Genomic DNA, 41,483 nt, shown 5'->3' with positions numbered 1-41,483 from the left:
CGTCACGTCCCATATTCGATCAGCACCGTCCGATGCCGCCTCATCGTCAGCCTCGTCCAATCCCTCCCACGCTGCCCCTGTTGCCTGCAGCAATCCAGAGGCCCCGCTTGGAAATGACACAGTAAGAATAGACGCCTGGACGGAAAACTTTGGAAACCAAATTGCGGGGCCCGGGGAGTGCGCCTCGTGTGACCAAGGAAGGCATCAAGAGTCGCGATATCGAGTAAAACCGGGCTTGTGCGGCAGATATCCAGGACGGGGCCTGCGCCGGTGCCATTAATGGTGCCGACGAAACCGCCTGTGCCGGACGCTTGTCGAGCCGTCCCTGCTGCTCTGCATAACGTGAAGCAAGGTTGCTTCCGTTTCACCAGGCCCCTGGATCAAGCTGTCTAGCGGGAGCGGGACGCAGGACAGTTGTCATGACGCAGGTCGAGAACGTCAGGAAACTCCAGCAAATGCTTAACTCGTGCCTCAGACCCTCTCCGGGCTTAAGTACCGACGGCATCATGGGGCCAAAAACGCGCGCTGCACTTGCTCGCTACAACCAGGCAAAAAGCCACCTTGGTGAAGAAAATAACTGCCGGCTGATCGTCGCCAACGGGGATTTGGCAGGCAAGGCCGGAGACGCGGAGGCCGGGAGCAGTGCCTGGATGTCTATCGCCGAAGCAGAACTTGGGACAGCTGAACTTCCCGGCGTCGCCCATAATCAGCGGATCATTGCCTACCACGCAGCTACCAGTTTAGCCGCCCAGACTGATGAGGTTCCATGGTGCGCCTCATTCATAAACTGGGTAATGCGAGAGGCCGGCTTCGCCGGAACAAACAGTGCATTGGCTAATAGCTGGTCAAGATGGGGCATGGCCTGTACGGCCAAATTCGGTGCTATCACGGTCATTAAGCGCAAAAACGCGACGAGCGATGCAGCCACAGGCTCGAGTACCGGTTTTCATGTAGGGTTTTTAGTCGAAAAAACGGCAACCCGGGTCCGATTGCTGGGAGGGAATCAGGGAGACATGGTTAAGCTCTCCAACTTTTCCCTGTCAGGCTATGAGGTGCGTGCCTATCGGTGGCCACAGTGACCCGGCCTGGACGCGGAGCCCTGGCGTTGATCGCCGGCATTTGGGCGTTCTGGACACCTGCCGCGCCCGTCGCTGCCAATGCGACGCCGATGAGCAGCGCCTCATTGACCAGTAACTATCAATCGGATTTTTCTGAATTTTGGATGGACTTCCGCAGAGCGCTCTTGTCTGCAGATGCAACGACATTGGAGCGGATGACCCGATTTCCGCTGAAAGTGCGCGGGGATCTTGATAGCGACCCTGTTCGTCACGTTGAGCGGCGGGAGCTTCAGATCATTTTCGACCGGGTGCTCACGGCAGATTCTGGCACCTCTGCGCGCGAGCGTATTTCCAACCGGCTGCTTGTGGAACGAACTGAATTCCTTGTGGGGACAGCACGAGGAGTGGCGGTTTCTGCAGACACTGCACGTGTCGGGCCCTTCTCCTTCAGGCGCGGCTCCAATGGGTGGCAATTAGAGCAAATTTATTTGGGCGGAGACTGATTGCTGCGACACGCGGGGTTCGTTTCCCGGCACAGCCCCGTCCCGCTTCCGTACGCAGAGGGAAACGGCAGGCGTAGCCAGAGGGAGGCGGCTCGGCAGTCAGCAGGAGCAGGCATGGGTTCTGCTCGGCTGCCCTTTTGCGCTCCGTGGCGGAGGAAGTGCCTTCGATGCAGGGGGATCGGGAGACGGGGCCTCCCAGGGCCACCGGCGCTACGCCCTACCGAGCCCCCCGGTTGCGCGCGACCAGACGCGCCAGTTCGTCCACGCCCAGGAAGCGCGGCGAGCTGCCGGCGGCCAGGGCGTCCAGGCTGGGGGAGGGCAGGCCGAGGCGGCTGGCATAGATCCAGGAATAGGCCAGAACGCGCTGCACATAGGCGCGTGTCTCCCCGATCGGGATGCTCTCGATGAAGAGGAAGGGGTCATCCCGATGCCGGTTGGTGGGCATCCAGCGCGCCAGGTTTCCGGGGCCGGCATTATAGGCGGCGAGCAGGCGGATCAGGTCGCCCTGTATGTTCTCCTGCCCCGCGAGGTGGAGCAGGTAGCGCTGGCCAAGCTCCAGGCTGTAGCCCGGGTCGTGCAGGCGGCGCTGGCCGGCCTCGCGCAGGCTCGAATCGCCCGTGATGTAGGCGGCGGTGGCGGGCATCACCTGCATCAGGCCGCGGGCCCCGGCGGGGGAGACGGCGCCGGGGTCGAAGTTCGATTCCTGGCGGGCCAGCCCATAGATCAGGGCGGGGTCCGCCCGCCAGCCGCCCTGCGGCTCCAGCCGCGGCACGGGAAAGCGGGCGTAGTCGCGCGGGCGCCCATCGGCGGCCTGCGCCTGGGAGGCGAGCATCGTCGCCAGCTCGGTCATGTCCGCCTCGGTGGCGGCAGCGAGCATGGCGCGCGCGAGGGACGGGTTGCCCTGGGCCACGGACCAGAGACGGCGCAACTCCGCCTCGGCCCGTGCCTTCTGGCCGATCTGGATCAGGGCGAGGGCACGCCAGCCCGCGGCGGTCTCGGCCAGGGCGGCAGCTTCGGCCTCGCCGGCCACCTCGCTTTCCCAGGCGAAGCCCGGGGGGAGACCGAGGGCGCGGCGGGCGACGAGCCCGTAGAAGGTGCGCGGCTCCTGTGCCGCCTGGAGCATCCAGGGCACATAGGCCTGCGGGCGCCGGGCGCGGACTGCGGCGCGCGCGGTCCAGAAGGCGGCGGCGGCGCGCAGCACGGCTGGCGCCGAATCGCTGCGGGCGGCCGCCTCGAAGAAGGGCAGCGCCGCCTCGTAGCGGGTCAGGCCCCAGGCGGAGAGGCCGGCGAGGAAGCTCGCCTGGGCCGGTGCCCCGGGAGCCCGGGCGGCGAGGGAGGCGACGCGGAAGGCCTCCCCGTCCCGTCCCGAGGTGAAGAGGGTAAGTGCCACATCCGTCTGGAGGGCCGCCGCATAGGCGGGAGTCATGCCGCGCGTATTGGCGATGTGGCGCAGCGCGTCCTGGATATCGCCGCGGCCCGCCATCTCCCGCACCGTGCGGTCCAGGGCGGGGTTTCGGGCCAGGGGGCGGGCGGCGGCGGCGGGCTCGCGCTCCTCCGGCGGAACTTCCTGGCCCGGGGGCGGGGGTTCCTCGGCGGCCTGGGTGCCCGGCAGGGGCGGCGGGGCGACGCCGCGTGGCAGGCGGGTGACCAGCAGGGCATGAAGCTGGGGTGCGTCCGGATGGTCCGCGTTGTCGGAGAGCCAGGCATTCAGCTCGGCCACGGTCGGCTCCACGCCGCCCACGCGCCAGCGGTCGGCCAGGACGTGGCCCATCAGGCGGCGGTCGTCGAGGCGCTCGGATTCTCGCATGGCCTGGGCCATGTCGCCGCGCCCCTGCAGCTCAAAGATCCGGCGCAGCCGGGCGGCATCGGATGGAGCCAGGGGCTGGGGCAGGGCCGCCGCCTGGGGTCGGGCGAAGCCGGCCAGCGGCGTACGGGCGAAGGAAAGGGCGATCTCCTGCGGCGTGTGCATCTCCAGCAGGCGGCTGGATGGGGCACCGGCGAGGGAAACGGGTTCCGGCGGATGCTCGGGAAGCCGGGCTATCCGGGCTGCGGGCTTCCGGCGATCCCGGCGCTCGGCGACACGGCTGGGCGCGCGGCCGGCGGATGCGGGACGGGCGGGAGCGGAGCGGGCGGTCTGGCGGGCGGCCTTACCTGGCTGCACGCGAGGCGCCTCGCGCCGGATGCCGCGCGAGGCCTTGGCGGGAGTCTTGGCCGTTGACCGCCGGGCCTGGGGCGCGGTGCGCCGCGTGGCTGGGCGAGGGGGCTCGCGCACGGCTTGTGCCCGCGTCGCGGCAGGGCGTGGCGCGTGGCTGGCCTGGCGCGGCTGGACCTGCTCGCGCCGTGAAGTGCTCTCCTGCACGCGATGTTGCGGGGCGGCCTGCACGACGGATCCGCAAAGGACCAGCGCCAACACCAGGACCACCCGCACCGCGCACGCTCGCCGGGGGGGACGGCGATCGAGCCCCAGGGGGGGGGAAGCTCGCATGGGGGGGCACCGTGTAAGGGGGTGCCCCCACCAGGGCAAGCGCCTGGAATATAGTCCGCGCTTATTTCGGGCGTGAATTGGCTAATTTGGGGAGCTAAGTTGCCTCTTCACGTTTCGTTCAGCTCTCCGGCGGTGTGTCCAGCGCCCGCCGAAGCAGGCGGAGGTCGGTCCAGGCATCGCGCTTCCCGACGGGCTGGCGGAGCAGATAGGCCGGATGGAGCGTGGCCAGTGTTGGGACCGGCCCCAGCCCAGGGACTTCCAATGAATGCCAGCGACCCCGCAGGCGGGTGATGCCCTCGCTTCGGCGGAGCAATGCCTTGGCCGCGGTACCGCCGAGCAGGACGATATGGCGGGGTCGTACCAGGGCCAGGTGGCGCAGCACGAAGGGGGTGAAGAGGCTCATCTCCGCATCCGTGGGGGTGCGGTTCCCCGGCGGGCGCCATGGCAGAATATTGGTGAGATAGGCGTTGCGCGCCCGTTCCACGCCGATGCTGGCGAGCATCCTGTCCAGCAGCTTGCCAGAGACGCCGACGAAGGGCTTGCCCTGGCGATCCTCATCGGCGCCGGGAGCCTCGCCGATCAGGACCAAGCCGGAGTCGGGGACGCCATCGGAAAGGACGAGGTTGCCCGCCGTTTCGCGCAGCGGGTGGTCCAGGGCGGCGAGGGCGGCGCGCAGGGCGTCGAGGCTGTCGGCGCCGGCCGCCAGTTCCCCGGCGCGCGCCGCGGCGGGGGCAAAGGCGGCAGCCGGGCTGGCGGGCGTGGCCGGGCGCGGCGCCACGGGGCGCGGTATCGCGGCCGGGGCCGGAGCGGCGGCCGCGGGCGCCCGGGGAAGGGTGCGGTCCTGCGGCGCCTCCTCGAGCGCCTCATCGGCGCCCCAGGCGATCTGCAGCTCCAGCGCGGCGAGCAGGGCCGCCGTCTCGGCCTCGCTGAGCTCCATGGGGAGGTCCATGGAAAGGGTATCGCGCCCCGGCCGGGCACTGCGCAATGGGGGGACGATGGGGGGCGCCATGGGCCGAAATGTGGATGACGGGTTACGCGATGGGAAAGGCGGGGCTACATCCCTGGCCGGATCAGGAGGAGCGCCCGTGTCCGAACGCGAGAGCATGGAATTCGACGTGCTGGTGGTGGGTGGCGGCCCCGCTGGGCTGGCGGCGGCCATCCGGCTGAAGCAGGTTTCACCCGATCTGACCGTCTGCCTCGTCGAGAAGGGTTCCGAGATCGGGGCCCATACGCTCTCAGGCGCGGTGCTCGAGCCCCGCGCGCTGGACGAGTTGTTTCCCGACTGGCGCGACGACCCGCCGGCGCTGTCGACCCCGGCCGGTGACGACCGCTTCATGCTGCTGACGGCGAAGCGGGCCTTCAAGCTGCCGACGCCGCCCAGCATGAACAACCACGGCAATTACATCGTGTCGCTGGGGAATGTCGCCCGCTGGCTGGGTGCAAAGGCCGAGGCGCTGGGAATCGAAATCTATCCGGGCTTCGCCGCCTCAGACCTCGTGATCGAGGATGGCGTGGTGAAGGGTGTCGTCGCCGGCGTGATGGGGATCACCAAGGAGGGCGAGGAAGGGCCGGACTACCAGCCCGGCATGGAGCTCCGCGCCACCTACACGATCTTTGCCGAGGGCTGCCGCGGGTCGCTGACCAAGCGGCTCTTCGACATCTACGACCTTCGGAAGGATTGCCAGCCGCAGACCTTCGGCCTCGGCATGAAGGAGCTGTGGGAGATCCCGAAGGAGAAGCACACGCCGGGGCTGGTGTGGCATTCCACGGGCTGGCCGCTGACCTCCGACACCTATGGTGGCTCCTGGCTCTATATGCTCGGGGAGAACCTGGTCTCCATCGGCTTCGTGGTGGGGCTGGACTACAAGAACCCCTGGCTTTCGCCCTTCGACGAGTTCCAGCGCTTCAAGACCCATCCGGCCGTAAGCAAGATGCTGGAGGGCGGCAAGCGCATCGCCTATGGCGCGCGTGCGCTGAACGAGGGCGGCGCGCAGTCCATCCCACGCCTCGTCTTCCCGGGCGGCATGCTGGTTGGCGACACGGCGGGCTTCCTGAACGTGCCGAAGATCAAGGGCACCCATACCGCGATGAAGAGCGGCATGGTGGCGGCCGAGGCAGTCGCCGCAGCCCTGGCGAAGGAAACCCGTCCGGAGGTGCTGGAGAGCTATCCCGAGGCCCTGCGCAAGTCCTGGGTGTGGGAGGAGCTGCACAGCGTGCGCAACATCCGCCCGGGCTTCGCGAAATACGGCTTCTGGGGCGGCATGGCGGCAGCGGCTCTCGACACCTATGTGTTCCGCGGCAAGGCGCCCTGGACCTGGGTTCACCATGCGGACCACGAGACGCTCAAGCCCGCATCCCAGGCCAAGCGCATTACCTATCCGAAGCCGGACGGGAAGCTCACCTTCGACCGCCTCTCCTCGGTGTTCCTATCGAACACCAATCATGAGGAGAACCAGCCGACGCATCTCGTGCTGAAGGAGCCGACGCGCTGGAAGGGCGTGAACTGGGACCAGTTCCGCAGCCCCGAAAGCCGCTATTGCCCCGCCGCCGTCTATGAGGCCGTGGGGCCGGAAGCCGAGCGCGAGCTGCGCGGCACGCCGGATGCGGAAGCGACGGGAGCGGGAGCGGAGGTCGAGGCTGGCGATGCCGCCGTGCGGCTGGTGATCAACGCGCAGAACTGCGTGCACTGCAAGACCTGCGACATCAAGGACCCGACGCAGAACATCGACTGGCGTACGCCGGAAGGCGGCGGCGGGCCGAACTACATCGGCGGGATGTGAGGCAAGGCCGGGGCGGGTTCCCCGGCCTTTTCTTTTACGTCGGCGGCGGAAGGCCGGCAGTGCTGGCGAGGGCGGCGGGATCGGCGTCGTCCTTCAGGCCTGTGCCCGTCAGCTTGCGCGCCAGTGCCTCCCGCATGAGCCAGACGAGCTTCGCCGCCGCAAGCTCCGGATCGAGCCCGCCGGCCGTGTGGATGTTGGAGATGCAGTTGCGCTCCGAATCCCGCCGGCCGACGCGCGGCGCATGGGTGAGATAGATGCCGAGGCTGTCCGGCACGCTGAGGCCCGGGCGTTCCCCGATCAGCATGACGGCCAGCCGGGCGCCGAGCCGCTCGCCGATCTCGTCGCCCAGCGCGACCCGGGCCTGGGTCGCGATGACGGCGGGGGCGATGCGCCAGCCGGGCAGCCGGGCCAGGCAGGCGCGAAAGACGGGGGCGGCGTGACGCTCCACGGCGTTGGCGGACAGGCCGTCAGCCAGGACGAAGGCGATGTCGAAGGGGCCATTCGGCAGCGTGCTTAGGCTTTTCGGATGCAGGCGCCGGCCGAGGTCAGGGCGGCGGAGATAGGTGCTGCGATCCGGTGCCGCGCTTCGGGCGTGCAGCACCGGATGCGGGCGCAGTGCCGCCTCCGGACCCGCCGCGTCCAACGGCGCGTGCACGGCGTCGCGCGCCAGGGCATGGGCCATCTGGAAGCCCAGTACTTCGCGCAGCGGCAGGGCATCGCCCGCCTGGCCGAGGCCGATCCGCGCGCGTGTTGTGGCGCGCAGCTGGGCCCAGGGGTCCTGGGCGGGCGTGTCAGCCACGGGCGCCCGCCTCATGCGCCAGCTGCATCAGGCGGGATGCGGCCAATTCCGGCGGGCGGATAGGGCCACCGGGGCGGGCGATGCCCATGCGGATTAGCCAATCCTCGAATTCCGGCGCGGGGCGCAGGCCGAGCATCGTCCGCAGCGCCAGGACGTCGTGGAAGGAGAGGCTCTGATAGTTAAGCATGATGTCGTCGGCGCCAGGCACGCAGATGAGAAAATGCACGCCCGCGGCGGCGAGGAGGGTCATCAGCCCGTCCATGTCGTCGCCATCAGCCTCGGCATGGTTGGTGTAGCAGACATCCACCCCCATCGGCAGGCCGAGCAGCTTGCCGCAGAAATGGTCTTCGAGCCCGGCGCGGATGATCTGCTTGCCGTCATAGAGATATTCGGAGCCGATGAAGCCCACCACCGTATTCACCAGCAGTGGGCGGAACGCACGGCAGACGGCATAGGCGCGTGCCTCCAGCGTCTGCTGGTCCACCCCGTGATGGGCCTCGGCGGACAGGGCACTGCCCTGGCCGGTTTCGAAATACATCACCTCGCCGGATGGACCGGCGCGCTTCAGGGACAGCGCCGCATCCCGCGCTTCCCGAAGGATGGCGAGGTCGACGCCGAAGCCGCGATTGGCACCTTCCGTGCCCGCCACCGATTGGAAGACAAGATCGACGGGGGCGCCGCGCTGCATGATCTCCATGGCGTTCGTCACATGCGTCAGCACGCAGGTCTGGGTGGGGATGTCGTATTGCCTGCGCAGACCATCCAGCATCTCCAGCAGGGCGATGCCATTGGGCACGCTGTCCGTGGCCGGATTCACGCCGATCACGGCATCGCCCGAGCCGTTCAGCAGCCCATCCAGCGTGTAGGCGGCGATGCCGCGCAGGTCGTCCGTCGGGTGGTTGGGCTGCAGCCGTGTCGCCAATCGGCCTTCCAGCCCGAGTGTGCTTCGGAAGGCGGTGACGACGCGCCGCTTGCGCTCGACCGCGATCAGGTCCTGGTTCCGCATGAGCTTCGAGGTGGCCGCCACCATCTCCGGTGTCAGCCCGGGCGAGATGGCGGCCAGGGCCACGGCATCCGCTTCATGCGAGAGCAGCCAGTCACGGAAGTCGCCCACCGTCAGATGCGCGATGCGTGCAAAGGCAGCTGCGTCATGCGTGTCGAGGATGAGGCGCGTGACTTCATCCGCCTCATAGGGGACCACGGCTTCCGACAGAAACGCGCGGAGCGGCAGGTCGGCCAGGGCGAAGCGGGCGGCTACGCGCTGCGCGTCGCTGGTGGCGGCGATCCCGGCCAGGTCATCGCCGGAGCGGCGGGGCGAGGCGGCGGCGAGGAGTTGGGCGAGGCCTTCGAAGCGGTACTGTTCTCCTCCTGCGATGGCGGTCCAACATCCCATGCTCAGCCTTCCTCCCCGATCAGCAGGTGCAGGGCGCGCAGGATCACGGCGCGCTCGGCCTCGTCGAAAGGTGCCAGCCGCGCGCGCTGATGGGCCTGGGCGGCGGCGAGCACCGGCTTCACCCGCGCGCGGCCCTTGGGGGTGATGTGGATCAGCACGCGGCGCCGATCCTCGGCAGTGGCCTTCCGGCGGACCAACCCCTCCGCCTCCATACGGTCGAGCACCTTGGTCATGCTGGGCTGCTTCATCAGGGCCATTCCGGCCAGCTGCCCCACCCCCAGCCCGTCCGCATCCGTCAGGCAGGCAAGGACGCGCCATTCCGGCACGGATAGGTCCCAATTCTTGAGCGCGGCATGGAAGCTGGAGGAAACCTCATGGCTCGCGCGGGCCAGCAGATAGGGCAGGTAGGTCTCGGTAAATCCTGCCACGGGCGGATTATATCCCTTTTCATGCATCTTGACCGGGACCCCCGATCCGCGTCCGAATGACACCGGACGGACAGGGGCGGCAAGGATGTTTGCGGACCGCATCGAGCACAAGTGGATCGAAGCCTTCACCGAGATCCTGGCGAAATGCGCCGTGAAGCCGGGGGAGGCGGTGGCCATCCTCTCCGAGACGCAGTCGCGTGCGCTGAACGTTCATTTGGCGGAACTGGCCCTGCTGCGGCTGGGTGCCCGGCCATTCCATCTCGTGCTGCCCACTGGACGCAACCCCTATCCCGTACCCGTGCGCTCGACCGGCGCCAGTGAGGCGATCGGCGGGCTGGAGCCAGTGGTGGGGGCGCTGGGCGCCAGCGGGCTAGTGGTGGACCTGACGGTGCAGGGATTGATGCATGCGCGGGAGACCGCGGCCATCCTGAAGGCCGGGGCGCGCATCCTCTCCATCTCCAACGAACATCCCGAGGCACTGGAGCGGATGCGTCCGGACGATGCCCTGGCGGCCAGGGTGAAGGCCGCGACGAAGATGTTGCGCGGATCGAAGCGCATGAGCGTCCGCTCGGCGGCCGGCACGGCATTGGAGATCGAGATGGCGGGCGCGGCTACCGTGGGCGTCTGGGGTTGGACGGACCGGCCCGGGACGCTGGCGCACTGGCCCGGTGGGCTGGTGGTGAGCTTCCCCGCCGCCGGCACGGTGAACGGCACGCTGGTGCTGGACACCGGCGACATCAACCTGACCTTCCAGCGCTACCTGGCCGCCCCGATCCGCCTGACGATCGAAAATGACTATGTCACCGCCATCGAGGGCAGCGGTCCGGATGCCGAGATGATGCGCCAGTCCTTCGCTGCCTGGGGCGACAAGGAAGCCTACGCTGTTTCCCATGTCGGCTTCGGCATGAACCCGGCGGCCCGCTACGAGGCGCTGTCCATGTATGGGAAGCGGGACACCAACGGCACGGAACTGCGCGCCGTCTCCGGCAACTTCCTGTTCTCCACCGGGGCGAATGAGTTCGCCGGACGTTATACTCCTGGGCATTTCGACATTCCCGTCATGGGCACGGACATTCTGGTGGATGGAGTGCCGGTGGTCGTGAAGGGCGCGTTGCAGGACATGTTTGGATAATTTGCTGCTGGACAGAAATATTCCTTTTCATATGATTGGCGCGGCGCAGGAGACGGCTGGCATGGCGGATGCGACGGCGATCGTGATGCTGCATGGGATCGGCGCCGATTCCCGGCTCTGGCGGCCGCAGCGCGCGTCCTTCTCCGCGCGGGGCTACCGGCCCGTGCCGCTGGACTTTCCGGGCTATGGAAACCGCCCCCCAGTGGGTGCGATGGATTTCGAGGGACTGGCCGCCGATGTGGAATCGGCGATTGCCAGACAAGGTCTGGAGCGGCCCGTGCTGCTCGGTCATTCCATGGGCGGCATGGTGGCGCAAACCCTGCTGCGGCGCCGGCCGGATGCCTATGCCGCCGCCATTCTCTGCGCCACTAGCCCTGCCTTCGGGAACCCCTCGGGCGAGTTCCAGCAGAAGTTCGTGGCGGCGCGGCTGAAACCGCTGGATGAGGGCTTGTCGCTCGCGGATATCGCGGAGGACACGCTGGCGAAGCTCGTCGGGCCGCGGGGTGTGGGTCCGGCCTGGCGGGCGCTTGCCGTTGAGGCGCTGGGTGCCACGCCAGCCACCACCTTCCGCGCGGCAGTGCATTGCCTCGTTACCTTCGACGAGCGCGCGAGCCTGGGCGCCATCCGGATCCCGACGCTCTGCCTTGCCGGGGAGGCGGATAGCAATGCTCCCGCCCCGGTGATGGAGCGCATGGCCGGCAAGATTCCCGGCGCGGAGTATGTCTGCCTGTCCGGTGTCGGGCACATGCCGCAGATCGAGGCTCCGGGTGAATTCGATGCGGCCGTCCTGGAATTCCTGGACCGCCATCTCACAGGGAAGGATCGGTGATGGACACCCTGCCCGCCGACATGATCCAGGACGAACCCATCTTCGCGCCGGAGGCCTTCAATCTCACGCCACAGCAGGCGGAGCTGACCGCCCGCGCGCGGCGCTTCGGCAAGGCCGTGCTGGCGCCTCGTGCCGCGGAATACGATCGGGAGGCGCGCTTTCCCATCGAGAACTTCCGCGACATGCACGGGGAAGGCCTGCTCCGCATCTGCGTGCCGGAGGTGGATGGCGGCGAGGGGGCGGATTTCACCACCTATTGCCTGACGGCCGCCGAACTGGGCCGCTATTGCGGCGCCACGGCGCTGTCCTGGAACATGCATGTCTGCTCCACCCTCTGGTCCGGGCTGCTGTCCGAAGACCTGGAGATGAGCGAGGCCGACCGTGCCGCGCATCGCGCGCGCCGGTCAAAGCATTACCAGCGCATCGTACAGGACGGCGCCATCTACTCGCAGCCCTTCTCCGAAGGCGGCGCGGCGGCGGCCGGCGCGATCGCCTTCGGCACCGAGGCGCGTCCGGTTGAAGGCGGCTATGTCATCAACGGGAAGAAGATCTTCGCCAGCCTCTCCGGCTCCGCGGATTACTACGGCATCCTCTGCACGGAGCGCGCGGGGGAAGAGGCGGCCAGCCGCCGCAACACGCTTTACCTCGCAGTGCCGGCCAATGCGCCGGGTGTTTCGGTGGTGGGGGATTGGGATCCGCTGGGCATGCGCGGCACCGTTTCCCGCACACTGCTGCTGAAGGACGTGTTCGTCCCGGAGGACGCCATGCTCATGCCGCGCGGCGTCTACTTCCAGGCCGCCGGCCGTTGGCCGCACATGTTCATGACGCTGACGCCCACCTATATGGGCCTCGCCCAGGCGGCCTATGACTTCACGGTCTCCTATCTGCGCGGCGAGCTGCCGGGCATGCCGCCGGTGAAGCGCCGCATGTTCCCCACCAAGCAGATCGCGGTGGCGGAGATGCGGGTGATGCTGGAGCAGACCAAGGCGCTCTGGTTCCAGGCTGTGCGCGAGGCGCGTGCCGATCCTACGCGGGAACAGGTGCAGCGCGCCTATGCCGCGCAGCACACGGTGATGGAGAACGCCAATGCCATCGCCACCAAGGCCATCCGCACCTGCGGCGGCCAGGCGATGCTGAAGAGCCTGCCTTTGGAGCGTATCTACCGCGACAGCCGCTGCGGCTCCCTGATGCTGCCCTGGACCGCCGAGATCTGCCTGGATCGTCTGGGTCGCGACACACTCTACAAGCCAGGCGAGAAGGACGACTGAGCGGGTGACGAACCTCGCCAGCTTCATCGACCGCAACGCCGCCTTCGGGCCGGCGAAGGTGGCGATCCGCTTCGAGGGTGTGTCCATCACCTATGCCGGTTTCGCGGAGGAGATCGGACGGGCGGCACATCTGCTGCGCACAGGTTACGGCGTCCAGGCGGGCGATCGCGTCGCGGTGCTGGCGGCCAATGGGCCGACCTATCTCTCGCTTCTCTATGCCTGCGCGCGGCTGGGCGTGATCCTGCTTCCGCTGAACTGGCGGCTCGCTGCGGCCGAGCTGGGCTATATTCTGCGCCATGCGGAGCCGCGCGTCGCCTTTGCCGAGGCGGAATTCCTGGACGCCTTGCGCGAGGCCGCGCCCGGCCTCCCCACCGCACCCTTCGAAATCCCGGAAGGCGAGTCCGATGCCGAAGGCCCGGGCACGCTCGATGATCCCGTGCTGCTCGTCTACACCTCCGGCACGACAGGCCGGCCGAAGGGCGCGTTGCTCCGGCAGGAGGCGCTGTTCCACAATGCGGTGATGAGCCACCACATGCATCGCATGGGGGCGGAGGACCACATCCTCTCGGTGCTGCCCTTCTTCCATGTGGGCGGGCTCAACATCCAGACCACGCCAGCGCTGCAGGCCGGCGCCACCGTCACCATCCATTCCCGCTTCCAGCCCGATGCGGTGCTGGCCGCGATCATGCAGGACCGGCCGAGCCTCACCCTGCTGGTTCCCGCCACTATCCGCGCCCTGTTGGCGGCACCGGGCTGGGCAGAGGCCGACCTCTCCTCGCTGCGGGCCATCAGCACGGGTTCGGAGCCGGTCCATCGGGCGGTGACCGATGCCGTGATGTCGCGGGGCGTGCCGCTGCTGCAGGTCTATGGCGCGACGGAAAGCTGCCCGATCGCGATCTACACCCGTCTGGGCGGCGACCTCTCGCGCGGCACCTCCACCGGCCTGCCAGGCTTGCTTTGCGAGGCACGGATCGCCGATGACGCGGGGCGTGACTGCCCCCATGGCATCGCTGGCGAGGTGCTGCTGCGCGGCCGCAACCTGTTCTGCGGCTATTGGCGGGACGAGGCGGCAACGCGCGCCTGCATGGAGAATGGCTGGTATCGCACCGGCGACATCGGCACGCGCGATGCGGACGGCTATTTCCACGTGCATGACCGCCGCAAGAACATGATCATTTCGGGCGGCGAGAACATCTATCCGGCCGAGGTGGAGCGCGTGCTGCTGGAGCACCCCGCCATTGCCGAGGCCGCCGTGCTCGGCGCACCGGACCCGAAATGGCAGGAAGTGCCGGTCGCCTTCCTCGTGCTGCGCGCCGGCATGGTGCTGGAGGAGGCGGCAGTGCGCGCGCATGTCTCGGCGCAGCTGGCCCGCTTCAAGGTGCCGCGCCGCGTCATCTTCACCGATGCCTTGCCCCGCACGGCACTGGGCAAGGTGCGGCATTTCGAGCTTCGTCCCCTGATCGGAACCACAGCATGACGCCACCTGCCCGAAGGCTCCGTATCACCGTGCTCGGCGGCGGCAACGGCTCATTCGCCGCCGCCGGCGACATGGCCCTTGCCGGGCATGAAGTGCGGCTGTGGCGCCGCGACGCGGCGGCGGTGGAGGCGCATCGGGCGGCGGGCGGCACCATCGCCGTGAAGGACGCACAGGGCATGCGGGAGGCGCGGCTCGCCCTTGTCACCACCGACATGGCGGAGGCGGTGGATGGCGCCGATCTGATCCTCTGCCCCGCGCCCGCCACGGCGCAGCAGGATATCGCGCGAGCGCTGGCGCCATGCCTCGCAGATGGTCAGGTGGTATTCCTGCCGCCAGGCACGCTCGGCACGGTGCTGATGGCCCGGGTGCTGCATGATTCGGGCCGCAATCCGAAGGTGGCCTTCGCCGAGACCGGCACGCTCCCTTGGCTGGCGCGCAAGCACGGGCCCTTCCAGGTCGCCATCACCGTTCGCGCGAAGCGCCTGCCCGTCGGTGTTTTCCCGCTGGACCGTGCGGAGATGGCGCTGGATGTGATCGGCGCCGCCTTCCCGGGCGTGATCGAGCCTTGCGGCGACGCCCTGTCCGGCGCGCTGATGAACGCGGGCGCCATCATCCATCCGCCGCTGATCATTATGAATGCCGGTCCGCTCGAACACTTCGAGAAATGGGACATCCACAACGAGGGCACCGTCCCTGCCATCCGCCGCACCACTGATGCGCTGGATGCCGAGCGCGTGGCGGTGCGCGAGGCGCTGGGCTATGGCGCGCCGCATTTCCCGCTCGCCCATCACTACGCCAAGGAAGGCGAGGAATGGATGTATGGCCGCGCCTCGCATGACCGCCTGACCGAATCGGGGGACTGGCGGGAGCGGATCATCCTCACCGAGCACCGCTACATGATGGAGGACCTGCGCCTCGGCCTATCCCTCATCATTTCGGCGGCCGGCCTGGCGGGGGTGGATGTGCCGCTCGCGCGCGCCTTTTCGGCCATCGGTGCCGCCATCCGCGGCCAAACACCTGACCATGCCGGGCGCACCCTGGCGGATGCCGGCCTGGGCGCGCTGAATCGCGGCGGGATCGACAGAGTGCTGCGCCATGGCTTCGCCTGACCGCGCGACCGTTGCCTGCCTCGGGGCAGGGCGAATGGGGCGCGGAATTGCCGTGCAATTCGCCTATGCCGGGCATGAGGTGGTGCTGCTCGACGCCAAGCCGCGTGCGCCGGAAGCTTTCGATGTGTTGCGACGCGAGGCGCTGGCCGAGATCGGCGATGCGCTGCGCACCCTGGGCGAGCTGGGCCTGTTCGATCCGGCCCTGGCAGACACCCTTCTGGCGCGCGTTCGCGTCGCGCCGGATGCGGAGGCGGCGGCCGTGCTGCCAGAGGCCGGGGTCGTCTTCGAAGGCGTCCCCGAGATCCTCGACCTCAAGCGCGACATCCTGGCCCGTGCCTCCGCGCTGATGGCGCCGGATGCGATCCTGGCCTCCACCACCTCGACCATCCTGGTGGATGACCTTTCCCCGGCTGTGATGGGGCCTGAGCGCTTCCTGAACGCGCATTGGCTCAACCCGGCCTATATCATCCCCCTGGTGGAGGTCTCGCCCGGGCGCGGGACGGCGCCGGAGGTCCTGGCGCGGCTGAATGCCGTGCTGGAAGCCGTCGGCAAGGTGCCCGTGACCTGCGCGGCCAGCCCCGGCTTCATCGTGCCGCGCATCCAGGCACTGGCGATGAACGAGGCAGCCCGCATGGTCGAGGAAGGCGTCGCCAGCGCCGAGGATATCGACAAGGCCGTGAAATACGGCTTCGGCTTCCGCTTCGGCGTGCTGGGGATGCTGGAGTTCATCGACTGGGGCGGCGGCGACATCCTCTACCACGCCAGCCGCTATCTCACCGGCGCGCTGGGGCATGAACGCTACCGCGCGCCGGAGATCGTGGAACGGAACATGCGCGAAGGCCGGATTGGGCTTCGCACGGGGCAGGGTTTCCTGGATCATGCCGGCCAGGACATCGATTCCTATCGGCGGCGGCGCCTCGGCGCCCTTGTCGATCGACTGCGGGCCGAAGGGCTCGCCAAGCCACCCGTGCTGCCGGACTGAACTGGCGCGGAACGAAGACTAGGGACGAAGCGAGGCAGCACGGCGGCACTCACGGTATCTAGGCGGAGGCTGCTGCATGTTCGGTCGAAGGGATTTGGCCCGTCTGGCGCTCGGCGCCGGGGGCGTGGCGTTGTCATCCCGTGCGCAGGCGCAGGGCAGCTGGCCCGACCGCCCGCTGCGCTGGGTGGTCGGCTATGCACCGGGCGGCGCGAGCGACGTCTTCGCGCGCATGATGGCGCGCCAGATGACGCCGGCGCTGGGACAGTCCATCGTGGTGGAGAACCGTCCGAGCGGCGGCGCCATCGTCGCGACCGAGACGGTGATCCGTGCGCCGGCGGATGGCTACAGCCTGCTGCATGTCGATAATGGCGTGCTGGTCTACAACCCGGCGCTCTACGCCAGGCTTCCCTTCGATCCGGACAAGGACCTGACGAGCGTGGGCTTCATCGGGCGCTTCCCGATGCTGCTCGTCGTGCGGCAGGACAGTCCCTTCAAGGATTTCGCGGCGCTGCTGGCGGCGGCGAAGGCGAAGGCGGTCACCTATGGCACGCCCGCCGTGGCCTCGCCGCACCAGCTGACGATGGAGGTGGTGAAGCGGCGCTCCGGAATGGATGCGACGCATGTTCCCTACCGTGGCACGCCTGCCACGCTGAACGGCGTGCTCGACGGCTCGGTGGATTGTGCGGTCCTGGATGCCAGCAGCGCCCTGCCTTCGATCAAGGGTGCCCGCATCCGCGCGCTGCTAGTGGCGGGCGACCGGCGTGCGGCCAGCCTGCCGGATGTGCCCACGGCGATCGAGCTCGGCTATCCAAATACCGTTGCCTATGGCTGGCAGGGCGTCTGCGTCGCGACCGGCACCTCGCCCGCCATCGTCTCGCGGCTGAACACGATGATGCGGGCGGCGGTGGAAAGCCCGGAGATGTCCCGGCACATGCAGGAGATGGGCGTGGAGGCCGTGCCCCACAGCGCCGCCCAGATGGCCGAGTTCGTGAAGGCGGAGAACGCCACCTGGCGCCCGCTCATCCAGGAACTCGGCATCCGCCTGGACGGCTGAGCGCCGTTCAGGTGCCGCAGAAGGTCATGTAGGGCATCTCGGCCGGGGTGGGCGGTTCGTCCGCTCCCGGCTGGTCCTCATAGGGGCGGGACAGGCTGTCCAGCAGCGCCTCGAAGGGGGCCAGATCGTCGCGCTGCATCGCCGCCTCCAGCGCCGCCTCCACCAGGTGGTTGCGTGGGATAACGGCGGGGTTCACCGCTCGCATGGCGGCGGCCCGCGCCGCCGGATCGCCTTCCTCAGCCAACCGGGCCCGCCAGCGGGGGGCCCAGGCGTCATAGGCCGCAGGATCGGTGAAGAGGCTGCGCACCCGCGTATCGGCGGCCTCATCCTCTGCGGCGCTGCAGAGGCGGCGGAAGGTGAGGGTGAAATCAGCGCCATTCTCCGCCATCGCCTTCAGCAGGTCACCAGCCAGGGCTGCGTCGCCCATGCGGTCCCCCGAAAGGCCGATCTTGGTGCGCAGCCCGCCGATATAGGGGCCCTCGAAGGCGGGAGCGAAGCTGGCCAGCACCTCGTTGGCGACGGCCAGCGCCGCTTCCTCCGTTTCTCCGAGCAGGGGCAGCGCCGCTTCCGCCAGCCTTGCCAGGTTCCACTGCATGATGCGCGGCTGGTTGCCATAGGCGTAGCGGCCCATCTGATCGATGGAGCTGAACACCGTGGCCGCGTCATAGGCGTCCATGAAGGCGCAGGGGCCGTAATCGATCGTCTCGCCGGAGATGGAGGTGTTGTCGGTGTTCATCACGCCATGGATGAAGCCGATCAACATCCACTGGGCGACCAGCGCGGCCTGCCGCGCCACCACGCCTTCGAGGAAGGCGCGGTAAGGGTTCGCCGCCTGGGCCGCCTCGGGGTAATGGCGCGCAATGGCGTGGTCGGCGAGGATCCGCAGAGCTTCGACATCCCCGCGTGCGGCGAAGAACTGGAAGGTACCGACGCGGATATGGCTGGAAGCCACGCGGGTCAGCACGGCGCCCGGCAGGGGCGTTTCGCGCATGACTGGCTGGCCGGTGGCGACGGCGGCAAGGGCGCGGGTGGTCGGGATGCCAAGCGCGGCCATCGCCTCGCTGACCAGGTATTCGCGCAGCACCGGGCCGAAGGCGGCGCGGCCATCGCCACCCCGGGAGAAGGGGGTACGGCCGGAGCCCTTGAGCTGGATGTCGAAGCGCTTGTCGTCGGGCGCCACCACCTCGCCCAGCAGGATGGCACGGCCATCGCCAAGCTGGGGCACGAAATTGCCGAACTGGTGCCCGGCATAGGCGGTGGCGATGGGCTCCGCCCCTTCCGGCACGCGGTTGCCGGCGAGGATGGCGGCCCCCTCCGGCGTGGCGAGGGCAGCAGGGTCGAGGCCAAGCCGCTCCGCCAGCGCCGTGTTCAGCTTCAGCAGGCGCGGCGCGGCGACCGGGGTGGGGTCCAGCCGCGCGTAGAAGCGGTCGGGCAGGCGCGCATAGGAGTTGTCGAATGTGAAGCGGATTGCTCCACCCTCGCGGGCCGCCTCAAGCGTGCCGGAGTCCGAAATGCTCATGCCCGGCAGATCGATGCCCGGCCGTCCCGAAACAAGGCCCAGGCCATCGCTTAGGCGTGAGGACCACCGCTGGCGGCGGCCAGGGTCGCGAGGCGCTCCGCGGCGCTGGCGTTGGATTCGGCCTCGATGGCGCGATAAGCCTGCACCACTGCTTCGCCCAGGGCCGTCAGCCGTGCCCCGCCACCGCCCGCGCCACCGGCCGCCGTTTCCGCGACCGGCCGGCCCAACCCACTGTTCAGCGCCTCCACCAACTCCCAGGCGCGGCGATAGGACATGCCGAGGGCACGCCCCGCCGCTGAGATGGAGCCTGCCCGGCCGATCTCCTCCAGCAGGCGCACCTTGCCCGGCCCGATCCGCAGCCCGCCGCCGAGATCCAGGCGGATGCTGAGGCGCGGCCCGGCTTCGTCGCTCGGTCGGGATGCACGCTTCGCGGGGGGCATGGCCGGAACCAATCACGCGGCGCCGGGCCCCGCAACCGCCGCTGTCTTGAGGCGGGGTCCGGCATGGGCCTTCCCACCCTGGCCGGGGGGCCAGGGGCGACGCCCCTGGGGCCATCAGTGATGACTTCCGAGCATCCCCGAAAACCGCCGCCGCAGCGCATTGAACTCCGGTGATGTCGGGTCCCGCGGCCGGGCGAGCGGCACTGTCTCATCCGACACAATCCGCCCCGGCCCCGGCGACATGACCACGATCCGGTCCGCCAGCAGGATCGCCTCCTCGATGGCATGGGTGACGAAGAGGACGGTCAGCTTGTTCGCCGCCCAGATCTCCAGAAGCTCGGCCTGAAGGTTCTCGCGGGTCATGGCGTCCAGAGCGCCGAACGGCTCGTCCATCAGGACGACCTCTGCGTCATTCGCCAGCACGCGGGCGATGGCGACGCGCTGCTTCATGCCGCCGGAAAGCTGGTGCGGATAGGCATCGCGGAAGCGGTCGAGCCCCACCATGGCGGTGAAGCGATCGGCCGTCTTCGCCACCTCGGCCTTGCCGGCACCGCGTGCGGCGGGACCGAAGCCGATGTTCTGGGAGACGGTGAGCCAGGGGAAGAGGCCGTAATCCTGGAACACCATGCCGCGCTCCGGCCCTGGGCCGGAAACGGGCTTGTCCCACATCTTCAGCCTTCCTTCGGTGGCTGTCTCGAAGCCTGCGATCATCCGCAGCAAGGTCGACTTGCCGCAGCCCGAAGGACCGATGAGGCAGATGAATTCCCCCTTGCGGATGGTCAGGTCCGCCGAAGCGAGGGCGGTGACGGTGCTGCCCTGGAAGGCGAAGTTCTTCGTCACCTCCTCGATGGAGAGGATGGGCAGTTCAGCCATGTTGGGGGCTCCAGCGCAGCAGGTGCTGGCCGATGAGTTGGACAATACGGTCCGAGAGGAAACCGAGGACGCCGATCACGATCATGCCCGCGATGACGATGTCGGTGCGCGAGAGCTGGCGGGCTTCCATGATGATGGCGCCGAGGCCGGTCTGCACACCCGTCATCTCGCCCACCACGATCACCACCCAGGCGAAGCCGAGGCCCAGGCGCAGGCCGGTGAAGATGGAGGGAAGGGAGGCCGGCAGCACCACCTTCCAGAACAGCGCCTGACGGGAGACGCCCAGCATCTGCGCCGCCTCGAAGAGCCGCGGCTCCACGTTGCGGACGCCGAAGATCGTGTTCAGCAGGATCGGGAAGAAGGCGCCCAGGAAAACCAGGAAGAAGGCCGAGCGCGGACCGAGGCCGAAGACGATCATGGAGAGCGGCAGCCAGGCCGTGACGGGCACGGGCCGCAGGATCTGCAGGAAGGGATCGAGCAGTTCCCGCACGACCCGGACGCGCCCGATCAGCATCCCCAGCGGCAGGGCCACCAGCGCGGCGAGGGCGAAGCCGCCATAGACGCGGACGAGGCTGGCCAGGATGTGGGTGAGGAGGGTGGCGCTGAAGGCATCCTCCCACACGCCGCCGAAGGCGAGGTCCCAGAGCTGGACCGCGACCTCGGCGGGCGGGGGGATCAGGCTGTAAGGGCGGCCGGATGTCACCAGGTGCCAGGCGAGCAGCCCCGCCAGGGGCACCAGGATGGCGAGCACCGCCTGGCGCGCGGAGGCCGCGCGCCCGGTCAGCGTCGTCATGCGGCGGAGCGGGCCAGTTCGTCGGAGAAGCGCGTGTCGAAGAAGGTGGCGAAATCCGGCGCCGCGCGGATCTGGCGTAGCGACAGCATGTGCTCCGCATAGGTCCTCGAGGCCTGGATCATGGCCGGCGTCATCTGCCAGTTCAGGTCGACGTTCTTGATGCTGATCTCCAGCGCGTCGCGCCGCATGCCGAGCTTCTGGACCGCCATCTCGATCGTCTCATTGGGGTTGGCCATGCCGTATTCGCTCGCCTGGCGGTGCACCTTCAGCATGGTTCGCACCAGTTCCGGCCTGTTCTTCACCGTATCCGCATGGGCGGCGAAAATCATGTTCAGCGCCCCCATCGGCGTGGAATAGGGGTATTCCAGCAGCTTGCCAGCACCGCTGGAGATGCTGACGCCCGGGCCGGGCTCGGCACCGACATAGGCGTCGATGTCGCCACGGGCGAGCATGATCGGCATCTCGCTGAAGGACACGCGCACGGATTGCACGTCCCGGATGGTCATGCCCTCCATCCGCAGGCGCTCGAGGAAGAAGACCTCCTGGGTGGAGCCCGGCCAGACGCCGACGCGCTTGCCGCGCAGCTCGGAGAACCTGGTCATGTTCTGGCTGGTCTGGGCGATGATCGCCATTCCCTTGTCGCAGCAGGAGCCGACCACCACCACCGGCTCGCGTGCGGCGGCACCGAGGATGCCGGCCGCGATGCCGAAGGCGCCGAAATCGACGGAGCCGGTGACGACGGCGTTCTTGCCCTCGGTCGGGCTCTCGAAGGGGATCACCTCCACCTTCATGCCGGCCGGCATGAAGCGCTCGTAGAAATGCGGGGAGATGGAGTGGATGAGCTTGAGCGCGCCCATCTTCACCGTGGTGCCCTGGGCGCGGGCGACGAAGGGGGCGGCCACGAGGCCGGTGCTGATCCCGGCCAGCAGGGTGCGGCGATGCGTCGGCATGGAAGGGTTCCTCCTGGGTCTGGAGCGGTCACAAGCAAGTGTCAGGCCGCGACTGGCTTCCGGACCTGCCCGTCGGCCATGCCGGATTCAGAATGAAAGATTGGGTCAGTGCGCCCGTGCGGTGGAAAGGCTTGTTTCGCGCAAAATAGTGCTCGGTTAGGGAGCACTCTTCAGTCGCCCGGATCATTTATTCCGGTATGTTATTCCGGGATTGTTGCAGCCCGCACTGCATCAACTGGTCGTTCTTGCGAGAAAATTGCTCGAAACGCGCAAAACCACGATAGACTTCCCGCCAGTCGGGAGGGAAGCACGCAGGCCATTCCGCCCCTGCGTGCATTCATTCCACGCGCCGAGCCGAGGACGTCCCTATGCAAATCCCCATCAAGCGCGCGATCGAGAAGGTCCGGGCGGCATGATGGTCGTCCCCCTCGCCCTCGGGGCCATCATCGCCACCTTCTTTCCGGACACGCCGAAGTTCTTCGGCTCCTTCACCGGGGCGCTCTTCACGGGGGCGCTGACCATCCTGGCGGTGTTCTATGTCTGCATGGGCGCCAGCATCGACTTCAAGGCGACACCCTACATCCTCAAGAAGGGCGGCACGCTGTTCGGCGTGAAGGTCGGCATGGCCGTGCTGCTGGGCGTGATCTTCGGCCAGATTCTTGGCGAGGCGCCAATCTCCTCCGGCGTCTTCGCCGGGCTTTCCACCCTCGCCATCGTCGCCGCCATGAACGACACGAATGGTGGCCTCTACATGGCCCTGATGGGCCAGTACGGCGAGCCGCGCGACGTCGGCGCCTATACCGTGATGACGCTGGAATCCGGCCCCTTCCTGACCATGGTGACGCTGGGCGTGGCCGGTCTCTCCGCCTTTCCCTGGCCCACGCTGGTGGGCTCCATCCTGCCGCTGGTCGTCGGCATGATCCTGGGCAACCTCGACCGTGACATGCGCGACTTCCTCAGCCGCGCCATCCCCGTGATGATCCCCTTCTTCGCCTTCGCCCTCGGCAGCGGGCTGGACCTCGGGAAGGTCTGGCAGGCGGGGCTTCTCGGGCTGGGCCTGGGCCTGGCCGTGGTGGTCGTCACCGGCATCCCGCTGTTCCTCGCGGATCGCGCAATCGGCGGCACGGGTGTGGCGGGCGTTGCGGCGGCTTCCACTGCGGGCAATGCGGCGGCAGTGCCGGCCATCGTGGCCGCCGCCAACCCGGTTTATGCGCCGGCGGCGGCCCATGCCACCATCCTCGTCGCTGCGGCCGTCATCGTCACCACCGTGCTGGTGCCGCTGCTCACCGCCTGGACGGCCCGCCGGGTTAGTGCCGTACCGGCCACGGCCCGCGTGGAAGCGGCGGAATGACGCAGCGCTGGCTGATCCTGGCCGATGACCTGACCGGCGCCGCCGATTGCGGCATCGCCTTCGCGCGGCGCGGCCTGGAGGCCTCGGTCGGCTGGCATGGCGTCGAGGCTTCGTCCGGGGCCGCCGTGCTGGCCGTGGATGCGGACAGCCGCCGCCTGTCGCCCGAAGCGGCGGCAGCGCGCCACGTCGCGCTGCTGCGCGCCCATCACCGGGTCGGGCAGGGCCTGATCAAGAAGATCGACTCCACCCTGCGTGGGCAACCGGCGGCGGAGCTGGCCGCGACCTGCCGCAGCCTGCGGGAAGCCGGGCAGGGGGCGCTGGCCATCGTGGCTCCCGCCTTTCCCGCCACGGGGCGCACCACGGAAGGCGGGCGCGTTCATATGAACGGCACGCCGCTGGAGGCCACGCCCCTTTGGGCGCGCGACCACAGCTACGCGAGCGCCGTGCTTCCGGAGGTGCTGGAATCCGTCGGCCTGTCGGCGCGGCTTCTGCCGCTGGGCTTGCTGCGGCAGGGGAAGGCCGCGCTGGCCGCGGCGCTGCAGGCGGCGCTGGATGATGGCCTCGATGCGGTGGTCTGCGACGCCGAGGAGCCGGGCGATCTCGATCTTCTGGCGCAGGCCAGCCTGCCGCTCGCGGGGCGTGTCTTCTGGGTTGGCTCAGGCGGCATCGCCGCGGCTCTCGCCGCCGCCCTGCCGGGTGAGCGTCACGCCGATGCCCCGGCGCTACCGGCGCTGTGGGGTGGCGTGCTGGTGGTAGTGGGCAGCATTGCCGAGGCCTCCCGCGCCGCCGCCGCCCGGCTGGTGGTGGAGGATGCCGCCACAGCCTTCGAAGTGCCCGCAGAGCTGCTGCGCGCGGGGCCGGTCGACCCGCGCTGGGCAACGCTTTCGGCCGCCATGGCAGAATCGCTGACCGAGGGCCGCGACACGCTGGTGGCGATCGCGGCCACTCCCGATGCCGATCTCTCGCAGGGCGCGGCGCTGGCGGAATCCCTGGCGGCGCTGCTCACCCCTGTCGCCTCCCGCATGGGTGGCCTTTTCGCCACGGGCGGCGAGACGGCATGCGCCCTGCTCAGCCATCTCGGCGTCCACGGCATCCGCCTACTCGAGGAACTCGAGCCCGGCGTGCCGCTCGGCGTCACCCAGGGTGCGCTGCACGTGCCGGTGATGACCAAGGCCGGCGCCTTTGGCGACGACGGAACCATCTTGCGCAGCCTGCAGCAGCTGCGCGCCCTCTCTAGGGATAGTGAAATGAGCCAGAACGACGCCAAGACCGACGGTCGTCCCATCGTCGCCATCACAATGGGTGACGCCTCCGGCATCGGCCCCGAGATCATTATGAAGGCGCTTGCGCGGGAGGATGTGTATGCGATTTGCCGCCCGCTCGTGATTGGCGACGCCACCCGCCTGCGCGAGGCGGATGCCATCGTAAAGACCGGCCTGCAGGTGAATGCACTCTCCACCCCGGCAGGCGCACGCTACACCCGTGGAATGGCGGATTGCATCGACCTCGGTGTCATCCCCGCCGGCCATCCCTTCGGCCAGCTCTCCTCCCTCTCGGGCGAGGGCGCCTACCGCTACATCGAGCGCGCGACGCGCCTGGTCGAGGCCGGTGAGGCCGACGCCATCTGCACCGCCCCCTTGTCGAAGGAAGCGCTGCATGCGGCTGGCCACAAGTTTCCCGGTCATACTGAACTTCTGGCGCATCTGACCGGCACACCGGAGGTGTCCATGATGCTGGTGGCGCCGAAGCTGCGCGTCATCCATGTCACGACGCATATCGGCCTGATCGATGCCATCCGGAAGATCGAGCCCGGGCTGGTGCAGCGCGTGATCGCGCGCGGCCATGCGACGCTGGTGAAGTCCGGCATCGCCGAGCCACGCATCGGCGTCTGCGCCATCAACCCTCATGCGGGCGAGAATGGCCTCTTCGGCCAAGGCGAGGAGGAGGAGAAGATCATTCCCGCCATCAAGGCCTGCCAAGCCGAGGGCTGGAAGGTGGAAGGCCCGCTTCCCGCCGACACGCTGTTCTTCCGCGCTGCCCGCGGTGACTTCGACCTGGTGGTGGCCATGTACCACGACCAGGGCCATGGCCCGGTGAAGGTGATGGGGCTGGAATCCGGCGTGAACATCACCGTCGGGCTGCCGGTGATCCGCACCTCGGTGGACCACGGCACCGCCTTCGATATCGCGGGCAAGGGCATCGCGGATGAAGGCTCCCTGGTGGAGGCGCTGAGGCAGGCTGTGGAACTGGCGCCGAAGCGGAGCCTGCAGGCGGCGTGAGCGGCCGCCGGAGGCTCCGCCTCCGGACCTCCGCCGGGGAGCCGGCGGGCTCCCCGGACCCCGCGTTCTGTTTTGCGGGGAGCAGCCGGATAAGACAGCGCCGCAGGCGGATTCTTTCGGCCACACGGGCTGACCTGTCAGTCGCCTGAGGTCCATGACCTCAGGCGCGCCTCTCAACAGATCGCGGGGTCCGGGGTGGCCGCTGCCACCCCGGTGGGGTCCAGGGGCAAAGCCCCTGGGGTCGCCGCCGCCCCGCCATCCCTGTAGGTTCCCCCGCATGCGACGCAGGCGAACGCGCCACGACGAGATTCTGGCCGCCATCGCCGCCGGCGATGCCGATGTGGACGCCCTTGCGGCGCGTTTCGGCGTTTCGGCTTCAACGATCCGGCGTGACCTCAACGCCTTGTCGGCGAAACGCGCTGTTGCGCGCACCTATGGCGGCGCGATCCTGGCGGCCCCCGTGCATGAGACGAGTCTGCGCGCGCGGACGGCACAGAACCGCCCGGCCAAGGCGGCCATCGCGCAAGCGGCGCTGGGGCTGATTGGTGAAGGCGACACGATCATCCTCGATGGCGGCTCCACCGTGGAGGCGCTGGGGCGGCTGCTGCGCGGGCGGCGGCTGCGCGTGGTCACCACCAACCTGCCGCTGATCCCGTTGCTGGCCGATACGCCGGAGATCGAGCTGGTGGTGCTGGGCGGGACGCTGCGCCCCATCAGCATGAGCACCTTCGGCCCCCTGGCCGAGCAGGCGCTGCGCCATGTCACGGCAGACCGGGTCTTCATGAGCGCCGATGGTGTCCTGCCCGGCCATGGCGTCTGCGAGGCGACGCTGGAGCAGGTTTCGCTCAAGGAGCTGATGATGCGCCAGGCGCGTGAGGTGGTGGTGCTGGCGGATTCCTCGAAGCTGGGCCGGGGCGGGCAGCCCTTCTGGGCGCCGCTGCCGGCGGGCTGGACCCTGGTAACGGATGCGCCAGAGGAGGCTTGCGCGGCCTTCGCGCCGGAAGGGGTGCGCGTGATCCACGCCTGATGCGGCGGGCCATGTCTGTCGCACTGGACATTCGCCCGCCTTTGGTCCGGCGCCTTTCCGCGGGGCGGAGTGGCGCCGGCGGGGTGCTCAGCCGAAGCTGCGCGGCCGGATGCCGGCGTGGAAATAGGTGATCATCGAATAGATGTCATAGACGGGCCGCCCCACGGCGCGCTGCACGGCGGCCGCATAAGGCGGCATGTTCGTGCATTCCAGCACGATCGCGCCGACATCCGGATGCCGCTGCACGAGGCGCTGCGCGGCCTCCACCACATCCTGCTCGGCCAGGTCCACATCCATGTCGTCCTTCTCGGCCTTGATCAGCACGCGGAAGAACTCGCGCCCGCTCTCCGTACCCTCGCGCGGGATGTCGAGCGGCACGCCAACCGCCTCCAGATGCTTCTGCGTGAGGGATGATCCGGAGACGGTGACAAGGCCGACGCGCTGGCCGGGCGGCAGCATCGCCTGTACCCAGGGCACCTGCATCAGGCTGCTGGTGGCCACCGGCACGCCGACATGCGCTGCCAGCTCCTTCTGGAAAAGGGAAAGGAAGCCGCAGTTGGTGGTGATCGCCTCGGCCCCCTGGGCGACGAGGTCGGCGGCGGCATCGAGGAAATCCTGCAAGAGCCCGTTCGCGCCGTTCAGCACCACCTTCTCCGGGCTCGCGCCGCGCACCACGCGGTAAAGGACGGGAAATGGCCAGGTGGTGCCGTTGCCCATGTCGCCAGCGATGCGGGGGAAGCGCGCCTCAAGCATCAGGATGCCGAGGGGGGCGCCGTAGATGGCCTTGCCGCCCCGGGCGATGCCGCGGCGGGGGCTGGTGGGGGTGGGGATGGCGGTCATGGGTGGTCCATCGTCTGGGCCAGTGCAGGATAGGGGCATCCTGCCCGGGCGGGGAGGGCTGTTCCGGCGCCCGATCCGGGATTCGAGAGTTGCATCGGGGCGCCTGAGGCGCGCGTCTCGCCCGCTGGGTCCGGTGGGCCTAGAATCGGGCCATGTTACTCCGGGCCCTTCGCACCCTTTTCGCCATCATGCCCCAAGGCACCTTACCCGAGCGGCGGACGCGATCGGCCTGACGCAATCTGAGGGCAATTTATTGCTTCCGCCTCGCCCGTCCTAGCTTCCGCCCGGCCACTTCCTTTGACGAGATCCGCCGCATGTCACTGACGCTCACCGCGCTACCATCTCAGCCTGCCAGGGGATCGCCTCGCCTGGCCATGGCCCCTGCGGCTGGGCAGCGACTTGCGGGGCGGGACATCGTCGGCCTGGCTCTAAGCCGGACTCTGGACGAGCCTGACTTCGCGTCGCCGCATGTGGCCGAGGGCGCGCGGGAGGCGGAGGAACGGCCGCTCGGATATGCCCCCGCCAATGGTATGCCAGCGCTGGAGGCGCAGGCATGACAGGGGCGGTGCTGTTGGCGCTGGTACCGGTCATCCTGCTGATCGGGCTTGGCTACGGGCTGCGGCGCTCCGCCTTTCTTGCCGAGGGGTTTTGGCCCCAGGCGGAGCGGCTCGGCTATTTCCTGCTGCTGCCCTCGCTCTTCGTGCACGGGCTTGCGATGGCGAATCTTCAATCCCTTCCGGTCTGGAGCCTGGCGGGAACGCTGGTCGGTGCGCTCGTGCTGGTCTCGGCGCTGGTCGTGGCGGCGCGGCCGATGATGCGGATCGACGGCGCCGCCTTCACCTCGGTGTTCCAAGGCAGCGTGCGCTTCAACAACTATGTCGCGGTCACCATCGCCGCCGGGCTGTTCGGGGCACAGGGCATTGCCATGGCGGCCATCTGCAACGCCGCGATCGTGCCGACGGTGAACGTGCTCTGCGTACTGGTCTTCGCGCGCTACGGCGCGGCGCGGCTGAATGCGCGCGGCATCGCGAGGCAGATCGTGACCAATCCGCTGGTGGTGGCCTGCGCGATCGGCATCCTGTTGCAGGCGCTGGGCCTCGGCCTTCCGCTGGGGCTGGAGCCAGCGCTGCGGGCCCTTGGCGCGGCCTCCTTGCCGCTCGGGCTGCTCTGCGTCGGCGCGGCACTGGATTTCGGTACGGCGCGGTCCTGGGTTGGGCCGGTCGTCACCTCCTCTGCCGTCAAGTTCCTGGTAATGCCGGTGGCGACACTGCTGGCGGCACTGGCACTCGGTTTGCGGGGGCCGGCGCTGGTGGTGGCGCTGCTGTTTCAGGCCATGCCGACTGCTTCCTCCGCCTATATCCTGGCGCGGCAGCTGGGCGGCGATGCGCCGCTGATGGCGGGCATCACCGCGACCCAGACGGTGCTCGCGGCGCTGGCCATCCCGATCGTGCTGGCGACCCTCACCACGCTGGTGGTGCCGTGACAGCGCGCGGCCCGCTGGGGCGGCGCGCCCTTTCCTAGTTCACACGCCCCAGAAGACCGCGGGCGATGACCTGGGCCTGGATTTCGGCCGCGCCTTCGAAGATGGAGAGGATGCGGGCGTCGCAGAGCACGCGGCTGATCGGGTATTCGATGGCGTAGCCATTGCCGCCATGGATCTGCAGCGCGCTGTCGGCGTTCGCCCAGGCGACGCGGGCGGCGAGCAGCTTGGCCATGCCGGCCTCCATGTCGCAGCGCTGGCCGGAGTCCTTGGTGCGGGCGGCGAAGTAGGAGAGCTGGCGCGCCATCATCGTCTCGGTGGCCATCCAGGCGAGCTTCGCATGCACGCGCGGGAAATGCAGGATCGGCTTGCCGAACTGCTCGCGCGTCGTGGCATAGGCCACTCCCAGCTCCAGCGCATTCTGCGCGACGCCGAGCGCGCGGGCGGCGGTCTGGATGCGCGCGCTCTCGAAGGTCTCCATCAGCTGCTTGAAGCCCTGGCCCTCGATGCCACCGAGCAGGGCGGAGGCCGGCACCTCGAAGCCGTCGAAGCCGATCTCGTATTCCTTCATGCCGCGATAGCCGAGCACCGGGATCTCGGCTCCGCTCATGCCAGGGGCGGGGAAAGGATCGGTCTCGGTGCCGCGCGGCTTCTCGGCCAGCAGCATGGACAGGCCCTTGTAGCCAGAGCCCGCCGGACCGGTGCGGACCAGCAGCGTCATCAGGTCAGAGCGCGAGCCATGGGTGATCCAGGTCTTGGCGCCGTACACCTTGTAGACATCCCCCTCCCGCACCGCCCGGGTGCGCAGGTTGCCGAGATCGGAGCCGGTGTTGGGCTCGGTGAAGACCGCCGTCGGCAGGGTCTCGCCGGAAGCAACGCGGGGCAGCCAACGCTCCTTCTGCTCGGCCGTGCCGCCGAGCCGGATCAACTCGGCCGCGATCTCCGAGCGCGTGCCGAGCGAGCCCACGCCGATATAGCCGGCACTCAGCGCCTCGGAGACGAGGCACATCGCGACCTTGCCGAGGCCAAGGCCGCCATACTCCTCGGGAATGGTCAGGCCGAAGACGCCCATCTCGGCCAGCTTGCCGATCAGTTCGATCGGGATAAGCTCGTCCCTCTGGTGCCAGTCTTGGGCATGGGGCGTGACCTCGGCGGCGGTGAAGCGGAGGAACTCGGCGCGCGTCGCCTCCAGCGCCTCGTCATCGAGGCCGAAGGCGCCGTAGCTGCCGGCGGTGACCGCCTCCGCGAGCGTCAGGCGCGCCGCCTCCAGCCCCGCGGGTCGGGAGAGGCGGGCCAGCACGGGCTCGGCCAGGAAGCGCGCCACCGCCTCGGACGGCACGCCCATATCGGCCGGGCGCAGCGTCTCGGTCTGGCTCATCGGGATACCGCCGGCAAGCTGGCCGCAATATTCGGCAAAGCCGAGCCGCAGCATGGCCGCCTCGCTGGCCCCCAGCCTGCCGGTTTCCGAAAGCGCGCGCGCCCAGCGCAGCATCTGGCGCAGCGCCTCGACATAGGCGGCCTGCCAGGCAAGGCCATGCATGGCGAACTGGTGGCGCTCCATCAGGGCGGCATCAGGCTTGCCGGCCGGTGCCACAGTGGCGCCCACGGCACGCCGCCCTTCCTCGAACAGACGCTCCGCGGCGGACAGGGCCAGGTCATAATCGGAGAGCGGGATCTGGATTTCTTGGGTCATGTGTGGGTGCCTTCCGTCAGCGTCCATCGGGGCCGGCCACCACCCCGGCATCATGCAGCCGGCCGATCGCGGCGCTGGACAGGCCCAGCACCTCGGACAGCACGGCGTCGCTGTCCTCGCCCAGCCGCGGGGCGGGGCGCGGATCGGGGCGCGGGGTGCCGGAGAAGTCCAGTGGCACCCGCGGCGCCAGCACACGGCCAACACCGGGCTGGTCCAGCTCCGCAAACATCGGATTGGCGGTGGAGCAGCGCGGATCCTCCCGCACCAGCTGGCCGAAATCCTGGTAGGGGCCCCAGAGGATGCCGCTGCCCTCGAAGAGGCGGGTGATCTCCGCCAAACTGTGCTTCGCGAACCAGGGGGCGAGCACGGCGGCGATGGCGTGCCGCGCCTCGAAGCGCCCGCCCTCGTCATTCAGGTCCACGTCCAGCATCGGGCCGATCATGGCGAGCTTTTCGCCCAGGCCCGTCACCTTGCCGATGGCACGCCATTGCCGGTTGGAAATGGCGACGAGCATCAACCGGCGTCCGTCGCCCGTGGCGAAATCCCGCCCGAAGGCGCCGTAGAGCTCGTTGCCCATGGGCTGGCGGACGGCGCCGTTCACCTGAACATCGGCGACGTAGCCAAGGTTCGCCACCGAGGCGAGCGCCACGTCGGAAAGCGCCAGGACCACCTCCTGCCCACGTCCCTCCCGGCGCCGCACCCGCTCGGCGGAGAGCAGGCCGGTGGAGAGATAGAGACCCGCTGCGATGTCCCAGGCCGGCAGGACATGGTTCACCGGCTCCTCCCCCCGGCCGGTCGCCATGGGGAAGCCGCTTGCGCTGTTGACGGTGTAGTCCACTGCACCGGACCCATCGGAATTCCCGATCAGCCGCAGCATGATCAGGTCCTCGCGGGACTGGGACAGGGCCGCATGGCTCATCCAGCCGCTGGCAGGCAGGTTGGTCAGCAGGATGCCGGCATCCTCGCCCGGGGCGCAGATCAGCGCGCGGGCGATCTCCTGCCCCTCCGGCTTGTTCAGCGCCAGGGTGACCGAGCGCTTGGCCTTGTTCAGTCCGGTCCAGTACAGGCTCGTCCCCTCGGGCGAGAGCGGCCAGCGCTTGTGGTCGATGTTGCCGCCGATCGGATCGATCCGGATCACCTCCGCACCCAGCTGGGCCAGGGTCATCCCCCCGATCGGCGCCGCGATGAAGGCCGAGACCTCGACGATACGCAGGCCGGAAAGCGGGGAGGGGGGAGAAGCCATCGATTCCGATACCCTATTCGGTTGTTCCCGGCGGTCTGTGCCGCGCAGGTTGGACGTTCGTTCTGTGCCTTGGCCCGACGGGCCGCCGGCATCATGCCGCAGCCCAGGGGGGGAGCCTATGCCCCGGGCCTCACCCCCGCGGCAAGCTGGGCTAAGCTCCGCGGCACCACCAGCAGGGACGTGAAGCATGACTAGCGTGGAGCAGGATGCCAGGCGCCATGCGCCCTCCGCGGCGCGCAACCGCGATCCGATCCTCGCTGTGTTGCGGGGCTGGCTGCCGGAGCGGGGACTCGTGCTGGAGATCGCCAGCGGCTCGGGCGAACACGCTATCCATTTCGCCTCTGCCCTGCAGGACCTCACCTTTCAGCCGAGCGACCCTGATCCGGCGGCGCTGGCCAGCATCGATGGCTGGGCGGCAGCCTCGGGCGCTGCGAACCTGCGGCCGGCGGTGGCCCTGGATGCAGCGGCGGAGAGCTGGCCCCTGGCTCAGGCCGATGCGGTACTATGCATCAACATGATCCACATCGCGCCTTGGGAGGCGGCTCTGGGGCTACTCCAGGGTTCGGCGGCAATCCTGCCGCCCGGCGGGCCCCTGATCCTTTACGGCCCCTACCGCCGGGAGGGGCGCCACACGGCCCCGAGCAATGAAGCCTTCGACGCCGATCTGCGGGGGCGCAACCCGGCCTGGGGCGTGCGGGACCTGGAGGAGGTGGCCCGCGCCGCGGCGGAGCGGGGCTTCGGCGTGCCGGATATCCGGGAGATGCCGGCCAACAATCTCATGCTCCGGTTCCGGCAGGCTTAGGCGAGGCAACTCGCCTCAAGGGAGGGGAGCGCCTGCCGACTGGTGCCGCGCAGGTAAATCCGCACCGCCCGCACAATCCGCTCCCGCACCACCTCCGGCGGGAAGGAGGTCGCGACGCCGATCAGCATCTCATGGTGGAAGGCGCCGAGCGCCATGCCCATGAGCATGCGCGCCGCCTGCTGGGGATCGCCGATCTCGTGCCGGCCGCTCCGCTCCAGCTCTTCGAGATAGCCCTCCAGGGCCAGGCGGACACTGCCCGCGCCGCGACCCTCCGCGGCTTCGAGCAAAGCCGGGCTATGGGTGTATTCAGCCATCATCATTCGCAGCAACGTGATGGAGTCGCTGCTCAGGAGGGACCGGCTGCATTCCTCCAGAAATTCCACCAGCGCCGCCTCAGGTTCCTTCGCGCGGTCGATCTGAACCTGGCAGACCACCGTCTTGGAGCGGTCCAGCAGGCCGAAGAACAGCTCCTCCTTTGAGGCGAAGAGCTTGTAGATCGTCTTTTTCGAGCACCCGGCACGGCGGGCGATGGCATCCATGGTCGCCACATGGAAGCCGTCGGCGGTGAAGGCGGCCTCGGCGGCGGAGAAGATGCGGGCCCGCATGGCCGCCTCGCCCTCCTCGCCCGTGCAGGGCTGGCTGCGCTCACCGTTCAGGAATGTTTCAGTAGTTTGCTGCAACGCAATATCGCCTTGACGCATGGTCGGAAACTAGCCAGTTTCCCGGGGAGGGGGAACCCTAAAGTTTCCGCTGCCATCCTTCCTCCGGAATAGCAACGATGCCGAAGCTGAAGCCGACGCTGTCCACTGCCCGCCTGCGCTCCTGGCTGGCTCTTCCGGTCCTGCTGCTGGGCGCGCCCTTCCTGGCAGCCTGTGACGACCAGGTGCAGGCGAAGCCGGCCCCTCCGCCGCCGCCGCCGGTTTCGGTCGTCCGGGTCCAGCCCACTCCCGTGGCGATCCAGACCGTCCTGCCTGGCCGAACTGCGGCCAATCAGGTGGCCGAGATTCGCCCCCAGGTGAGCGGCCTGCTGCAGGAAAAGCTGTTCCGCGAGGGTGAGGCAGTGGAGGCCGGTCAGCCCCTCTTCCAGATCGATCCCGCCCCCTATCGTGCGGCCCTTGCCAGCGCCGAGGCTAACCAGGCCCGTGCGGAGGCTACGCTGCAGAATGCCCGCGCTACCACCAGCCGTTACCGCCCCCTGGTTGGCCAGAACGCCGTCAGCCGCATGGAATATGACAAGTCGGTCGCGACCCAGGCCCAGGCCGAGGCCGATGTGGCGGCCGCCAAGGCGGCGGTCCAGTCGGCCCAGATCGACCTGGAGCGCACCCGCATCACCTCGCCCATCGCCGGGCGCACCAGCCGGACGAACCTGACGGTCGGCGCGCTGGTAACGGCAAACCAGGCCACCGCCCTGCTTACCGTCACCCAGCTCGATCCGATCCTGGTGGACATGCCCCAGCCGGCTGAGGCCCTGCTGCGCCTGCGGCGGGAGATGGATGAGGGCCGGTTGCGCCGCAGCGCCGAGGGCGGGGTCGAGGTCCGCCTGACCTTCGGCGACGGCACCGAATACCCGCTTCCCGGCCGACTGCAATTCGCCGAGGCGACGGTGGATCGCGACACCGGCTCTGTCACCCTCCGCGCCGTCTTCCCCAATCCCGATGGCGTGCTGCTGCCGGGCCTGTTCGTGCGCGCCCGTCTGGAGGCCGGCGTGGCGCAGAACGCGCTGCTGGTGCCGCAGCAGGCCGTCACCCGGAACTCGCGCGGCGAGGCGACGACGCTGGTGGTGGATGAGGAAGGAACGGTTCGTCAGCGGATCATCGAGACCGGCCAGTCCATCGGCAACAAGTGGCTGGTCAGCGCCGGCCTCGCCGCCGGGGATCGGGTGGTCGTCGAGGGCAGCCAGCGCGTGCGGGACGGCGTGAAGCCCGAGGTGCGCGAGATGACGGCCGAGGAGCTGGACCAGGTCGGCAAGCCCCGTCCGGTCACGACCGCGCAGGCGCGGGGCTGATCCCGCATGGCACGCTTCTTCATCGACCGCCCGGTCTTCGCCTGGGTTATTGCCATTGGCATCATGCTGATGGGCGTGATCGCCATCCGGAGCCTGCCCGTCTCGCAGTATCCGACCATCGCGCCGCCGACGATCTCGATCCGGGCGACCTATCCCGGCGCCTCGGCCCAGACGGTGCAGAACACCGTCGTGCAGATCATCGAGCAGCAGCTGAACGGGCTGGACGGGTTGGCCTACTTCACCTCGCAGAGCAACCGCGACGGCTCGGCCCAGATCACCCTCACCTTCGCCCAGGGGACCGACCCCGACATCGCGCAGGTGCAGGTGCAGAACAAGATCTCGCCATCCCTGTCGCGCCTGCCGCAGGCGGTGCAGCAGCAGGGCGTGCGCGTGGTCAAGTCCGCCACCTCCTACCTGATGGCCATCGCCTTCGTTTCCACTGATGGCAAGCTGACCAGCAATGACCTGGCCGACTACATCGCCTCCGCGGTGCAGGACCCGCTATCGCGCACCTCGGGCGTCGGTGACTTCAACCTGTTCGGCGCGCAATACGCGATGCGGATCTGGCTCGACCCGGACAAGCTGGTCGCCTTCGACCTGATGCCGTCCGACGTTTCGGCCGCTCTTTCCTCCCAGAACGTGCAGGTGGCCTCGGGCGAGCTCGGTGCGCGTCCCTCCGTGCCCGGGCAGCGGCTCAACGCCACGTTGATCGGCCCGTCCTATCTCAGGACCCCCGAGGAGTTCGGCTCCATCCTGCTGAAGGTGAAGGAGAACGGGGCCCAGGTGCGGCTGCGCGACGTGGCGCGGGTGGAGCTGGGTGCCGAGAACTATTCCATCAGCAGCGTGCATAATGGTCGACCCACTGCCGGCATCGCCGTCCAGCTGGCGCCGGGCGCCAATGCGGTGGCCACGGCCGAGGCGGTGCGCGCAACGGTCGAAACCCTGCGCCCGACCCTGCCGCCCAATGTCGAGGTGGCCTATCCGCTCGACACCACGCCCTTCGTGGAGATCTCGATCCACGAGGTGATCAAGGCGCTGGGCGAGGCGATGATCCTTGTCTTCGTCGTCATGTACGTCTTCCTGCAGAACTTCCGGGCGACGCTGATCCCGACGCTGGCCATCCCGGTGGTGCTGCTGGGCACCTTTGCCGTGCTCTCCATCGCCGGCTACTCGATCAACACCCTCACCATGTTCGCCATGGTGCTGGCCATCGGCCTGCTGGTGGACGACGCCATCGTGGTCGTCGAGAATGTCGAGCGCGTCATGGAGCAGGACGGGCTCTCGCCGCTCGAGGCGACGCGCGTCTCGATGGACCAGATCTCCGGCGCGCTGGTCGGCATCGGCCTGGTGCTCTCGGCCGTGTTCCTGCCGATGTTCTTCTTCGGCGGCTCGGCCGGCGTGATCTACCGCCAGTTCTCGCTGACCATCATCACCGCCATGACCCTCTCGGTGATCGTGGCGCTGGTCTTCACCCCGGCGCTCTGCGCCACCATCCTGCGCCGCCCAAAGCATGGGGAGAAGCGCGGATTCTTCGGCTGGTTCAATCGCAATTTCGACCGGACCGGCCGTGGCTATGTGAAGGGCGTGGGCCTCATCGCGCGCCGCCCGGCCCGATTCCTGGTGATCTATGCGGCGCTGGCCGTGGCCATGGGCGTGCTCTATGCCCGCCTGCCCACCTCCTTCCTGCCGGATGAGGACCAGGGCGTGATGTATGCCCAGGTCGTCGCACCCCCCGGCGCCACGGTGGAGCGGACCCAGCGCGCGCTCGACGATCTGATCTCCTACCTCCTCACCGAGGAGAAGGACCGGGTGGACTCCATCATGGGCGTCACCGGCTTCAACTTCAGCGGCCGCGGGCAGAATTCCGCCATGGCCTTCATCCGGCTGAAGGACTGGTCGGTTCGCGAGGGCGAGGAGAACTCCGTGCAGGCGCTGTCGCGCCGCGTCATGGCGCGCTTCGCCCGCTATCCGGACGCCATGATCTTCGCCTTCGCGCCGCCTGCGGTGACGGAGCTGGGCAATGCCAGCGGCTTCACCATGCAGCTGGTGGACAATGGCGCCCTGGGGCGCGAAGCCCTGGTGGCTGCGCGCGACCAGCTGCTGCAAGCTGCCGGGCAGAGCCAGGTGGTCAGCAATGTGCGCCCGAACGAGCAGAATGCGGAGCCGCAATACCGGCTGGAGATCGACTGGGAGCGCGCCAGCGCCCTGGGCCTGACCATCTCGCAGGTGAACAACACGCTCTCGGCGGCCTTCGGCACCTCCTATGCCGGCGATTTCGTGGATCGCGGGCGCGTCAAGCGCATCTACATGCAGGGCGACGCCGGGTCGCGCATGCAGCCGGATGACCTGGCGCGCTGGTATGTCCGCAACAGCCAGGGCGAGATGGTGCCCTTCTCGTCCTTCTCCTCGGCGGTGTGGGAGATGGGCGCGCCGCGCCTCGGGCGGTTCAACGGCATCGGCGCCATCGAGATCCAGGGCAATGCCGCCCCGGGCCGCACCACGGGTGAGGCCATGGCGGAGATGGAGCGCATCGCGGCGCAGCTGCCGCAGGGAATCGGCATTGCCTGGAGCGGCCTCTCCTATGAGGAGCGGGCCTCCGGCTCCCAGGCCTTCGCCCTCTACGGCATCTCGATGATCGTGGTCTTCCTCTGCCTCGCTGCGCTCTATGAGAGCTGGGCGATCCCGGTCTCGGTGATGCTGGTGGTGCCGCTCGGCGTGCTCGGCGCGGTCGCCGCGACGCTGATGCGGGGCATGTCGAACGACGTTTACTTCCAGGTCGGGCTGCTCACCACGATCGGCCTCTCGGCAAAGAACGCCATCCTGATCGTGGAATTCGCCAAGGAGCATTTCGAGGCGGGCGAGAGCCTGCTCGACGCCGCCCTGCATGCGGCGAAGGAACGGCTCCGGCCGATCCTGATGACCTCGCTGGCCTTCGTGCTGGGCGTGGTTCCGCTGGCCATCGCCACCGGGGCAGGCGCGGGCGGCCGCACCGCGATCGGCACGGGCGTGATCGGCGGCGTGGTAACCGGCACGGTGCTGGCGGTGTTCTTCGTGCCGCTCTTCTTCGTGGTGGTGCTCAAGCTCTTCCGCACGAAGCGGGCAACGGAACGGGCGCAGGCGGTGCCGGCGCCCGCGGAATAGCGCGCGTGTTGGGGCGGGGCGGCAGGAAACCGCGCCCCGCTCCTGGCGCATCGGCCCTTCCCGGGCGATGCTACAGGCAGCCCCTCGCTGCGGGGCCTGACTGGATTGTGCCGATGCTGCCCGACCTGCTGAGTGATCCTCTTATCCTGGCCCCACCGCCGCGCTTCGCCGAAGGGCCGCTGCGCGAGGTTCTGGCCCGGCGCTTTGGCCTTGAGGGCGTGCTGGAGCCGCTGGGCGGCGAGCGTGACCGCAATTTCCGCCTCACCCCCGCCTCGGGCGGTTTGCCGCTGCTCGTGAAGCTCGCCCATCCGGACGAGGAACCGGCGGTCACCGACTTCCAGACCGCCGGGCTGCTGCATCTTGAAGCGGCCGACCCCACCCTTCCGGTCCCGCGCGTCCTCCGCACGACGGAGGGCGCCACCGCAATTCCCCATGCGACCGAGGACGGACGGCCGAGCCTGTTGCGCGTCCTCACCTACCTCGCCGGTCGTCCCATGACGGATCCGGCCGGCGCTTCGCCGCCCATGGCGCGGGCGCTGGGTGGCCTTGTCGCGCGGCTTGACCGCGCCCTGGCCGGCTTCGCACATCCTGCCGATGGCCGGCGCCTGGTCTGGGACCTGCGCGAGGCGCCCGCCCTGCGCGCCTTGCTGCCCGATGTGGCCGATCCCGCGCTGCGCGCCCTGGTCGAGGCGGCGCTGGACCGCTTCGAGGCGGAGTCCGCCGCCTTCCTCGCGGCGCGACCGGGCCAGGTGATCCACAACGACCTTAACCCGCACAACGTGCTGGTCGAGGCTGCTGCGCCGGAGCGGCTCGCGGGCATCATCGATTTCGGCGACATGGTCCGCGCCCCCCGCCTGCAGGAGGTGGCGACCACCGGCGCCTATCTGCTGCGCCCCGGCCCCGATCCCCTGGCCGCGCCCGGCGCCTTCCTGGCCGGCTACAGCAGCGTCCTGCCGCTCGGGGAGGAGGAGACTGCGCATATGCCCGCCCTGATCGCCACCCGCCTGGCGATAACGGTGCTGATCACCAGCTGGCGCGCCCGCCGGCAGCCGGAAAACGCCACCTACATCCTGCGCAACCAGCCGGGGGCTCGCGCCGGCCTCGAATGGCTGATGCGCAGCACCCTCGCGCCCCTGCAGGAGGAATGACTGCGATGCCCGACACGGCCCCTGACATCCTGGCTCCCCGGGGCATGGCGATGATCAACGCCTTCGACCCGCGCAAGGCGGCAGGCCTCACCCCGCGGGAGCAGGCGATGGTGGAGCGCCGCCAGCGCCTGCTCGGCCCGGCCTACCGGCTGTTCTACGAGCATCCGCTGCATGTGGTGCGCGGCGAGGGGGCCTGGCTCTTCGATGCCGAGGGCAACCGCTACCTCGACTGCTACAACAACGTCGCCTCGCTCGGCCACGCTCATCCGCGCGTGGTCGAGGCCATCGCGCGGCAGGCCGGGCAGCTCAACACCCATACGCGCTACCTGCATGAGACGGTGCTCGACTATGCCGAGGCCCTGCTCGCGACCTTCCCGGCCTCGCTCGGGCATGTGATGTTCACCTGCACAGGCTCGGAGGCGAATGACCTCGCGCTCCGCATCGCCCGTGCCCATACGGGCGGCGAGGGGATCGTCGTCACCTCGCTGGCTTATCACGGCGTCACCGCCGCGCTTGCCGAGCTGTCGCCCTCCCTCGGGGAGGGCGTGCCGCTCGGCCGCCATGTCGCGACCGTTCCGCCACCCGACGCCTATCGCGGCGGCTCCGAGATGCCTGCGCGCTTCGCGGCCCATATCGCGACTGCCTTCACGGATCTCGCGCGCCATGGCATCCGCCCTTGCGCCTTGCTGGTGGACACGATGTTCACCTCGGATGGCGTCTTCCCCGACCCCGCCGGCTTCCTCGCCCAGGCCGCCGAGGCGGCGCGCGCGGCCGGGGCGGTTTTCATCGCGGACGAGGTGCAGCCCGGCTTCGGCCGCACGGGCGCGATGTGGGGCTTTCAGCGTCACGGGGTGGAGCCTGACATCGTCACCATGGGCAAGCCCATGGGCAACGGCCATCCCATCGCCGGCCTCGCGATCCGGCCGGAGCTACTGGAGCGCTTCGGCGGCACAGTCCGCTACTTCAACACTTTCGGCGGCAATCCGGTCTCGGCCGCCGCCGGCCTCGCCGTCCTGGAGGTGCTGCGCGACGAGAAGCTGCCGGCGAATGCGGCGGCGGTGGGCGCGCATCTCCTCGCCGGCCTCGCGGAGCTTGCGAAGCGCCATGAACTCATCGGCGATGTCCGCGGTGCCGGCCTTTCCATCGGCGCCGAGCTTGTGCGGGACCGTGCCACCCGCGAGCCCGCCACCATGGAGACGGCGCGCGTCGTCAACGCGCTGCGCGAGCGCCGCGTGCTGATCAGCGCAAGCGGACCAGGGGCGAATATCCTGAAGATCCGGCCGCCGCTCTGCCTCACCCGGGATCAGGCCGAGTTGTTCATCACGGCCCTCGACGAGGTGCTGGCGGAGCTGGGTGCCGTCGGCGCCTGATCGCGCTAGGCGAGGCTTTCACCCGTGGCGTCCGTAAGGCTGGCCGCGTGCCGTAGCGGATCCCGGACCCATCCGCCGCCGCTGCCCGGAACCAGCTCTATGCGCGGGTCTCCGGCGGCGGCGAGCAGCCGGGCAAGGCTGCCCGCCCCTCCGAATCCCGTGGCGCGCACCTGCGGGCCGAGTCGCTCATGCAGCCGCTTGCCGAGCGCGGGCAGGTGCAGCGGCGCCGGGGCTTCGGCCAGTTCGGCGGCCACATGGGCGAGGATGGCTTCGCGCGTCATCGCCGGGTCCGCCTCCTCCGCATGGTCCATCAGGAAGGATGAGGCGGGGCAGCGGCCCGGTGCCATGGCCGGTTCCGGCGGGATGAGGGAATGCCCGGCCGCGTCTGGCCCGAGGCCAAGCGCGTCGCGGATGAACTCCTCGGGCCCGATCACCTCATCGGCGGCCGCGCGGTAGGCGCCGGCGGCATTGCCGATGGAGACGACCAGCGTGCGCCGGTCATGGGCGCGAAGCCGCTGCAGGACGGGCGTGAAGTCAGCGTCGCTGGACAGGATCACGAACTCGTCGAAGCGGGTGTTGTGGTGCAGGGCATCGAGCACATCCATCACCATGACGATGTCCGCGCTGGTCTTGCCGCCCCGCGTCAGCGGCGGGCAATCCGAGACCTGGAGCCCAGCCCGCACGAGGTTGTTGCGGAAGCTGCCGAAGAAGACGCGCTCCCCGCTCCGCAGCAGGATGGAGCCATTTGGGTTGAGGTAGCAGCGCCGCACCAGGACGCGGCAGGACACGGCAGGCCCCGCCAGCCGCGAAGCCCGGCGCCCGATCCAGTCCAGCCAACGCGTCGGGTCGAGGACGAAGGCCTCGGCGGCCTCGGGAGCCCAGCTGTAGAGGGCGCTGAAGACATTGTCGAAATCGACGAAAAGAGCCGTACGCCGTTCCAATGCCCCGAATCCCGCCTTGCCGCTTCATCATAGCTGCTGGTGGGGCGGTGGTAACGGGGGAGTTTGCTGAAAAGCCTGCACGACGAAGGTGTTGAGCGCATTTGCTCCTACGGCGGGGAGCCGGGCCTGGCCGGCCCGGCTCCCCGCGACCCGTCAGCGCGGGGTTTCGTCGTAGTAGTGGATTTCGAGCAGGGTGCAGCCGGTCTCGGACTTGAAGGGGCCGTGATAGGCGCCCGGGGGGCGGCAGGCATAGGCGGCCTGGTCGTAGGCTTCGCCGCCCTGGCCCTGGGC

The 41,483-nt window shown here is 69.0% G+C and carries 35 protein-coding genes; 20 read left to right on the top strand and 15 right to left on the bottom strand.

What is annotated here, in order from left to right; translation table 11 throughout:
- Positions 1 to 419 precede the first annotated feature (419 nt).
- The gene (locus GSE44_RS22130) at positions 420 to 1,079 is read left to right on the top strand and encodes a TIGR02594 family protein (RefSeq protein WP_159351013.1); all 660 of its coding nucleotides are present in this window, start codon (positions 420 to 422) and stop codon (positions 1,077 to 1,079) included.
- Positions 1,080 to 1,105: 26 nt separating this feature from the next.
- Positions 1,106 to 1,561: a hypothetical protein gene (locus GSE44_RS22125; protein ID WP_159351012.1), complete on the top strand. Its 456-nt coding sequence runs from the start codon at positions 1,106 to 1,108 to the stop codon at positions 1,559 to 1,561.
- Between the two features lie 217 nt (positions 1,562 to 1,778).
- Here the strand turns inward: GSE44_RS22125 and GSE44_RS22120 are convergent, their stop codons facing one another.
- Together GSE44_RS22120 and GSE44_RS22115 are read right to left on the bottom strand one after the other, a co-directional pair.
- Positions 1,779 to 3,944: a lytic transglycosylase domain-containing protein gene (locus tag GSE44_RS22120; protein WP_235925061.1), complete on the bottom strand. Its 2,166-nt coding sequence runs from the start codon at positions 3,942 to 3,944 to the stop codon at positions 1,779 to 1,781.
- 220 nt (positions 3,945 to 4,164) lie between these two features.
- Entirely contained in the window at positions 4,165 to 4,983 is an 819-nt protein-coding gene (locus tag GSE44_RS22115; protein ID WP_235925060.1) for a uracil-DNA glycosylase, read from the bottom strand.
- Positions 4,984 to 5,149: 166 nt separating this feature from the next.
- Here GSE44_RS22115 and GSE44_RS22110 point away from each other — a divergent pair, with 166 nt between their 5' ends.
- Entirely contained in the window at positions 5,150 to 6,826 is a 1,677-nt protein-coding gene (locus GSE44_RS22110; RefSeq protein WP_201306186.1) for an electron transfer flavoprotein-ubiquinone oxidoreductase, read from the top strand.
- Positions 6,827 to 6,860: 34 nt separating this feature from the next.
- Here the strand turns inward: GSE44_RS22110 and eutC are convergent, their stop codons facing one another.
- The 3 genes from eutC to GSE44_RS22095 are packed head-to-tail and all read right to left on the bottom strand — an operon-like array spanning position 6,861 to position 9,446.
- Complete coding sequence (gene eutC, locus GSE44_RS22105; RefSeq protein ID WP_159351009.1) at positions 6,861 to 7,640, bottom strand: ethanolamine ammonia-lyase subunit EutC; 780 nt, start codon at positions 7,638 to 7,640, stop codon at positions 6,861 to 6,863.
- Entirely contained in the window at positions 7,618 to 9,018 is a 1,401-nt protein-coding gene (locus GSE44_RS22100; RefSeq protein WP_159351008.1) for an ethanolamine ammonia-lyase subunit EutB, read from the bottom strand. The genes eutC and GSE44_RS22100 overlap by 23 nt, the downstream gene beginning before the upstream one ends.
- A gap of 2 nt (positions 9,019 to 9,020) precedes the next feature.
- Complete coding sequence (locus tag GSE44_RS22095) at positions 9,021 to 9,446, bottom strand: MarR family winged helix-turn-helix transcriptional regulator (protein ID WP_159351007.1); 426 nt, start codon at positions 9,444 to 9,446, stop codon at positions 9,021 to 9,023.
- Between the two features lie 85 nt (positions 9,447 to 9,531).
- On the opposite strand from GSE44_RS22095, the gene GSE44_RS22090 reads away from it, so the two are divergent.
- The 7 genes from GSE44_RS22090 to GSE44_RS22060 all read left to right on the top strand — a co-directional run bounded on the left by GSE44_RS22090 (position 9,532) and on the right by GSE44_RS22060 (position 17,297).
- Positions 9,532 to 10,578, top strand: a complete 1,047-nt coding sequence (locus tag GSE44_RS22090; RefSeq protein ID WP_159351006.1) for a M29 family metallopeptidase — start codon at positions 9,532 to 9,534, stop codon at positions 10,576 to 10,578.
- 61 nt (positions 10,579 to 10,639) lie between these two features.
- Positions 10,640 to 11,407, top strand: a complete 768-nt coding sequence (locus GSE44_RS22085) for an alpha/beta fold hydrolase (RefSeq protein ID WP_159351005.1) — start codon at positions 10,640 to 10,642, stop codon at positions 11,405 to 11,407.
- Entirely contained in the window at positions 11,407 to 12,675 is a 1,269-nt protein-coding gene (locus GSE44_RS22080) for an acyl-CoA dehydrogenase family protein (protein WP_159351004.1), read from the top strand. Before GSE44_RS22085 ends, GSE44_RS22080 begins: the two co-directional genes overlap by 1 nt.
- A 4-nt stretch (positions 12,676 to 12,679) precedes the next feature.
- On the top strand, positions 12,680 to 14,152 hold the full coding sequence (locus GSE44_RS22075; protein WP_159351003.1) for a class I adenylate-forming enzyme family protein: 1,473 nt from the start codon (positions 12,680 to 12,682) through the stop codon (positions 14,150 to 14,152).
- Positions 14,149 to 15,261, top strand: coding sequence for an NAD/NADP-dependent octopine/nopaline dehydrogenase family protein (locus GSE44_RS22070; RefSeq protein WP_159351002.1), 1,113 nt, complete (start codon positions 14,149 to 14,151; stop codon positions 15,259 to 15,261). The genes GSE44_RS22075 and GSE44_RS22070 overlap by 4 nt, the downstream gene beginning before the upstream one ends.
- Positions 15,248 to 16,243, top strand: a complete 996-nt coding sequence (locus GSE44_RS22065; RefSeq protein ID WP_159351001.1) for a 3-hydroxybutyryl-CoA dehydrogenase — start codon at positions 15,248 to 15,250, stop codon at positions 16,241 to 16,243. The genes GSE44_RS22070 and GSE44_RS22065 overlap by 14 nt, the downstream gene beginning before the upstream one ends.
- A gap of 76 nt (positions 16,244 to 16,319) precedes the next feature.
- Positions 16,320 to 17,297, top strand: coding sequence for a Bug family tripartite tricarboxylate transporter substrate binding protein (locus GSE44_RS22060; protein ID WP_235925058.1), 978 nt, complete (start codon positions 16,320 to 16,322; stop codon positions 17,295 to 17,297).
- A gap of 7 nt (positions 17,298 to 17,304) precedes the next feature.
- Here the strand turns inward: GSE44_RS22060 and GSE44_RS22055 are convergent, their stop codons facing one another.
- The 5 genes from GSE44_RS22055 to GSE44_RS22035 form a co-directional block, all read right to left on the bottom strand.
- Positions 17,305 to 18,816 (bottom strand): protein adenylyltransferase SelO, encoded by a 1,512-nt coding sequence (locus tag GSE44_RS22055; RefSeq protein ID WP_159351000.1) that lies wholly within the window; start codon positions 18,814 to 18,816, stop codon positions 17,305 to 17,307.
- A gap of 50 nt (positions 18,817 to 18,866) precedes the next feature.
- The gene (locus GSE44_RS22050) at positions 18,867 to 19,256 is read right to left on the bottom strand and encodes a winged helix-turn-helix domain-containing protein (RefSeq protein WP_159350999.1); all 390 of its coding nucleotides are present in this window, start codon (positions 19,254 to 19,256) and stop codon (positions 18,867 to 18,869) included.
- Positions 19,257 to 19,370: 114 nt separating this feature from the next.
- Positions 19,371 to 20,129, bottom strand: coding sequence for an ABC transporter ATP-binding protein (locus GSE44_RS22045; RefSeq protein WP_159350998.1), 759 nt, complete (start codon positions 20,127 to 20,129; stop codon positions 19,371 to 19,373).
- On the bottom strand, positions 20,122 to 20,922 hold the full coding sequence (locus GSE44_RS22040) for an ABC transporter permease (RefSeq protein ID WP_159350997.1): 801 nt from the start codon (positions 20,920 to 20,922) through the stop codon (positions 20,122 to 20,124). The genes GSE44_RS22045 and GSE44_RS22040 overlap by 8 nt, the downstream gene beginning before the upstream one ends.
- Positions 20,919 to 21,872: an ABC transporter substrate-binding protein gene (locus GSE44_RS22035; RefSeq protein WP_159350996.1), complete on the bottom strand. Its 954-nt coding sequence runs from the start codon at positions 21,870 to 21,872 to the stop codon at positions 20,919 to 20,921. Before GSE44_RS22035 ends, GSE44_RS22040 begins: the two co-directional genes overlap by 4 nt.
- 412 nt (positions 21,873 to 22,284) lie before the next feature.
- Here GSE44_RS22035 and GSE44_RS22030 point away from each other — a divergent pair, with 412 nt between their 5' ends.
- From GSE44_RS22030 to GSE44_RS22020, 3 genes are all read left to right on the top strand, one after another.
- Positions 22,285 to 23,223, top strand: coding sequence for a 2-keto-3-deoxygluconate permease (locus GSE44_RS22030; protein WP_159350995.1), 939 nt, complete (start codon positions 22,285 to 22,287; stop codon positions 23,221 to 23,223).
- The gene (gene pdxA, locus GSE44_RS26705; protein ID WP_159350994.1) at positions 23,220 to 25,502 is read left to right on the top strand and encodes a 4-hydroxythreonine-4-phosphate dehydrogenase PdxA; all 2,283 of its coding nucleotides are present in this window, start codon (positions 23,220 to 23,222) and stop codon (positions 25,500 to 25,502) included. The genes GSE44_RS22030 and pdxA overlap by 4 nt, the downstream gene beginning before the upstream one ends.
- Positions 25,503 to 25,779: 277 nt before the next feature.
- Positions 25,780 to 26,529, top strand: coding sequence for a DeoR/GlpR family DNA-binding transcription regulator (locus tag GSE44_RS22020; protein WP_159350993.1), 750 nt, complete (start codon positions 25,780 to 25,782; stop codon positions 26,527 to 26,529).
- A gap of 87 nt (positions 26,530 to 26,616) precedes the next feature.
- Here the strand turns inward: GSE44_RS22020 and GSE44_RS22015 are convergent, their stop codons facing one another.
- The gene (locus tag GSE44_RS22015; protein ID WP_159350992.1) at positions 26,617 to 27,369 is read right to left on the bottom strand and encodes an aspartate/glutamate racemase family protein; all 753 of its coding nucleotides are present in this window, start codon (positions 27,367 to 27,369) and stop codon (positions 26,617 to 26,619) included.
- Positions 27,370 to 27,743: 374 nt separating this feature from the next.
- On the opposite strand from GSE44_RS22015, the gene GSE44_RS22010 reads away from it, so the two are divergent.
- Both GSE44_RS22010 and GSE44_RS22005 read left to right on the top strand, forming a co-directional pair.
- Positions 27,744 to 27,926, top strand: a complete 183-nt coding sequence (locus GSE44_RS22010) for a hypothetical protein (RefSeq protein ID WP_159350991.1) — start codon at positions 27,744 to 27,746, stop codon at positions 27,924 to 27,926.
- On the top strand, positions 27,923 to 28,852 hold the full coding sequence (locus GSE44_RS22005) for an AEC family transporter (protein WP_159350990.1): 930 nt from the start codon (positions 27,923 to 27,925) through the stop codon (positions 28,850 to 28,852). The genes GSE44_RS22010 and GSE44_RS22005 overlap by 4 nt, the downstream gene beginning before the upstream one ends.
- A gap of 34 nt (positions 28,853 to 28,886) precedes the next feature.
- Here the strand turns inward: GSE44_RS22005 and GSE44_RS22000 are convergent, their stop codons facing one another.
- Positions 28,887 to 30,542 carry an acyl-CoA dehydrogenase family protein gene (locus tag GSE44_RS22000; RefSeq protein ID WP_201306184.1) on the bottom strand — a complete coding sequence of 552 codons (1,656 nt, stop codon included), beginning with the start codon at positions 30,540 to 30,542 and terminating at the stop codon, positions 28,887 to 28,889.
- Positions 30,543 to 30,558: 16 nt separating this feature from the next.
- Complete coding sequence (locus GSE44_RS21995; RefSeq protein ID WP_159350988.1) at positions 30,559 to 31,785, bottom strand: CoA transferase; 1,227 nt, start codon at positions 31,783 to 31,785, stop codon at positions 30,559 to 30,561.
- Positions 31,786 to 31,972: 187 nt separating this feature from the next.
- On the opposite strand from GSE44_RS21995, the gene GSE44_RS21990 reads away from it, so the two are divergent.
- A complete protein-coding gene (locus tag GSE44_RS21990) occupies positions 31,973 to 32,587 on the top strand; it encodes a DUF938 domain-containing protein (protein ID WP_159350987.1) in 615 nt (204 codons plus the stop codon).
- Here GSE44_RS21990 and GSE44_RS21985 read toward each other — a convergent pair.
- Complete coding sequence (locus GSE44_RS21985) at positions 32,584 to 33,267, bottom strand: TetR/AcrR family transcriptional regulator (RefSeq protein ID WP_159350986.1); 684 nt, start codon at positions 33,265 to 33,267, stop codon at positions 32,584 to 32,586. The genes GSE44_RS21990 and GSE44_RS21985 overlap by 4 nt on opposite strands.
- A 98-nt stretch (positions 33,268 to 33,365) precedes the next feature.
- On the opposite strand from GSE44_RS21985, the gene GSE44_RS21980 reads away from it, so the two are divergent.
- From GSE44_RS21980 to GSE44_RS21965, 4 genes are all read left to right on the top strand, one after another.
- On the top strand, positions 33,366 to 34,592 hold the full coding sequence (locus GSE44_RS21980; RefSeq protein WP_159350985.1) for an efflux RND transporter periplasmic adaptor subunit: 1,227 nt from the start codon (positions 33,366 to 33,368) through the stop codon (positions 34,590 to 34,592).
- Between the two features lie 6 nt (positions 34,593 to 34,598).
- Complete coding sequence (locus tag GSE44_RS21975) at positions 34,599 to 37,733, top strand: efflux RND transporter permease subunit (RefSeq protein ID WP_159350984.1); 3,135 nt, start codon at positions 34,599 to 34,601, stop codon at positions 37,731 to 37,733.
- A 113-nt stretch (positions 37,734 to 37,846) separates the two neighbouring features.
- Positions 37,847 to 38,881, top strand: a complete 1,035-nt coding sequence (locus GSE44_RS21970) for a phosphotransferase (protein WP_159350983.1) — start codon at positions 37,847 to 37,849, stop codon at positions 38,879 to 38,881.
- A 5-nt stretch (positions 38,882 to 38,886) separates the two neighbouring features.
- Positions 38,887 to 40,251 (top strand): aspartate aminotransferase family protein, encoded by a 1,365-nt coding sequence (locus GSE44_RS21965; RefSeq protein WP_457852180.1) that lies wholly within the window; start codon positions 38,887 to 38,889, stop codon positions 40,249 to 40,251.
- Positions 40,252 to 40,256: 5 nt separating this feature from the next.
- On the opposite strand, the gene GSE44_RS21960 is transcribed toward GSE44_RS21965, so the two are convergent.
- Positions 40,257 to 41,192 (bottom strand): NYN domain-containing protein, encoded by a 936-nt coding sequence (locus GSE44_RS21960; RefSeq protein ID WP_159350982.1) that lies wholly within the window; start codon positions 41,190 to 41,192, stop codon positions 40,257 to 40,259.
- Positions 41,193 to 41,483: the final 291 nt, after the last annotated feature.

Origin of the sequence: Muricoccus harenae, assembly GCF_009848505.1 — a bacterium.
GTDB classification, from domain to species: domain Bacteria; phylum Pseudomonadota; class Alphaproteobacteria; order Acetobacterales; family Acetobacteraceae; genus Roseomonas; species Roseomonas harenae.
Note: the sequence above shows the minus strand (reverse complement) of the source record. Positions and strands in the feature narration are given on the sequence as shown.

Coding starts and splice junctions, on each gene's coding strand:
- GSE44_RS22020 (WP_159350993.1), top strand. CDS start 25,780: ATGCGACGCAGGCGAACGCGCCACGACGAGATTCTGGCCGCCATCGCC.
- GSE44_RS22100 (WP_159351008.1), bottom strand. CDS start 9,018: ATGGGATGTTGGACCGCCATCGCAGGAGGAGAACAGTACCGCTTCGAA.
- pdxA (WP_159350994.1), top strand. CDS start 23,220: ATGACGCAGCGCTGGCTGATCCTGGCCGATGACCTGACCGGCGCCGCC.
- GSE44_RS22080 (WP_159351004.1), top strand. CDS start 11,407: ATGGACACCCTGCCCGCCGACATGATCCAGGACGAACCCATCTTCGCG.
- GSE44_RS22070 (WP_159351002.1), top strand. CDS start 14,149: ATGACGCCACCTGCCCGAAGGCTCCGTATCACCGTGCTCGGCGGCGGC.
- GSE44_RS21995 (WP_159350988.1), bottom strand. CDS start 31,785: ATGGCTTCTCCCCCCTCCCCGCTTTCCGGCCTGCGTATCGTCGAGGTC.
- GSE44_RS22110 (WP_201306186.1), top strand. CDS start 5,150: ATGGAATTCGACGTGCTGGTGGTGGGTGGCGGCCCCGCTGGGCTGGCG.
- eutC (WP_159351009.1), bottom strand. CDS start 7,640: ATGAGGCGGGCGCCCGTGGCTGACACGCCCGCCCAGGACCCCTGGGCC.
- GSE44_RS21970 (WP_159350983.1), top strand. CDS start 37,847: ATGCTGCCCGACCTGCTGAGTGATCCTCTTATCCTGGCCCCACCGCCG.
- GSE44_RS21965 (WP_457852180.1), top strand. CDS start 38,887: ATGCCCGACACGGCCCCTGACATCCTGGCTCCCCGGGGCATGGCGATG.
- GSE44_RS22005 (WP_159350990.1), top strand. CDS start 27,923: ATGACAGGGGCGGTGCTGTTGGCGCTGGTACCGGTCATCCTGCTGATC.
- GSE44_RS22060 (WP_235925058.1), top strand. CDS start 16,320: ATGTTCGGTCGAAGGGATTTGGCCCGTCTGGCGCTCGGCGCCGGGGGC.
- GSE44_RS21980 (WP_159350985.1), top strand. CDS start 33,366: ATGCCGAAGCTGAAGCCGACGCTGTCCACTGCCCGCCTGCGCTCCTGG.
- GSE44_RS22055 (WP_159351000.1), bottom strand. CDS start 18,816: ATGAGCATTTCGGACTCCGGCACGCTTGAGGCGGCCCGCGAGGGTGGA.
- GSE44_RS22000 (WP_201306184.1), bottom strand. CDS start 30,542: ATGACCCAAGAAATCCAGATCCCGCTCTCCGATTATGACCTGGCCCTG.
- GSE44_RS22085 (WP_159351005.1), top strand. CDS start 10,640: ATGGCGGATGCGACGGCGATCGTGATGCTGCATGGGATCGGCGCCGAT.
- GSE44_RS22045 (WP_159350998.1), bottom strand. CDS start 20,129: ATGGCTGAACTGCCCATCCTCTCCATCGAGGAGGTGACGAAGAACTTC.
- GSE44_RS21990 (WP_159350987.1), top strand. CDS start 31,973: ATGACTAGCGTGGAGCAGGATGCCAGGCGCCATGCGCCCTCCGCGGCG.
- GSE44_RS22010 (WP_159350991.1), top strand. CDS start 27,744: ATGGCCCCTGCGGCTGGGCAGCGACTTGCGGGGCGGGACATCGTCGGC.
- GSE44_RS22115 (WP_235925060.1), bottom strand. CDS start 4,983: ATGGAGCTCAGCGAGGCCGAGACGGCGGCCCTGCTCGCCGCGCTGGAG.
- GSE44_RS22065 (WP_159351001.1), top strand. CDS start 15,248: ATGGCTTCGCCTGACCGCGCGACCGTTGCCTGCCTCGGGGCAGGGCGA.
- GSE44_RS22130 (WP_159351013.1), top strand. CDS start 420: ATGACGCAGGTCGAGAACGTCAGGAAACTCCAGCAAATGCTTAACTCG.
- GSE44_RS22035 (WP_159350996.1), bottom strand. CDS start 21,872: ATGCCGACGCATCGCCGCACCCTGCTGGCCGGGATCAGCACCGGCCTC.
- GSE44_RS22015 (WP_159350992.1), bottom strand. CDS start 27,369: ATGACCGCCATCCCCACCCCCACCAGCCCCCGCCGCGGCATCGCCCGG.
- GSE44_RS22090 (WP_159351006.1), top strand. CDS start 9,532: ATGTTTGCGGACCGCATCGAGCACAAGTGGATCGAAGCCTTCACCGAG.
- GSE44_RS22030 (WP_159350995.1), top strand. CDS start 22,285: ATGATGGTCGTCCCCCTCGCCCTCGGGGCCATCATCGCCACCTTCTTT.
- GSE44_RS22040 (WP_159350997.1), bottom strand. CDS start 20,922: ATGACGACGCTGACCGGGCGCGCGGCCTCCGCGCGCCAGGCGGTGCTC.
- GSE44_RS22050 (WP_159350999.1), bottom strand. CDS start 19,256: ATGCCCCCCGCGAAGCGTGCATCCCGACCGAGCGACGAAGCCGGGCCG.
- GSE44_RS21975 (WP_159350984.1), top strand. CDS start 34,599: ATGGCACGCTTCTTCATCGACCGCCCGGTCTTCGCCTGGGTTATTGCC.